Annotated in this window: 52 protein-coding genes and 3 tRNA genes (2 of these 55 cut by a window edge); 26 read left to right on the forward strand and 29 right to left on the reverse strand. The window is 48.2% G+C overall.

Annotated features, from left to right (window positions below; genetic code table 11):
• On the forward strand, positions 1-536 hold the 3' portion of the coding sequence (locus HPY86_02190; GenBank protein ID NPV13726.1) for a T9SS type A sorting domain-containing protein. 181 nt of this gene lie to the left of the window's left edge; the window shows 536 of its 717 coding nt (coding positions 182-717); its start codon lies off the left edge, out of view; its stop codon occupies positions 534-536.
• Between the two features lie 67 nt (positions 537-603).
• Positions 604-1,506, forward strand: a complete 903-nt coding sequence (locus tag HPY86_02195; protein NPV13727.1) for a tyrosine recombinase XerC — start codon at positions 604-606, stop codon at positions 1,504-1,506.
• Positions 1,507-1,517: 11 nt separating this feature from the next.
• On the opposite strand, the gene HPY86_02200 is transcribed toward HPY86_02195, so the two are convergent.
• The 3 genes from HPY86_02200 to HPY86_02210 all read right to left on the reverse strand — a co-directional run bounded on the left by HPY86_02200 (position 1,518) and on the right by HPY86_02210 (position 3,955).
• Entirely contained in the window at positions 1,518-2,603 is a 1,086-nt protein-coding gene (locus tag HPY86_02200) for a glycosyltransferase (GenBank protein NPV13728.1), read from the reverse strand.
• A 71-nt stretch (positions 2,604-2,674) separates the two neighbouring features.
• Positions 2,675-3,241: a hypothetical protein gene (locus tag HPY86_02205; protein ID NPV13729.1), complete on the reverse strand. Its 567-nt coding sequence runs from the start codon at positions 3,239-3,241 to the stop codon at positions 2,675-2,677.
• Entirely contained in the window at positions 3,242-3,955 is a 714-nt protein-coding gene (locus tag HPY86_02210; protein NPV13730.1) for a hypothetical protein, read from the reverse strand.
• An 80-nt stretch (positions 3,956-4,035) separates the two neighbouring features.
• Between HPY86_02210 and HPY86_02215 the strand changes: the two genes are divergently transcribed.
• The 9 genes from HPY86_02215 (at position 4,036) to HPY86_02255 (ending at position 12,444) form a co-directional block, all read left to right on the forward strand.
• Positions 4,036-5,001, forward strand: a complete 966-nt coding sequence (locus tag HPY86_02215) for a DUF1722 domain-containing protein (GenBank protein NPV13731.1) — start codon at positions 4,036-4,038, stop codon at positions 4,999-5,001.
• Between the two features lie 2 nt (positions 5,002-5,003).
• Entirely contained in the window at positions 5,004-5,891 is an 888-nt protein-coding gene (uvsE, locus tag HPY86_02220; GenBank protein NPV13732.1) for a UV DNA damage repair endonuclease UvsE, read from the forward strand.
• A 68-nt stretch (positions 5,892-5,959) separates the two neighbouring features.
• Positions 5,960-7,264: an electron transport complex subunit RsxC gene (gene rsxC, locus HPY86_02225; GenBank protein ID NPV13733.1), complete on the forward strand. Its 1,305-nt coding sequence runs from the start codon at positions 5,960-5,962 to the stop codon at positions 7,262-7,264.
• Positions 7,265-7,266: 2 nt separating this feature from the next.
• Complete coding sequence (locus HPY86_02230; GenBank protein ID NPV13734.1) at positions 7,267-8,322, forward strand: RnfABCDGE type electron transport complex subunit D; 1,056 nt, start codon at positions 7,267-7,269, stop codon at positions 8,320-8,322.
• Entirely contained in the window at positions 8,319-8,870 is a 552-nt protein-coding gene (locus HPY86_02235; GenBank protein NPV13735.1) for an RnfABCDGE type electron transport complex subunit G, read from the forward strand. The genes HPY86_02230 and HPY86_02235 overlap by 4 nt, the downstream gene beginning before the upstream one ends.
• A complete protein-coding gene (locus HPY86_02240; protein NPV13736.1) occupies positions 8,863-9,480 on the forward strand; it encodes an electron transport complex subunit E in 618 nt (205 codons plus the stop codon). The genes HPY86_02235 and HPY86_02240 overlap by 8 nt, the downstream gene beginning before the upstream one ends.
• Before the next feature lie 5 nt (positions 9,481-9,485).
• Positions 9,486-10,067: an RnfABCDGE type electron transport complex subunit A gene (locus HPY86_02245; GenBank protein NPV13737.1), complete on the forward strand. Its 582-nt coding sequence runs from the start codon at positions 9,486-9,488 to the stop codon at positions 10,065-10,067.
• Positions 10,068-11,078: a Fe-S cluster domain-containing protein gene (locus tag HPY86_02250; GenBank protein ID NPV13738.1), complete on the forward strand. Its 1,011-nt coding sequence runs from the start codon at positions 10,068-10,070 to the stop codon at positions 11,076-11,078. It abuts the gene before it with no gap.
• 148 nt (positions 11,079-11,226) lie between these two features.
• A complete protein-coding gene (locus HPY86_02255) occupies positions 11,227-12,444 on the forward strand; it encodes an MFS transporter (GenBank protein NPV13739.1) in 1,218 nt (405 codons plus the stop codon).
• Here HPY86_02255 and HPY86_02260 read toward each other — a convergent pair.
• From HPY86_02260 to HPY86_02280, 5 genes are read right to left on the reverse strand one after another with little or no spacing between them, the layout of a single operon-like run.
• On the reverse strand, positions 12,427-13,269 hold the full coding sequence (locus tag HPY86_02260; protein ID NPV13740.1) for a pantoate--beta-alanine ligase: 843 nt from the start codon (positions 13,267-13,269) through the stop codon (positions 12,427-12,429). The two genes, HPY86_02255 and HPY86_02260, sit on opposite strands and share 18 nt — an antisense overlap.
• A complete protein-coding gene (gene panB / locus HPY86_02265) occupies positions 13,256-14,068 on the reverse strand; it encodes a 3-methyl-2-oxobutanoate hydroxymethyltransferase (protein NPV13741.1) in 813 nt (270 codons plus the stop codon). Before panB ends, HPY86_02260 begins: the two co-directional genes overlap by 14 nt.
• Positions 14,069-14,093: 25 nt before the next feature.
• Positions 14,094-14,765 (reverse strand): deoxynucleoside kinase, encoded by a 672-nt coding sequence (locus HPY86_02270; GenBank protein ID NPV13742.1) that lies wholly within the window; start codon positions 14,763-14,765, stop codon positions 14,094-14,096.
• On the reverse strand, positions 14,750-15,241 hold the full coding sequence (gene folK, locus HPY86_02275) for a 2-amino-4-hydroxy-6-hydroxymethyldihydropteridine diphosphokinase (protein ID NPV13743.1): 492 nt from the start codon (positions 15,239-15,241) through the stop codon (positions 14,750-14,752). Before folK ends, HPY86_02270 begins: the two co-directional genes overlap by 16 nt.
• A gap of 29 nt (positions 15,242-15,270) precedes the next feature.
• Positions 15,271-15,498: a cold shock domain-containing protein gene (locus tag HPY86_02280; protein NPV13744.1), complete on the reverse strand. Its 228-nt coding sequence runs from the start codon at positions 15,496-15,498 to the stop codon at positions 15,271-15,273.
• A 167-nt stretch (positions 15,499-15,665) separates the two neighbouring features.
• On the opposite strand from HPY86_02280, the gene HPY86_02285 reads away from it, so the two are divergent.
• The 3 genes from HPY86_02285 to HPY86_02295 are packed head-to-tail and all read left to right on the forward strand — an operon-like array spanning position 15,666 to position 19,327.
• Positions 15,666-17,210, forward strand: coding sequence for an NAD(P)H-hydrate dehydratase (locus HPY86_02285; GenBank protein ID NPV13745.1), 1,545 nt, complete (start codon positions 15,666-15,668; stop codon positions 17,208-17,210).
• Positions 17,210-18,613 (forward strand): hypothetical protein, encoded by a 1,404-nt coding sequence (locus tag HPY86_02290; GenBank protein ID NPV13746.1) that lies wholly within the window; start codon positions 17,210-17,212, stop codon positions 18,611-18,613. The genes HPY86_02285 and HPY86_02290 overlap by 1 nt, the downstream gene beginning before the upstream one ends.
• Before the next feature lie 9 nt (positions 18,614-18,622).
• Positions 18,623-19,327 carry an HAD family hydrolase gene (locus HPY86_02295; protein ID NPV13747.1) on the forward strand — a complete coding sequence of 235 codons (705 nt, stop codon included), beginning with the start codon at positions 18,623-18,625 and terminating at the stop codon, positions 19,325-19,327.
• Here HPY86_02295 and gyrA read toward each other — a convergent pair.
• The 3 genes from gyrA to HPY86_02310 form a co-directional block, all read right to left on the reverse strand.
• On the reverse strand, positions 19,324-21,741 hold the full coding sequence (gene gyrA, locus HPY86_02300) for a DNA gyrase subunit A (GenBank protein ID NPV13748.1): 2,418 nt from the start codon (positions 21,739-21,741) through the stop codon (positions 19,324-19,326). The two genes, HPY86_02295 and gyrA, sit on opposite strands and share 4 nt — an antisense overlap.
• A 118-nt stretch (positions 21,742-21,859) precedes the next feature.
• Positions 21,860-22,549, reverse strand: a complete 690-nt coding sequence (locus tag HPY86_02305; protein ID NPV13749.1) for a hypothetical protein — start codon at positions 22,547-22,549, stop codon at positions 21,860-21,862.
• Positions 22,546-23,757, reverse strand: a complete 1,212-nt coding sequence (locus tag HPY86_02310) for a hypothetical protein (GenBank protein NPV13750.1) — start codon at positions 23,755-23,757, stop codon at positions 22,546-22,548. Before HPY86_02310 ends, HPY86_02305 begins: the two co-directional genes overlap by 4 nt.
• 664 nt (positions 23,758-24,421) lie before the next feature.
• On the opposite strand from HPY86_02310, the gene HPY86_02315 reads away from it, so the two are divergent.
• A tRNA-Gln gene (locus HPY86_02315) sits at positions 24,422-24,493 on the forward strand.
• A gap of 8 nt (positions 24,494-24,501) precedes the next feature.
• Here the strand turns inward: HPY86_02315 and HPY86_02320 are convergent.
• The 4 genes from HPY86_02320 to HPY86_02335 all read right to left on the reverse strand — a co-directional run bounded on the left by HPY86_02320 (position 24,502) and on the right by HPY86_02335 (position 29,351).
• A complete protein-coding gene (locus HPY86_02320; GenBank protein NPV13751.1) occupies positions 24,502-25,809 on the reverse strand; it encodes a hypothetical protein in 1,308 nt (435 codons plus the stop codon).
• Complete coding sequence (locus HPY86_02325; GenBank protein NPV13752.1) at positions 25,810-26,538, reverse strand: outer membrane lipoprotein-sorting protein; 729 nt, start codon at positions 26,536-26,538, stop codon at positions 25,810-25,812.
• Positions 26,539-26,550: 12 nt separating this feature from the next.
• Complete coding sequence (locus HPY86_02330) at positions 26,551-28,809, reverse strand: RND family transporter (GenBank protein NPV13753.1); 2,259 nt, start codon at positions 28,807-28,809, stop codon at positions 26,551-26,553.
• 131 nt (positions 28,810-28,940) lie between these two features.
• Positions 28,941-29,351 carry a MarR family transcriptional regulator gene (locus HPY86_02335; GenBank protein NPV13754.1) on the reverse strand — a complete coding sequence of 137 codons (411 nt, stop codon included), beginning with the start codon at positions 29,349-29,351 and terminating at the stop codon, positions 28,941-28,943.
• A 190-nt stretch (positions 29,352-29,541) separates the two neighbouring features.
• Between HPY86_02335 and HPY86_02340 the strand changes: the two genes are divergently transcribed.
• Genes HPY86_02340 through HPY86_02350 form a run of 3 tightly spaced genes read left to right on the forward strand, consistent with a single transcriptional unit; the run spans position 29,542 to position 32,374 of the window.
• Positions 29,542-30,822: a serine hydroxymethyltransferase gene (locus HPY86_02340; protein ID NPV13755.1), complete on the forward strand. Its 1,281-nt coding sequence runs from the start codon at positions 29,542-29,544 to the stop codon at positions 30,820-30,822.
• 2 nt (positions 30,823-30,824) lie between these two features.
• Positions 30,825-32,105 carry a phosphopyruvate hydratase gene (gene eno, locus HPY86_02345; GenBank protein ID NPV13756.1) on the forward strand — a complete coding sequence of 427 codons (1,281 nt, stop codon included), beginning with the start codon at positions 30,825-30,827 and terminating at the stop codon, positions 32,103-32,105.
• On the forward strand, positions 32,102-32,374 hold the full coding sequence (locus HPY86_02350; GenBank protein ID NPV13757.1) for a hypothetical protein: 273 nt from the start codon (positions 32,102-32,104) through the stop codon (positions 32,372-32,374). Before eno ends, HPY86_02350 begins: the two co-directional genes overlap by 4 nt.
• A 3-nt stretch (positions 32,375-32,377) precedes the next feature.
• Here HPY86_02350 and HPY86_02355 read toward each other — a convergent pair whose 3' ends face one another.
• From HPY86_02355 to HPY86_02370, 4 genes are all read right to left on the reverse strand, one after another.
• The gene (locus tag HPY86_02355; protein NPV13758.1) at positions 32,378-33,151 is read right to left on the reverse strand and encodes an ABC transporter ATP-binding protein; all 774 of its coding nucleotides are present in this window, start codon (positions 33,149-33,151) and stop codon (positions 32,378-32,380) included.
• Positions 33,148-34,095, reverse strand: a complete 948-nt coding sequence (locus tag HPY86_02360) for an iron ABC transporter permease (protein ID NPV13759.1) — start codon at positions 34,093-34,095, stop codon at positions 33,148-33,150. The genes HPY86_02355 and HPY86_02360 overlap by 4 nt, the downstream gene beginning before the upstream one ends.
• On the reverse strand, positions 34,095-34,844 hold the full coding sequence (locus HPY86_02365; GenBank protein ID NPV13760.1) for a cobalamin-binding protein: 750 nt from the start codon (positions 34,842-34,844) through the stop codon (positions 34,095-34,097). The genes HPY86_02360 and HPY86_02365 overlap by 1 nt, the downstream gene beginning before the upstream one ends.
• Before the next feature lie 130 nt (positions 34,845-34,974).
• On the reverse strand, positions 34,975-35,772 hold the full coding sequence (locus HPY86_02370; protein ID NPV13761.1) for a tRNA (adenine-N1)-methyltransferase: 798 nt from the start codon (positions 35,770-35,772) through the stop codon (positions 34,975-34,977).
• A gap of 113 nt (positions 35,773-35,885) precedes the next feature.
• Between HPY86_02370 and HPY86_02375 the strand changes: the two genes are divergently transcribed.
• Genes HPY86_02375 through HPY86_02390 form a run of 4 tightly spaced genes read left to right on the forward strand, consistent with a single transcriptional unit; the run spans position 35,886 to position 41,307 of the window.
• Positions 35,886-37,181, forward strand: coding sequence for a hypothetical protein (locus HPY86_02375; GenBank protein NPV13762.1), 1,296 nt, complete (start codon positions 35,886-35,888; stop codon positions 37,179-37,181).
• Between the two features lie 18 nt (positions 37,182-37,199).
• Positions 37,200-38,129, forward strand: coding sequence for a PorV/PorQ family protein (locus HPY86_02380; protein NPV13763.1), 930 nt, complete (start codon positions 37,200-37,202; stop codon positions 38,127-38,129).
• Between the two features lie 50 nt (positions 38,130-38,179).
• Positions 38,180-38,722 carry a hypothetical protein gene (locus HPY86_02385; GenBank protein ID NPV13764.1) on the forward strand — a complete coding sequence of 181 codons (543 nt, stop codon included), beginning with the start codon at positions 38,180-38,182 and terminating at the stop codon, positions 38,720-38,722.
• A 56-nt stretch (positions 38,723-38,778) separates the two neighbouring features.
• On the forward strand, positions 38,779-41,307 hold the full coding sequence (locus HPY86_02390; protein ID NPV13765.1) for a hypothetical protein: 2,529 nt from the start codon (positions 38,779-38,781) through the stop codon (positions 41,305-41,307).
• Positions 41,308-41,362: 55 nt separating this feature from the next.
• Here the strand turns inward: HPY86_02390 and HPY86_02395 are convergent, their stop codons facing one another.
• On the reverse strand, positions 41,363-42,778 hold the full coding sequence (locus tag HPY86_02395) for a transglutaminase domain-containing protein (protein ID NPV13766.1): 1,416 nt from the start codon (positions 42,776-42,778) through the stop codon (positions 41,363-41,365).
• A gap of 82 nt (positions 42,779-42,860) precedes the next feature.
• Here HPY86_02395 and HPY86_02400 point away from each other — a divergent pair.
• Positions 42,861-42,946: transfer RNA gene (locus HPY86_02400), tRNA-Leu, on the forward strand.
• A gap of 1 nt (position 42,947) precedes the next feature.
• On the opposite strand, the gene HPY86_02405 is transcribed toward HPY86_02400, so the two are convergent.
• Positions 42,948-44,099, reverse strand: coding sequence for a hypothetical protein (locus HPY86_02405; protein NPV13767.1), 1,152 nt, complete (start codon positions 44,097-44,099; stop codon positions 42,948-42,950).
• A gap of 182 nt (positions 44,100-44,281) precedes the next feature.
• Between HPY86_02405 and nusA the strand changes: the two genes are divergently transcribed.
• From nusA to HPY86_02420, 3 genes are read left to right on the forward strand one after another with little or no spacing between them, the layout of a single operon-like run.
• Positions 44,282-45,523: a transcription termination factor NusA gene (nusA, locus tag HPY86_02410; protein ID NPV13768.1), complete on the forward strand. Its 1,242-nt coding sequence runs from the start codon at positions 44,282-44,284 to the stop codon at positions 45,521-45,523.
• Positions 45,511-47,613, forward strand: coding sequence for a translation initiation factor IF-2 (gene infB / locus HPY86_02415; protein ID NPV13769.1), 2,103 nt, complete (start codon positions 45,511-45,513; stop codon positions 47,611-47,613). The genes nusA and infB overlap by 13 nt, the downstream gene beginning before the upstream one ends.
• A 24-nt stretch (positions 47,614-47,637) precedes the next feature.
• Positions 47,638-47,922 carry a DUF503 domain-containing protein gene (locus HPY86_02420; GenBank protein NPV13770.1) on the forward strand — a complete coding sequence of 95 codons (285 nt, stop codon included), beginning with the start codon at positions 47,638-47,640 and terminating at the stop codon, positions 47,920-47,922.
• Here the strand turns inward: HPY86_02420 and HPY86_02425 are convergent.
• The 8 genes from HPY86_02425 to HPY86_02460 all read right to left on the reverse strand — a co-directional run.
• The gene (locus tag HPY86_02425; protein ID NPV13771.1) at positions 47,919-48,701 is read right to left on the reverse strand and encodes an undecaprenyl-diphosphate phosphatase; all 783 of its coding nucleotides are present in this window, start codon (positions 48,699-48,701) and stop codon (positions 47,919-47,921) included. The two genes, HPY86_02420 and HPY86_02425, sit on opposite strands and share 4 nt — an antisense overlap.
• Positions 48,702-50,195, reverse strand: a complete 1,494-nt coding sequence (locus tag HPY86_02430; GenBank protein ID NPV13772.1) for a BamA/TamA family outer membrane protein — start codon at positions 50,193-50,195, stop codon at positions 48,702-48,704.
• 130 nt (positions 50,196-50,325) lie between these two features.
• On the reverse strand, positions 50,326-50,829 hold the full coding sequence (locus HPY86_02435) for an HNH endonuclease (protein NPV13773.1): 504 nt from the start codon (positions 50,827-50,829) through the stop codon (positions 50,326-50,328).
• A gap of 15 nt (positions 50,830-50,844) precedes the next feature.
• The gene (locus HPY86_02440) at positions 50,845-52,026 is read right to left on the reverse strand and encodes a tetratricopeptide repeat protein (GenBank protein NPV13774.1); all 1,182 of its coding nucleotides are present in this window, start codon (positions 52,024-52,026) and stop codon (positions 50,845-50,847) included.
• Positions 52,027-52,075: 49 nt separating this feature from the next.
• Positions 52,076-52,148, reverse strand: a tRNA-Ala gene (locus HPY86_02445).
• Positions 52,149-52,318: 170 nt separating this feature from the next.
• The gene (locus HPY86_02450; GenBank protein ID NPV13775.1) at positions 52,319-54,967 is read right to left on the reverse strand and encodes a hypothetical protein; all 2,649 of its coding nucleotides are present in this window, start codon (positions 54,965-54,967) and stop codon (positions 52,319-52,321) included.
• Between the two features lie 31 nt (positions 54,968-54,998).
• Complete coding sequence (locus HPY86_02455) at positions 54,999-56,078, reverse strand: T9SS type A sorting domain-containing protein (protein NPV13776.1); 1,080 nt, start codon at positions 56,076-56,078, stop codon at positions 54,999-55,001.
• A 382-nt stretch (positions 56,079-56,460) separates the two neighbouring features.
• Positions 56,461-57,671, reverse strand: the 3' portion of a protein-coding gene (locus HPY86_02460; protein NPV13777.1) for a hypothetical protein. Its footprint extends 160 nt past the window's final position; 1,211 of the gene's 1,371 nt are visible here — the last part of the coding sequence; its start codon lies off the right edge, out of view — the gene reads right to left on this strand; the stop codon is at positions 56,461-56,463.

The raw sequence follows: 57,671 nt of genomic DNA on the forward strand, positions 1-57,671 counted from the left end.
GTAACAACTGGACTCGCACGGGCACCTTCACCTATGTCAAAGCGATTTGCGTCCATCCGGAAAATGAAAGCATTCTCTATGCCGGCACAAACAACGGCATTTATCTCACAACAAACGGTGGCACGGTCTGGCAGCAGATTAACGAAGGGTTACTCAACCTCAATGTCGTTGCGCTCGCTTTCCACACCGGTGAAAACCCCACGGTTTTTGCCGGTACCAGCGGCGCCGGAATTTTTGCCACTTCACCACCTACCGGTCTTGTTCAACAACACCCAGCAGCATTAAATGTGCTTAAACTGACACCCAACCCTTCTCGCGGGTTTGTTAGGTTAATTGGATTAACCCGGACTGATAACGAAATTTGCTGTTTAATCTATGACCGCACCGGCCGACTCCTGCTTTCGACAACACCACAACCGGAAGTGGATAATAACAGCTGGCATATCGATTTGCACCACTTACCGTCGGGCACTTATTTCCTCGGTATTAAAGATAGTCATCAAACGGTGTTCCAGCCATTAATAATATCAAAATAGGAAGGCGAACCGCGTAACGACTCCTTAAATCAGTTGACGGCAACCTGAAAAGTGCTATCTTGAACTGGTGGCATTAACAGAACATTACGAGCGTCATTTAACAAACTTTCTTAACTACTTAGAAAAAGAACGCCGCTTCTCGCCCCATACGGTCCGCTCGTACGAAGTGGACCTCCGCCAGTTTTTCGACTTCTGTACTGAACAACTTGGGGCAAAAGCAGTTCAACAAATAACCCGTTCTGACATTCGGGACTTCTTAGGCGCGGTTCTCCGCTACGGCTACACCGGTAAGAGTGCTGTCCGGAAACTGTCCAGCCTTAAATCATTCTTTCGCTATCTCGTCTCTAACGGAGATATTATTCAGAACCCTGCCCGTGGCATAAAAGGACCACCGGTCGAAAAGCAGCTTCCTCCCCTTATCACTCAGCTGCAAATCGCCCAGGTTCTGAACAGTATAGACGATTCGCCCCGGACCCTACGCACCGCTGCCATTCTTGAAACAATCTACGGCTCAGGTTTACGCGCTTCAGAACTCGTTGGGCTCAACCGTACCGACATTGACTTTGAACACAACACAATCCGGATTCGGGGTAAAGGTGGTAAAGAACGACTCCTGCCTCTGGGTAGTAAGGAAAAGGTGGCGTTGCAAAAGTACCTTTCGGTACGAGGCTATCCGGACGCAGAACCGCTATTCCTCAACAACCAGGGTAAAAGGCTCACCACCCGTTCAGTTCAAAACATCGTACGGCAGGCTTTAAGCCAGATTGCTGGCATCACCGCCACTAATCCTCATGCTCTCAGACATGCCTTCGCCACCCATCTTTTAGAACGCGGTGCCGACCTGCGTGCAGTTCAGGAACTCCTTGGTCACTCTTCGCTATCGTCAACGCAAGTTTACACCCATCTTACCATTGAGCGGTTACGCAAGATTTATGACAAAGCCCACCCGCGTTCCGGTGCTAAGAAGTAGATTGAAAATCATTATAAAATTTTTACCCGGCACCGGGGTAACATCCGGCCTTTCCAGGAAGTTTTTCCCAAAATTGTTAATAAAATCGAAGCAAACCCCAAACCGCTGGCAATAGTCATGGTCAGCGGATAAAATAAAATAATCTTACTGGGTAATTTTGTTTTCAACGCTACAATTGTCCAGATTATTACGGCAAGTAATACCGTGACAACTGCGGCGTAGAATTGACCATTAAAATCCGCCCTGCTCACTCCAATCCCAACTTCCAACAGTGGATGCCAGGTTATCAATAACATCCAGCACCAGACAAACAGCGCCGGTATCAAACGATAATCAAAAATCGCAAAAAAGTTCTTGCTAAAACCCTTCAATTCTGAAATCAACCCTTCGTACATTCGAGTTGAAACGCAGTCGCTGGCATCTATCATTCGCCATCTCATTCCTGCTTTTTTGATTCGACGTGCCAGTGCTATATCTTCGGCCGCTTCCGTTCTCACCTCTTTGTGTCCGCCAATCAACTGGTAGGAAAGTTTCCGAAACAACATAAACTTCCCGTTCGCAGCCACTAATGCCTGAGAAGTTCGCCATCGATAAGCTATCCCCAGAGGCAAGATTGATATTATCGACCAGAAAAGAAACGGCACCGTTGTCTTCTCGCCCAGCGTTGGAACATAATTACGGATTAGCGCGGTTATCAAATCCGCCCCGGTCTGCGCCATCGCATATACAGTCTGGGTTACTGTATCAGCCCGAAAAACCGTATCTGCATCGGTAAATAGTAGTAACTCTCCGGTTGCAGCATCTGCCAGTTGCTGACATGCCCAGGTTTTACCGGTCCAACCATCGGGTAACGGTTTACCATTAAGGACCCTTAACCTCGGGTCAGCAAACTCAGCAAGGACCCGACCGGTTCCGTCTTCGGAGTGGTCATCTAAAACCAAAACCTCAAAATCACTGTAATCTTGCGCCAACAATGAAGCTATGCATCGACCAATCGTCTCTGACTCGTTGCGGGCCGGTATCAGGATTGATACCCGGGGATGCCACGAAACTGGTTGATAACTAACCAGCCGACGCAATAGTCGTATATTACTCAACGTTATTATTAACTGCACGCTAACAAATATCAATAACCGATAACTGTCCACAAAAAGATTGATAAACCTTATCACCAGCGAATGACCATTTGATGTTTAAACATAACTATCAGAACATTAGCCAGCGCCGAGCCGATTAACACCGGGTCGTGAAATCGACAACTTATATATAGTACCATCGCCAGCAAGCTAATTAAAACACATAACCTGTCATCCCGAAGCCGTAATATAAATCTGGTCAAGATAAGTAACCCACCCAGGATAAATGGTACTTCCCATAATGTCACCCCACTCCAGACCCCAAAAGTAACCGCAATTGCCTTACCACCTTTGAACCGCAACCAGGGAGAAAACGCATGTCCCAGCACCGGTGCAATTATCGTTAAACCCAAAAGCACCCCGGTCAATTTTAAGCCCCAATGACCTATCGCTACGGGCACTGCTCCTTTAAGAAAATCAAGTAGCAACGCCAGCCCTCCGATTACTGGACCAGCAACTTTAATGGCATTCACCGCTCCAGGATTACCATCACCCACACTCCTCAAATCTCGCCCCCTAAACCGTGCCAGCCATAATGAAAACATAAGTGAACCAGAACCGAATGAAATGAGCGGTAACAGCAGGCGAATAACCCTCAACTAACCCTCCGAATTTTCGGGTTGGCGCAAATTAAGTTGATAATCGTCGTAACTGTCGTAGATTTCGATACGCCGGTGCATAATTTCAACTAAAAAATTGAGACGCAAATCCATCTTCAGCCTGAACTCCTTTGGCAACCAATATCCCTGAACCAGTCCGTAATCAATCACCATTTTGGCATCAGTAACAACAAATGGCAGGCGCGCCGGGACAAACTCTAACCGAACCACATCTCCTGAATTGAGCCTTACATAACCTATGCCCCTGATGTGATAATCATCGGCACGCCGGGGAATAAATTTTACCAATGCGACACTTTCCCCTTGCCAAACTTTGGTACCGAGTACCTCATAACGATAACCGCCTCTTGTCTCAAGAAAAAAGGGCATCCTGGTCTGACGCGCTATCAGCCCCTTTTTCACTAAATTCTGACAGACCTGGGTTTTTTCTCGCCCGGAAACCACACGCCCATCAACACTTACTTGCAGAAAATCATACTCCTGCTCCTCGTAACGCTCCATCTTTACCCGACGCCGGCATTCTATCCTTTGCCGTTTACCACTGCGAAAATCATACTCCTGATAAGTAAAGTCTGCATAGTACACCACACCCGCCAGTTCGCTTGCAATCTGACGCTGTCGAAGGAATATTCGATTGATGACCTCTTCTTTATTAAGAGCCCAGAATAAAATTAGCAGCCCAATAAGTATCATAAGGCATTATCTTTTTATCCTACCATCTGTCAAGGAGTTAAAACTTGCTTGGTATCTTAATAAGGGTAAAATTGTTTCGTATGGATAGTGGAAAACCACGGGTGGTTTTCTCCGCCTGTTTGGGATTTGAGCACTGCCGGTATAACGGAGAAATCATCCATGATGATTTTTGTAACCGCCTAAAACATTATGTTGAACCGATTCCGGTCTGTCCGGAGAAAGCAATTGGCCTCGGTGTACCGCGCGAACCTATCAGAATAGTCTATCAGAACAATAGCCCCCGACTTATTCAACCCGCTACTGGTAAGGACTTGACTGAATCGATGCAACGGTTCGCTATTGAATTTCTCGGTCAACTGGATAGTGTGGATGGGTTTATTCTTAAATCACGTTCGCCCTCGTGCGGCACCCGTGATGTTAAATCCTACAACGAAGACGGCAATCTCAGACCATCGATTCACCGTCGGGGCATCTTTGGTGGCGCAACAATCGAGCGGTTTCCTGATAAACCGGTCGAGGACGAGGGCCGACTGAAAAATTTCCTTATCCGGGAAAGCTTGCTGACCCGACTTTTCTCCCTTTATCGGTTCCGATTATTGCGTTTAGCCCCGTCAATGGGTAACCTTGTGGAATTCCACACCACTCACAAACTTCTCTTGATGGCTTATGACCAGAATTCGCTTCATCGTTTAGGGCGCATCGTCGCGAACCCGGACCGGCGACCGCTTCATGAACTGCTCAATCAATACGAACAACTTTTATCCCACGCCCTTGCGCGACCACCCAAGTACACTAATGCGATCAATGTCCTGCTCCACACGCTCGGTTATTTTTCTCGTAATCTCAGTACCGGCGAAAAGGGGTTTTTCCTCGACACCCTGGAAAGTTACCGTAGCGGCCGCCTGCCATTGAGTACACCGGTCAGCATAATTCGCTCCTGGATTGTCCGGTTTGATCAACAGTACCTCGCCCGACAGTGGTTTTTCTTCCCCTATCCCGAAGACCTGCGCGACATCAGCGATTCGGGCAAAGGCCGCGACCGATGACCATTCGCATCGGTTATCCCTGTATAAACCTGTCACTTAACTGCCGTAGCACAAAAACATTCCGTCTCCGCTCTTATTCTGAGGAAAGATTCAAAACCACCGTAACAAGTAATCTCGCCTGTCTGGAAGAAACAGTTAAATGGAACATCGAAAACGGCGTCAAATTCTTCCGCATCAGTTCGGACCTCATTCCTTTCGCCTCTCATCCTATCTGCACATTCCCCTGGCAAAAGTTTTTTCGTCCTTACTTCCGTCGTCTGGGTTATTATATCCGCGAGCATCGCATCCGGGTCTCAATGCATCCCGACCAATTCGTTCTCCTCAACGCCCTTGATAAAAGAATTGTCCGCAATTCCATAAGAGAATTAGTATATCATGCTCAAGTCCTTGACCTGATGCAACTCCCGCCGGATGCTAAAATTCAGATTCATATCGGCGGTGTTTATGGTAATAAAGAGCAAAGTATCCAACGATTCGCTCAACAGTTTCAGAAACTTCCGGCAAATGTCCGGCGGCGATTAGTTGTAGAAAATGATGACCGCTTGTATACCGTGAGCGATTGTCTGAAACTTCATCGTATTATTAAAATCCCGGTGGTATTTGACTCTTTTCACCACGAGGTCAATCCCGACGGTACCGATATCAAAACTGCCTTATTGCGTTGCATGCGAACCTGGCGCCGCCGCGACGGCGTTCCGATCGTTGACTACTCTTCCCAGGAACCAAAAGCACGTCTTGGCTCTCACACCCATCACATTAACCAGAACCATTTTCGCTCTTTCATCGAACAACTTCCCGAGCATGACTTCGACTTGATGCTGGAGATAAAAGACAAAGAAAAAAGCGCCCTCGTGGCTTTGAAACTGTTAAAAAATTTGGCGTATCGGTAGTACACTGGTATAGTTTGATTGAAATATTTGACAACAGGCAAACCAGGCGTAAAATTTCCCCCAATCTTATGGGTAAATTTCGTGGCGGAATTCATCCCCGCGAGCATAAGGAAGCAACCGAATACAAACCGATTGAAGTTGCTCCTTTGCCCCAGCGGGTATCCATTCCTCTATCTCAACACACGGGTGCACCTTCGAAACCGGTTGTCAAAATAGGCGATACGGTCCGCACCGGAACGGTCATCGGCGAACCAAACGGTACGATTTCTGTCCCCACCCATTCATCAATCTCCGGCACCGTCTCGGAGATAAAAGAACTTCCCCATCCACTTACCGGTAGATTCACCACAACGGTCACCATCGACTCCGACCGTCAGGACACCCTCGATGAAAATATCAGGGAGCGTGATGTCAGCAATATCACCCCTGATGAGATAATTTCCGCAATTCGTAACGCCGGGATCGTCGGATTGGGGGGCGCAGCATTTCCGACTTTTTTTAAACTGTCTCCGCCCAAAGATAAACCCGTTGACACTCTAATCATCAACGGTTGTGAATGTGAACCATATTTGACCGCTGACCACCGTTTAATGGTAGAAAGACCGGCAGAGATTATTGAAGGGACCACCTTTATCGCCCGGGCATTGGGCGTAAAAAATGTCATTATCGCCATTGAAGACAACAAGCCTGATGCTATTGCCGCGATGAAAGAAGCCGCAAGCAAAACCAATTTTACCGTACAGAGTCTTAAAACTAAATACCCCCAGGGTGCCGAAAAACAGTTAATAAAAGCCTGTTTGGGGCGCGAAGTTCCTTCCGGTGGTCTACCGGCTGATGTCGGCTGTATTGTGCAGAATGTAGGTACTGCAGTAGCAGTACATGAGGCGGTACGGTTCAATCGACCTCTTTATGAGAGAGTCGTAACTGTAACCGGCCCCGGGGTCGCGGCGCCCAAAAATCTTCTTGTTCGAATCGGAACCCCCGTTAAAGAGTTGATAAATTTTTGCGGCGGTTACCAGGGAAAACCGGAAAAACTCATTATGGGTGGCCCGATGATGGGTATTACATTAGCATCGGATGATGTTCCGGTGTTGAAAGGAACATCCGGTATCCTTGTTTTCAACACCGCCGATTTGGCTGAAGAACAGGACTGTATCCGCTGTGGTCGTTGTATTGAAGCCTGCCCGATGGGCTTATCACCCACTCGTTTAAACTACCACATCAAAGCCGGAAGACTCGCTCAGGCAAAAAACGAACACCTTCTCGATTGTATTGAATGTGGTTGTTGTGCCTTTGTTTGCCCGGCAAAGATTCGGCTCGTCCATAACTTTAAATACGGCAAAGCAGAACTCGCACGCACGAAAGGGAGATAAAAATGGACAACGACAGAGCGACCCAACTTGTCGTCACATCATCGCCCCATATCCGCTCTAATGTGACCGTAGCGAAGTTGATGTGGGCGGTTATTATCGCTTTGCTGCCAGCACTGGGCGGTTCAATATACTTCTTCGGTGTTAAAGCGCTACTGTTGATTGTCATCTCGACCGCCGCGGCAATCTTATTTGATGCCCTGGGCCAATTGATGTTCAGACGCAAAATTACCATTGACGATGGAAGTGCCGCAATAACAGGTTTACTTCTTGCCTTTAATTTACCACCCAATGCCCCCTGGTGGTTACCGATTGTCGGTGCCGCTTTCGCCACCATTGTTGTAAAACAGTTTTTCGGAGGACTGGGCCACAACTTTATCAACCCAGCCCTCGCCGCACGGGCATTCCTCGTCGCCTCCTGGCCCACACAGATGACCACTACCTGGCTTGCCCCGCATACCGGCAATGTATCAGGGCTTTCGCCCCAGGCGCTCACACTATGTACCGACGCAATAACCTCTGCGACACCGCTCAATGTCTTAAAACAGGGCCCCAAACTTCTTTTGCCCGGATGCGACCCCCAACTACTCTATCAACACCTTCAGTCCTGGGATACAATTAAAAATCTTTTCTTTGGCAACACCGGGGGGTGTTTAGGAGAAACATCAGCCCTGTTATTGCTTATCGGTGGAATATTCCTGATTGCGACCAGAGTCATTGACTGGCGGATACCACTCTCTTATCTCCTAACCGTTGCCGCACTAGTCCTAATTTTGCCCGGACACAAAACTGCGGTTTTAAACTACACCTTATTCCATCTCCTCGCGGGTGGACTTATACTCGGTGCCTTTTATATGGCAACTGACTATGTGACATCGCCGTTGACTCATAAAGGTCGGGTAATCTTTGGAATTGGTTGCGGAATTCTGACCGTTGTTATTCGTCTCTGGGGTGGCTACCCAGAAGGGGTGTGTTATTCAATCCTTTTGATGAATGTTGCCACACCGTTAATTGACCGACTCACTTTACCCCGCGTATTTGGCACAAGGAGAAAGAAATGAAAGAAAGTAAACTCTGGATGGTTCTTTCTCTATTTATAACCTGCTGTATTGCGGCTTTTGCCCTTTCCCAGGTTTATGCAATAACTAAACCAAAAATCGATTACCAGCGACAAGTAGCAGGGTTGCGTACCGCACTCGGTGCAGTAATGCCTGAAGCGGACCGCTTTGAACCGGCAAATTCCGACTCAACAGTCTGGTTCGCCTATGCCGGTGAACAGCGCATCGGCACCGTAATCCGAGCCGCAAAACAGGGTTATGCCGGGCCGGTGCCGGTCACCGCGGGAATCGACCTTGAAGGCAAAATTGTTGCCATCCGGGTCGCCAGCTCTGCCGAAGGACTAAAGGAAACACCTGGCCTGGGACTTAAGGCAACCGAAGAAAAGTTTCGCGACCAATTCAAAGGCAAGACCTCATCCGAATTACGACTGAAAAAAGACGGTGGTACCATTGAAGCGATAACCGGTGCAACAATTACATCCCGGGCAGTAACGGACGCGATTCGGGAAGCGATGGAAAAATATCAGGATATTATCAAAAGCAATGAGTAGCAAGAAAGAATCCCGCCTTACTTACCTAACATCAGGAATTATTAAGGAAAATCCTACACTTATCCTGATGATTGGACTTTGCCCTACGCTTGCCACAACCGTCTCCGCCCGTGATGGTTTGGGAATGGGACTCGCCGCCTCATTCGTTCTCATTGGTTCAAATATTGTTGTTGCTGCGGTACGAAAACTGGTACCCGATTCAGTGCGCATCCCGATTTTTATTATCATCATCTCAACCTTCGTTACAATTGTTGATTATCTTATGCAGGCTTATCAACCAGGTTTGTACCGGGTGCTGGGTGTATTCGTCCCTTTAATTGTTGTAAACTGCATCATACTTGGCCGGGCTGAGGCATTCGCTTACAAGCACGGCGTCTTTGACTCATTTTTAGACGGACTGGGAAAATCTATTGGTTTTACGCTGGTTCTGTTTATAATGGGCACGATTCGTGAAATCGTTGGCAATGGGACCTTCTTCGGTCAACCGGTAACACCGACCTGGTACCGCACCGCCCCGATGCTATTTGCCATTTTCCCGCCCGGTGCCTTCTTTCTAATCGGTTTACTCAAAGCGCTTGTCAACAAAACAAGACTCGGGGGAAATAAATGACTCAAATGAACCCCGCCAAAATCTTCCTTGCCGCCTTTTTGGTCAACAACATCATACTGATGCGATTCATTGGCCTCTGTCCCTTCTTTGGCGTATCCACATCGCTCAATACCTCTGCCGGAATGAGCGCTGCGGTCCTGTTCGTAATGCTCCTTGCCGCCTGGGTTTCCTGGATTTTGTATCACGCCCTGCTAATCCCTCTTGGACTCGTATTTCTCCGCACCGCAGTGTTTATTCTTGTGATTGCCGCCCTGGTTCAGTTTGTTGAAATGTTCCTAAAACGGTATGTCCGTAACCTTTACTCAGCAATGGGTATCTATCTACCTTTAATCACCACCAACTGTGCTATCTTAGGTGTAACATTTCTTAATATCGATTACAAATTCAACATCCTTCAGGCAACAATTTTTGCTCTGGGCACCGCTTGCGGCTTCGCACTCGCCATTATCCTGTTTGCCGCAATTCGCGAACGTCTTGAAGATGCGCCCATCTCGCCGGCATTTAAAGGTTATCCCATCGCCTTTATTGGTGCCGCACTGGTATCGTTGGCGTTTATGGGCTTTACCGCCCTTTTCGGGATTTCATAAATGGACTGGCTTCTCATCTTCAAATCTTTATTAGCACTTGGCGGTCTTGGACTGATTCTCGGGGTCATTCTCTTAATCGCCTCGCTTAAACTTACCGTCAAAGTTGACGAACGGGAAGCACAAATTCGTTCCATTCTCCCCGGTGCCAACTGCGGCGCCTGTGGCTACCCGGGCTGTGATGGTTATGCCGCAGCAGTTGTTGCCGGTAAAGCACCATTAAATGCCTGTTCGGTTGGTGGACCTACTGTCGCCTCAAAAATTGGTCAAATTATGGGACAGGATGTAACAGCCACCGAACCGCAGATTGCGGTGTTAATCTGCCGTGGAGGAAAAGATGAAGCCCCACACCGATTTGAATACCGGGGTGCTGAGGACTGCCGGCAGGCAGCACTGCTACTTGGTGGACCCAAAGCCTGCATCTACGGTTGCGTCGGCTTGGGTCACTGTGTTAAAGTTTGCCCAGTCAACGCAATTACCATGGGAGAAAACAAACTCCCGATTATTGATGAAAAAACCTGTATCGGCTGCGGAAAATGCGTCAAAGAATGTCCCAAGGGAACATTGCGATTAATCCCGCGTTCGAAACTGGTCTACCTTGCCTGCGTCTCCCACGACCGGGGCAAAGCGGTTAAAGATGTTTGCAAGGTTGGCTGTATCGCCTGTAGTTTATGTGTCAAAGTTTGCCCGGTTGGCGCCCTAAAAATGGAGAACAACCTGCCGGTTATGGATTTTAGCAAATGCATCGACTGCGGCATCTGCGTCCACAAATGTCCAACCAAATCATTTGTTGACCGGGCGCCCGGTCGACCCAAAGCCTCAATCAACCCACGCTGCAATGGCTGTGGTGAATGCGTCAAAGTGTGCCAGTTCAAAGCGATTGAAGGTGAACCCGGAAAACAGCACCGGGTTATTTCCGAAAAATGTGTTGGTTGCGGTCAGTGTGTCCTTGTCTGTCCGGTTAAAGCGATTGACCTGGTTGGCGCCCTCGGGCATGCAATGAAAACCGTCTGACTCTTGCCTCTCTCATAATTCAAATTTACTATTCTCATTGCCATCTCCTTGACTGTTTTATTTTTACCGCTACTATCCAGTAGTGTCCAACCGATTTGCCCTAATCCTTCGCAACAAAAATTTTCTTTTTTTAACCTTCGCCGGAGCCATGTCGCAGTTAGGCGACCGCCTTTCCCATATGCTACTAATCACGCTCATCGGCCTCACAACACCAGGAAAACTGCTCGCTTATTCGGGTGGCTCCCTCACATTCGTCTTACCGACCTTAATTCTCTCGCCCATTGCCGGGGTCCTGGTTGACCACTGGGACAAACGCAAAACCATTAGCCGAACCCACTTCCTCCAGACCGCACTACTGCTCTTAACCCCGTTTGCCATAAGACTTACCCACAGTTTTACCCCCTTCTGGATTGCATTAACCTTATTCTTTGGCCTTGACATCTTCAACAACACCGCCAATCCCGCGCTCTTGCCCAATCTGGTCTCGTCTGATAAACTACTCCTTGCCAATTCGGTAAACCTTGCTTTTGCCCGCATCGCCACCGTTCTCGGAATGGTGATTGGTGGATTTCTGATTAAATGGGTGGGCTGGACCAACGGAATATTTATCGATGCCTCCTGTCATCTCATTGCCGGAATTTTAATCCTAAACATCATCAGCCCACCACATGCGGAAACGCCATCCTATCGTTCCACTACAACCAAACCCGGTATCCTTGTACTCACACTTAATGCCCTGAAACAGTTCATTAGCGACCTGGTTGAACTCATCCGCCTGGTTTTGCACAATCGCATTGTCGCCTTTGTCCTCGCCTCCATCGTCATCTCTACTTTTATTTCTGCAGTCTCTTACACAATCCTCATCTACATTGTGCAACAGGTTTTGCATATGGGAACAAGCGGGGTTGGCATCTTCGCCGGAATATTGGCAGTTGGGATGATTGCCGGAGCCGCGGCGATGGGTCTCCTACCCCAAAATATAAATCGACCTTTAATTATCGTCCTGATTACATTCTTATATGGCTTGCTTTTTTTTATCGGCAACTGGCTTATCACGGTCTGGTTTATGATTATCGTTGCACTCATTGCTGGCATCGCATTTTCCTGGTTAGGGATTGTTCAGAGTACAATGTTACAGGAAGAAGTTGAACCAGCGATTCGAGGCCGGGTGTTCTCCACTCGCGAATTTGTCGCCAATTGCACTTTTCTTATCACCACACTTACTATTGGCATTCTCGGTGATTTCACATCTTACCGCACCGCTATTCTCGTAATCGGCATCGCCTTAATTGTTCTGGGAGGCGCTGGCTTCCTCTGGGTCCGGCACGGCCTGCGCCCAGGCCGCAGATTAAACCCGGACAATTAGGTTGTCAATTAATCTTGCTTTACCGAAATAGACAGCCACGGCTATAAGCACTTCACCTTTTATTACTTGCACTGGTTTTAAACAATTTGTATCAACAATTTCCACATAATCAATTCTGCCCAACGAGGCGGTCTTGATTAATCGTCGCATTGCCTGTTTGACTTTCCGGACATCCCGTTCCCCATCTTTTATCATCCGTTCCGCATGATGCAATGCCTGGTAAAGTACCACCGCCTGCTGCCGCTCTTCAGGCGTTAAATAGCTGTTTCGGGAACTCAATGCTAAACCGTCAGGCTCACGCACCGTCGGGGCAACGACAATCTCAATATCGAAATTTAAATCCCGCACCATTCTTTTTATAACATAAGCCTGCTGGGCATCTTTCTGACCAAACACCGCAAGGTGAGGCTTAACGATATTGAAAAGTTTGGCAACGACTGTTGTCACACCGCGAAAGTGACCAGGCCGCGACCGACCGCAGAGATACTGAGTCAAACCCTCCACATCAACATATGTAGAGTAGTTGTCCGGGTACATTTCTCGAACATCCGGATAAAAAATTACATCAACGCCCATTTCTTGGAGCATTTTCCGGTCCCGGGCAAAGTCCCGCGGGTATCGCCGGTAATCCTCCTTGGGACCGAACTGCATCGGATTGACAAAAATGGAGACAACGACCCAATCACACCGTTGTTGCGCCACACGCACCAGTTCCAGATGCCCCTGATGCAAAGCTCCCATCGTCGGTACAAACCCTAAACGGCCCTTTGCCCGCAGTTGCTCTGCCAGCCGTTGCATTCCTTTTACCGTTCTAACGATTTTCATCGGTGTAGAATGTGTGCTCCGGACCGGGAAACTTTCCCTGGCGCACTTCTTCAATATACGCCTGAACCGCCTGTTTTGTCAGCCGGGCGAGTTCGGCATAACGCTTTACGAACTTAAACGGCTCAGCCTCAAACATTCCCAGCATATCCTGCAATACCAGTATCTGTCCATCACAATCCGGACCAGCGCCAATCCCGATTACCGGAATCTTTAACGCCTTTGTTACTTTTGCCGCTGCCTCAGCCGGAACCTTCTCAAGAATAAGGGCAAAACATCCTGCGGCTTCCAGCGCTTGAGCGTCGGCAAGCAATTTTTCTTGCTCCTCAGCACGCCGGGCTTGAAGCCGGTAGCCACCCAGTTTATGAACCGATTGGGGTGTAAGACCAAGATGCCCCATCACCGGAATTCCGTAATCACCCAGCCGCCGCACCGTTTCCAGAACCGGGCCTGAACCTTCAAGTTTTACCGCCTCAGCTCCGGCTTTGAGCAACCGCCCGGCATTCTCAATTGCCTGTTCCACCGACACCTGGTAGGATAAAAAAGGCATATCACTTACAACCAGGGCTCGTTTTACGCCACTTACAACAGCTCGAGTGTGATAGACCATTTCATCCATACCAATCCCGAGGGTTGTCTTCATCCCGTAAACCACATTTGCCACCGAATCCCCGACCAGAATTATATCTACCCCCGCATCATCCAGAATTCGGGCAAATGGATAATCGTAAGCGGTCAAACAGACTATCTTCTCCCCCCGGGCCTTTTTTCTAATCACCCGCAGGGTGGTAATTTTATCAATCGGCGTCGCCATTAATTTAGCTCCTTTACCGTTTCTGACTCCGGGGCGAATAGAACTTTCTGCCTCGGTCGTGTTCAACAATTGCCCGAAACAGCTCCTCGAAATCATCCTGATTACCCACGAAATTTAGCCGGTCGGTGTTAACAATTAAAACCGGGGCATCTTCGTAATGAAGGAAAAAAGAGTTGTAAAGATTACTCAAACTGTTGAGATATTCAGGCTCGATGTTCACCTCAAAACTCCGTCCCCTTTGCCGAATCCGAGCCAGCAGGACATCAACCCGCGCTTGAAGATAAACAACCAGGTCTGGCTTGGGGATATCTCCTTTTACCAAATCGTATATCCGGTAATAAAGCGCCAGTTCGGGTTCGTTCAGATTTAGTGTTGCAAAAATGCGGTCCTTATCAAAGAGATAGTCGCTTACCACCGCCGGCTCGGGAACCAGTTCTCCCTCAACCAGAATCATCCGGGTCTGAAATATCTCCCGCAACTGTCGATGTCGGGAAAGTAAAAAAAACAGCTGGGTTTGAAATGCGTAACTGCGGATGTCACGGTAGAATTTCTCCAGGAAAGGATTCTCTTCGACTACTTCCCGCACCAGTCGCGCCGACAAACGCCGGGCAAGCAACTCTGCCAATGCCGTTTTTCCAACACCAATTGGTCCCTCAACCGCAATGTATCTCAGTCGTCGTTCCACTTTCTCACCCCTTTTAGGGAAATTCTGCTTAACATCTCCTGCACCGTTATCCCCAGTATCGGATGTCTTAATCCCGGTGCCAGTTCTGCCAGAGGCACCAGCACAAATGCCCGCTCTGACAGCCGGGGATGAGGTACAATCAGTTCGGGCGAAAAGAAAACCTCATCGCCATAAAAAAGGAGGTCGATATCAATTGGACGGGGTCCTTTTTCACCACTCTTATGCCGCACCCGGCCCAATTTTCTTTCAATTTCCTGGAGCGCATTAAAAAGTTCAAGGAGCGGGCTACTGCTCCACAACCTGACTACTCCATTAAGAAACAACGGCGCGCCGGGCATATCTACCGGTTCCGTCTCATACCAGGAGGAACGTTCGAGTGGACCCAACTTAATCAGTTCTGACAGCGCCCGTAACAGATTAACCTCCCGAACGCCAAGATTCGTGCCCAGACTCAGAAACACTTCCTTCACTAAAATAAGAGTAGAACAATCTCGTAAACTGTCAACTAAGAACCGCTTGAATTCTCGAGTGATATTTTGCGCACATTTATTGCGCGCGGTCCCTGGGGTGTTTCCAGCAGCTCAAATTCAACTTCGTCATCGATTCCCAGTAAATCCTTTTTTCCGCCGTCAACATCAGCAAAATGGACAAACACACTGCGGCCATCATCTTTGGCTTGAATCATCCCGTAACCTTTATCAGAATCGTACCACTTTACTCTACCTTTAAGCATAGAACCCCTTTCGCTCAATTTTAAGGAACAAATCCAGTAAGAAAACTTTATTAAAATCCGCTTCGGTGTCAAGCGTTTTTCCACCTCTTCGACCCTTATCCTTACACTTCGTCATTTGCCCGACTGTCCTATTGACATCTTGTTGCTTCCTTCTATAATTTAACATCATGATTCCACTTGTCTCCGGTTCCGTAATGAAGGCAATTGACCAGAAGGCGATTGAAATCTGGGGAATAAGTGGATTGGTGTTAATGGAGAATGCGGGGCGGGCGGTTGTCGACTCAATTGAAGAAGAAGTCGGCAGCGTGGAAGGAAAAAGGTTTGTCATTGTCTGCGGTAAAGGTAATAATGGGGGCGATGGTTTTGTCATTACCCGCCATCTGCTAAATCGGGGGGCAAAAGTTGATTGCCTCCTGTTAGGGGAACTTTCACAATTAAAGGGAGATGCACGAACTAACGCCGTAATCCTGCAAAATGCCGGCATAACAATCCGGGAAACAACCAAACTCGATGAAATCTCACCAATCATCAGCACCGCCCCTTTTATCGTCGACGCCATATTTGGAACCGGACTCTCTGCACCACCGACCGGCATCTTCGCCCAAACAATTCAACTCATCAATCAAAGCTCGGCTTATGTGATAAGTGTTGACCTTCCTTCCGGACTCGATGCCGACACCGGAAAGGTTTTCGAGCCCACGGTTAAAGCCCACCTTACGATAACGATGGGCATACCGAAGTACGGCTTAATTCTTTACCCTGGAAAAAGTTTTGCCGGAAAGTTACGCATCGCTGATATTGGAATACCGAAATCGCTAATTGAACAACAGGCAGATACCTTTTTAGTAACAGAATCGGACATTCGACAAATCCTCCCGCGCCGGCGCCCTGATGGCCACAAAGGAACATTTGGGACCTGTTTGGTGATTGCCGGTGCCCGAGGTTACTCGGGTGCTGCCTGCCTTACCGCAATGGCGGCGATACGCGCTGGTGCCGGATTGGTCCGTGTTGCCTTCCCTCAAAGCCTTGCCCCGATAATAGAAGCCCGGGTTATTGAACCGGTGAAACACCCGCTTCCGGAAACCACCGACGCAACGCTGAGCCTGGATGCCGCTTCCCCGATTCTTGACCTCGCCGCTGATGCTACCAGCATCGCTATCGGTCCAGGAATTTCTACCCATCAGGAAACAAAAAAGTTAATCCGAGAAATTCTACCCCGGCTCAGCAAACCGATGGTCATTGACGCTGATGCCATTAACAACCTCGTCGATGCCGAAGAAACCCTCAAGCAGTGCTCAGCGCCGCTTATTCTAACGCCTCATCCCGGTGAACTCAGCCGATTAATCGGGGTCGCCCCAAATGAAATCAACAACCGACGCATAGAAATCGCCCGGGAAACCGCTCGCAATTTCAATTGTGTATTAGTTCTCAAAGGTGCTCCAACCGTTATCGCAACACCTCAGGGTAAAGTATTTGTCAACACCACTGGAAACTCCGGTTTGGGTTCTGGCGGTACGGGTGATGTTCTTACCGGATTGATTGCTGGATTACTGGCGCAGGGTGCTTCACCCCTTGACGCTTCTCTTATCGGTGTTTTTTTGCATGGCAAAACCGCAGATATCGCCGCCCAGGAGCTTACCGAATACTGCCTTATCGCCGGTGACCTTTTGCAATTTCTCCCCCGTGCCTTTGCCGAACTTGTTGTGGATTGATGTTCTCGCTTCTCTCCCTCTTTTTAGCCCTCTTTTACGAACCCCGTTACTGGCTTGCCTATCCCGCACTCAACGAAGTCCGGTCTATAACCTTCAGCCCCCGCGCTGTATTCGTTGGAGTTCCCAACGGCATATATATCTTAGACCGCAAAACTCTTACTCACCAGAAAACCATTACGGCGCTGGACGGCGTTGAAGGCGAAATCAGGCTCTGCGCTTACAACCCTGCCTACAATGAGTTACTTATTGTCACTGACCGCCACCTTTATAACTTTATCCCTCTCACGGGCCGCGTGCTTACCCTCAATCCGCCTTTCCAACAAACTCGTTCCATCGGTATAACCCGGCAGGGTGTATATTTTGATACTGAGAAAGGCCTCTTTCAGAAATTACGTACTGCTGACTTTTATCAACCGGTTTCTACTGTGCCGGAACCGGTCATCTGGTATGGGGAGAAAGACACTTTTTCTGTTCGAAACTACCCGTTTCTCACCCCTTATTTTATTGCCGACGCACAGTTAAACCCCTGTCCCTTCCTCAAAGCCTGGCAGAACCCGTATGACAACCGGTTGTTTGTCTTCGCCCAGAACTATGGCATTCTTGTCTATAACGCCCGCACCGGTTGGAGAGAAAACGAAATCCGTATCGGGCCACTGATATCTAACATCGGTCGCCTCTTGCCCGGGCAAGACAAAATGTTTTTTTTCAGCCCAGACCACTTTCTTACCCTTGATTCGGACGGGAACTGGAACCTATTCTCCTCCGAACCCCAACAACTTTTCTCATCCGGATGGCAACCGTTTATTCGCTACTTATACCGGCTCAACCAGATAGAAAACATCACCGCCATCCTTATGCAAAACGGAGCCACCACCTTAATCGGAACTGAACACGGTGTTTACCGAATCGGTCCCGACGAAAAAGCCGCCTTTTTCCTCCCGACCAACTCAACCGTAAACGCGCTTGCTCAGGTAAATGACTCAATAATTGTTGCGACCGACAATGGTATGTTTCTTCTTATCAATGACAGTCTGACTTCGGTTTCAGACCCGTTTGCCCGCACTGACTGGGGTGTTTTTGCTATCACCCGTAATAATCGTAAAACATTCTTCGGCACTCAGGGTGGTGTCCTGGAACTGGATTCAAATAACACCTGGACCCATCTCATTCCACCGGGCTTTGACCTTTCCCAGCCGGTCCGGGCACTTGCCGCGGGCGACCGTTTTCTCTTTGTCGGTTCAAAAGACGGTATTGATATTTACGACACAAAACACAACACCTGGGCAAAAATCGTTCTTCCTTCCCTTTCCCCGATAAAAGAACTGTATGCTGATAACCGCTATTTGTGGCTCGTTTCCCGGGAAATGGTGGCACGCTATGAATACCGTGCCCAGTTACATTGAACCGCTTCTATGCCATTAAACCTACCAGTTAAGGCAATCATATTTGACCTGTTCCACACCCTGGTATCTTTGCAACTGTCAAACGCACCCGGACCCACCACCGCGGAACTGCTTGGTATTGACCCGGATGAATGGAACAAACACTGGCTTGCTGACCCTTCCGACTATGTCCTGGGCTTGGCACCGATTGAGATTCCGTTCCGCCGCATCGCCAAGATGCTTAACCCTGAAGTTACCGAAGAGCAAATCCAGAAGACGCTTGAAATCCGACACCGCCGTTTTCGCCACGCCCTGCTCAATGTTGAGCCGGAAACGGTTGCCGGGTTAACATCCCTTCGTGCCCTGGGTTATAAGACCGGTCTCATATCAAACTGCGGTTGGGACGAAGTTGCCGCTTGGCACGATTCGCCCCTTGCTCCGCTATTTGAAACGGTCCTTTTCTCCTGCGAAGTAAAACTAAAAAAGCCCGACCCGGCGATTTACCACCTTGCCGCCCGTAATCTTGCCGTGCCCGCAGCGCACTGTTTATTTGTTGGTAACGGCGGTTCCCAAGAACTCACTGGCGCCCGCAACGCTGGTATGACACCAGTTCTTCTGACCCATCACCTTGAAGCAATAAAACCGGAACGAATCATCGATGTCCTGCCCGAAGCCCGGATTGTCGTCCGCACGGTTAGCGACCTGACATTGATTTTAACCGGTAAACCCGTTTAATCCTCAACCAGGGCGACATCAACAACCGCATCACCCTTTTCCACCGCCATCACCTTTACCCCGGTTGTTGCCCGACCGCACTTCCGGATTTCAGAACACTTCACCCGGATTACAATCCCCTGTTTTGAAGTAACAATTATTTCTGATGTTTCGCTCACCGCCTTGGCACAGGCAAGACGGCCGGATTTTTCCACTGGCTTAGCAGCAATAACACCTTTACCCCCACGCTTCTGAGTTGGAAACAGTTCGAAATCAGTGCGCTTACCAAACCCGTTATCAAATATTGTTAACAGCGAACTGCCCGGTGCACAAACCACCGCTCCAATCACCTCATCACCCTTTCCCAATTTAATTCCCCGAACCCCAGCCGCACTCCTGCCCATCTCCCTAACATCAGTTTCCTTGAACTTTATGCCCATACCATTTCTTGTCACCAGTAGAATCTCGTCCTTGCCCGAGGTCAAAAGAGTCGCAATCAACGCATCGTTATTGTCGACCGTCATCGCAATAATACCCTTGCGCCGCGGATTGGAAAATGCCTCGAGGCTTGTCCGCTTAACAATCCCCTGGCGGGTGACAAAGAAAACATACTTATCAGCCGAGAACTCTCGCACCGCCACATAGGAAGTTGTCACCTCGTCCTTCTCCATTTCCACTAAATTGGCGATGGAACGCCCTTTTGAGGCATAAGAACCCTCAGGAATCTCATACACCTTCTGCCAGTAACACCTGCCCCGGTCGGTAAAGAACATCATATAATCATGGGTGGATGCAATGAACAACCCTTCGACAAAATCCTCTTCTGCCACCGGAACCCCGGTTCGTCCCTGGCCCCCACGCCCCTGACGACGGTAAACACTCACCGGCATCCGTTTGATGTAACCACGATGCGTCACCGTCACCGCCATATCCTCTTCCTTGATCAAATCCTCTATCGAAACTTCGGCCGGTTTTTCAGCAAGAATTTCGGTGCGCCGTTCATCTCCGAACTTCTGTTTCAACTCAAGTAACTCCTGCCGGATTTCACCCATCATCAACTTCTTCGAACTTAAAAGACTCTTTAACCGGGCAATCTCTTTAATCAACTCCTTATACTCGGCGTCAATTTTCTCCCTTTCCAGTCCAGTAAGCCGCGATAGCCGCATCTCAAGAATCGCATCGGCCTGGCGTTGCGAAAGTTTGAACTTATCCATCAAACCTTTCCGTGCCGTCTCCACATCCTTGGACCGCTTGATAAGTTCAATCACCGCGTCGATACTCTTTAAGGCAATCTTCAAACCCTCAAGGATATGTGCCCGTTCCTCCGCCTTTGCCAGTTCAAATTTGGTTCTTCGGGTAACAACCTCCAACCGAAATTCAAGAAACTTCTCGAGAAGCCCCTTTAAATTCAAAACCTTGGGCTCACCGTTGACCAGTACTAAAAGAATCGCCCCAAAACTGGACTCGAGTGGCGTCCACTTGAACAGCTGATTCAACACTACCTCTTTCGGCGTCTCCTTCTTCAACTCGAGGACAATTCTCATCCCCTCGCGGTCGGACTCATCACGCAGGTCCGCAACCCCCTGAATCTTCTTCTCCCGCACCAGTTCGGCGATGCGTTCCACCAGCGCCGACTTATTCACCTGATAAGGAATTTCGGTAATCACGAGCCGGTCGCGGCCCGCCTTCACCTCTTCAAATATCACCTTACCCCGAACAATAAAACTGCCCCGTCCTGTTTCATAAGTTTGCTTTATCCCGTCCAGCCCAACAACCGTTCCACCGGTAGGAAAGTCTGGACCCTTAACCCAGCGCATCAATTCACTAATCGTGATATCGGGATTGTCAATCAAAGCAACCAGCCCATCGATTAACTCGGCTAGATTGTGCGGTGGGATACTTGTTGCCATTCCCACCGCAATCCCGGTAGCGCCATTGGCTAAAAGGTTAGGAAATGCTGCGGGTAGGACAACTGGCTCTTTTAACCTTTCGTCAAAATTGGGTTGGAAATCAACCGTATCCTTATCAAGGTCCCGGAGTAGTTCCATCGCCAGTGGTGCCAGCCGGGCTTCGGTATATCGATAGGCAGCAGCCGCATCACCATCAATCGAACCAAAATTTCCCTGCCCCTGCACCAAGGGATAACGCAACGAAAAGTCCTGCGCCATCCGCACCAGAGCATCGTAAACCGCAGCATCGCCATGCGGGTGATACTTACCAAGGACATCACCCACCACCGCGGCGGACTTTCGGAACGGACGATTAGGAAACAACCCCATCTCCTGCATCGTCCACAAAATGCGGCGCTGTACCGGTTTTAACCCATCCCTGACATCAGGCAGCGCCCGAGCAACAATAACCGACATTGCGTAATCCAGAAAGGATTTACGCACCTCATCTTCAATATATACCGGGATTACCGAATTGTCATTCACGCTTTGAAATATACTCACTCCACCAACAAAGTCAAATATCTTACACCGTTCTGAATGCCGAATTCACCATCGAAATTAATAACCGGACCTTTTCCGATTGCCCTCGGAAACTCAGTTTTTAACGGAAGCGCGGAAATAACATCGCCACCCGCTGAAACTGGGCAAAATCAGACTTTAGTATCGGTGCTAACGCCTTTTCCTCATACCGCGCTTGAATGAAAATCAACGGCAGTCCCAAAACCGCTACCAGGAGCAACCCACCCCAGGAACTGAAAATCAGGGCAATCCCGACAAGCTGGACTAAAGTACCCAGATATCGAGGGTGACGACAGATTTTCTGCCACCTGAGCTCTAAAAATTGTCGGGCAGAAAAAACGACCTCACCGGTATTGGGCTTTATCTGGGCAATTTTAATCAATCCGAACAATGTTGCCAGTCTGATATACACACCCAGACCGAAAATCAAAAGCCCCAAAACCCCGAAGATATAATGATTTATCGGAAACTGGGTCAGGCGCCACCAGATAAAATCGGCAACCACATAGCCAATATACGGATAAACGAAAAAGGCAAACACGCCCCGCCATAACGGTGAAGGCTCAACCACTCCGGACTGGAAAAAAGGCGAGCCAAAGTAATACTCCACTGCCAGCCACAGTACAAAAAGGTAAGCAAATATTATCGGAACAACCATGCGGTCCGGTACCGCATCCGAAAAGAAGTTGGTAAAAAATACCAGAAAATACAGACTGACAAGCACCGACCAGATGAATCTGCCGCTTTTAAACTTTAAAACAAAACTGCTCATCTCTTACCCTGTGCCTGAAGGATGTCCGCGGCATACTCCCACAACTGCCGGGCAGAAAGTTGAAAATCCCTAACCGATAACGAACTGATTGTTTGCAGAACACCAATGGTTGTTGCCACCCGGTACCGCTTGCGTGCCATAATCCGCCTGCCGCGCAATCCAGTACGGCTTTCCATTACCAGTTTTCTGTCACTTTTCAGCAACCGATTTATCTCCTCACCTTCAAGTTCTATCAATGCCAGCCTTCCCGGCTCAGAAAGTGCCGATAGCAGCTTCATCCGGGTAATTGTTCCCGATAATATTGTGTCCCGGACAAAGCCAGTACTGTCGTAAATAAAAAGGTCGACCTCGCGCAACCCCAGATAACCATTAACTATCGCCCGACTTAACACCCGGGGAGCAATCTTAACCCTTGTCTCAACAACCGGCAACGAGCCAATGGAATCCAGCACTATCCGCAACGAATCAAACACCCGCGCGACTTTGGGTTCCAGTTCACCCGTATCAAAAGAAACGACCTCTTTTTTCACATTTTGAACCTTACCATTAACCAGAACAAAATCGTAGCGTAGCAACGCACCTTCCGGCGCGTTCAAAATTACATCGAAACCCGAAACCGCGCCGGAATCTGACATAAGAAGCGCGGTCAAATCGGATTTACTTTTTAGCAAGGTCAACAACTTCTGTCCAGAATAACCTGGGAGGGCAAATTTCACCCCTTTCAGGCGCAAGAGCACATCAGTTGAGTCAAGGAATAGCCCGCTGATTGCCAGATTTATCCCGGCAACTTTCTTTATCATCCAGGGATGGACCAGCGGCAAATCAAAACTGTCAACCAGATTGTATGCCAGCACCCGAAACCGCGCCCGGTCGGTTAACTGCTTTGCCCGTTCAACGCCGAACTTCAACCAGCCCGGTGTTAAAAGCAACCCATCAATCCCGGCAAGAGAAAGTAAATCAATATTCGCCTCGCCATCGGTCAACGGCGCAAACTTTTCGTCAAAAACTTCACCGGCAATAAACCATAAACAAGGACCTTCCTCTTTTGCCTGAGAAACCACACGGCTGATAACCGGTAACTCTTCAATTTTGCAATCACCACTGACAAAGATGGAGAAGTTTTCTACCGTGACGGGTTTAGCCATTCGGGACGCACAACCCGCAAAGACTAAAATTGCCCCGATGAGAGCAAAAGATAAAAATCGCACAGCCGATTATACCCTATCCCTATTTGGTGTCAAGTGTAATGTAAACCTGATACCTTTGCGCTGTATTAATAATGTATGTACTCCTGATGCCTTTTGCTCAATCCTGAAGAGGAAATTGTATTCTAACCTGTCCGTCACTCATTAAATCAACAACAACGGTAAAGCGAGACCGGATTTTTAAACCAATGGGCAGACGGAATTGCGTCTTTCAACCGATAGCCGGTTTGTTGTGCTTAATAGAGTTAATGTCTGATTACAGAAGAGAATAAAGAAGTAAGTCGATATTAAGGGTGTACTCAAAGCCGGTATATCAATCTAAATTTCAAATGGAATTTTAGGGGGATACCATCCTGGTAACGGCCCTGTAGTCAACCCTATACTTAAATCTCACAGTAATGCAATTATTTGATCTAAAGTGACTTACAATTGAGAATTAAAATTGGAGCGTTAACCATTTCAATTTTTCGGCTCTAAATAACAAGCGCAGATGGCTGATTTTTCTCGCGCTATAAGCAACAACAGCAAGCTATCTATATCCTTTGCCTGCTATCCCCTGTCTTTTAATCAACAGCGCCGAACTAACTCCCCTTATATATATGATACCATTAAAACCTCATTTTGCACGCTTGACTTTGATTCAGCGTTTTTTATATTATTTATTCACTGGGGGATCGTCTAACTGGCAGGACGGCTGGCTCTGGACCAGCTAGTCGGGGTTCGAATCCCTGTCCCCCAGTATTTTTGCTAAAATCGATACCGAACCCCAAAAAATATTTCATCCACCCTGTTGAGCGGCGCGAATGCTGAGCCATTACCACCATTAAAGACCATTCCACCAAGGTCAATCTCAAGCCCATCTACCGGCAGAAAACGGATTAGAGGAACCAATCCCAATGACCTCTTTTTCAAGTCAACCACTCCACCCAGCCGGGTCATCACCCTATCGGCAAACAATTTTCGTTCCACCGCGCCCAGGATGAAATCCTTCACCCGTTCCTTCTGTAACCGTGCCAGAGGAAAATCGCCGTGTAGATACTGAAAATTAAGATAAAACCCGGCAACAGAGTAATCAAAGCCACCAATAACTGAAAGTTCGTCCTTTACCAGCGTGTCTTCATAAAACGCATATGCCGCTTCAGCCCAGAACCCAACACCAAAAAGGTTGCCTGCCATTTCTGCACCCACCACCTTCTTCTCCGGAAACCACTGCCTTAGAACAAAATCCAACCGCTGCCCTACCACATCGATGTTTGTTACCGGCTGTGCTGCTGGTAAAAAGTCGTAGCCCCGTAAAAAACTCAGGGCAAGGTCAAAGTTTCCCAGATGACCTTTTAATCTTCCACCCCAAGTAATGTCACGGACAGTTCTTCCCGGCAGTTTTATCTCTTCCTGCGCCGTTATCGTATAAGCATTAGCAATCTGCCGCGCGGTAAGAGAGTCAAAACCCTGTCGGATAAACTCTTCCACCAGACCGTTGCGCAGTTGCTCAATATCCGGCAGAACCGCGACCGAAAACCATTCAGGTGATGTTGTCAATGCCGGTTCAAATATCGGTTTTGCACCAAGTTCTATTCCGAAGGCACTAACCGGCATATAACCGAGATGAACCATCCATACTGGTCGGCGTTCATCCCAGACCAGAGGGTCCGAATAGTCCGGAGTGGTGAAATTGTCCGTGGGATTTACCGCATCGGCTGTGCCCCAATGAACCTTTTGCCGCCCTCCTGTCAAATTCAACCCGGGCAAAATGTCATAAATCCGGACAAATACCTCATCAAGCATCAGAGATACCGGCTCCAGTTTACTGGCATCGCTCAAATCAGAAGCACCAGTTAAAAATGGATAACCGTTTGTCTTAACCGTCACTCCCAGCTTTGCTTCAAGCCGGTCCGAACTCACCGGTACAAAACTTAGACTTGCCCGGGTAGAAAACCAGGTAAACTTTGTGCTGTCTTTGCTACCAAATCTAAGATGTGCCCTGGTACCCAAATCGCCCTGGATTGAAACCTGCGTTACAACCAGGATGTTCAGTAAAATTGTGCCGATGCCCATTTATGCCCCCTTTTTCATATTCTCTTCGGTAAAGTAACTGTCCTTAATGCCGACATCAATCTCAACCTCAAGTAGTTTTAACTCGGTTATCGTGCCCCGTGCCAGGTTGTCCAATCGCACCGTTCGTGGAATCCAGACCTCGTTTGCCTTTTGGAAATCGGCAAAAACTATGCATTTTGCCACACGCCCGTCTCGGGCAACCTTCTCCAATCGCAAGGGGAGAAACCGCTCCTTCTCCACCCAGAGTCGGCTCTTTTCCCCATCCTGTTCTAGCGTAATGAGATAAGCCTTTACGCCGTTAAGTTCCACCTCTTCTGCCTCACCGTGGGCAACGCTCGTTCCGAAAGAAATACTTGCCATTTCTTTGTAGGAAAAGTCGGACCCGCCAAAACTCTGGTCCGCAGCACTCCCGGAAATTCTCCTTACCCGTCCCTGCGCCGGGAGATAGACCCACATATTTTCCGGCGCTGTCGTAAGAAAACTCACGCCTCGTAACTCAGCGGGCGAAATAAAAGTCACCAGCATCTTCTTGTCACCCTTCATCACCATCCGCAAGGTGCGCTCCTGCACCCTTTTACTTTTATCGGTTATCCGCATCACCGCTTTAACCCGGCGGTCCTGAGCTGTGGTTGTGTTTCGTAACCGATTCAAAACCTCCTGGGCGCTCATTGCGTAAACCCCGATAAAAAGTCCGCCCAGAAGCAACATTGTTCTTTTTATTTTACCCATTCTGACCTCCTTTTATCTTGCTTTTTTATCTCTAAATCCAGCGAAAATAGCCGGTAATAAGACCAGCGCACCGTTGCAGGATAGAAGCATCGCACCGGCAATCAGCAGCCCGAACTTCTGAATTATCACCAGAGAAGCAAACGCCAGCACTGCAAAACCAAGACCTACCGCCAGGGCATTGATGACAATTGGCGGTCCTACACCTGCAAGGGTACGGCGCAGGCACTCTCTAATATCAACCCCATTCCGGCTTTCCTCCTGAAAGCGGCTGAGAAAATGACAGGAGTAATCAATCCCAATCCCTAAGGCGATAGCCCCGAGCATAGCAGTGACGATATCAACCTCAATGCCCAAAATCCCCATAACGCCAAAAGCAACCAGTAGAGTAAATCCAATTGGAACCATTCCTGCTAATCCAAAACGCACCGAGCGGAAAAAGGCAGCGACAATAATAAATACCGCCAGGAATGCCACGACAATGCTCCACAACTGGCTTGTGGCAATCGCTCGATGCAAGGCATAAACTGCAAGGGGCATCCCCCCCAGTTCAACCTTAACATCAGAACCAAAATTGCGCTTTATCAGCTTCCGAATCTCTATCACCGCCTTAGCAATCTCACTGCTTTTCTCCTGACTGAACTGGGCGGTAATCCTTGCCCGCGCGTAGTCACTGGTCACCATAGCAGCCAGATAGTCTGAACCGGAAAAGGAAAGTAACAACAGAAATTGCGCAATGCCCTCTCTTGTATCAGGAATTACCTCAAACTTCGGGTCGTCGCCATGAAACGCCCGATTTGCCCTTTTTAAAACATCAACAATCGAAGTGATATGAGTGACATACCGCACCTTTTTTAACTCGTTAATAAACTTATCTATTTGGTACAAAACCGCCGGGTCCTGAATGTCGCCATCAACAACAATCTCAAATTGCAACTCACCACCAAACTGCTCATTGACAATTTTTGCCGCTCGGGTCGGACTGGAACCGGGTTTAAAGTAGCGGACAAAATCGGTTTCGGGCTTCACCTTCACGCCCCAAAATAACGACACAATCATAATAATACTGGCACAAATAAAAACCGGTATGCGCGCCCGCTCAATCCAATTTGCCCATCTTTCAAAAATTGAATTCCTGCCTTGCGGCATCCCCTGCGGCTTTCCAGTATCACACCGCCTTCTCCGCTCGAGTAAAACAAGCAACGCTGGCAAAAACACTACCGCCAGAATAAAAGAAAATATCACGCCAATCACCGAGAAAATTGCAAAAGCACGGATGGCGTTAATTCGCATCACCACATTAGCGCCAAACCCGACAACCGTTGTTGCCATCGCCAGAAATACAGGCATTCCGGTATTACCCACCACCGTCTGAACAAGTTCCAAACCACGCTTGCCCATCCGCCTTTCCTGCAACCAGCGTTCTACGATATGAATCCCATAAGCACTCCCTACCGAAAGCACAATTGGAGGCAAAACAATCAAAACTACGGTCAAAGGTTGTCCGGTCAAAGCAATAAGCCCCAAAGTCCATAGCACCGCAATGCCCACGGTCAGTAAAGGTAGAATTACCCCCTGCCAGTTACGAAACAGAAAAACAAACACCAGCACCAATACGAGCACAACCAGCGGAATGAGTCGGGTCAGGTCCTGCATCATCCAGTCGCGCATAAATTTCATCAGAGCGGCGGAACCGGTCAGTGATACCCGGGTGCCCGCCCATTTTTTCTGCACCTCCTTTTCAATCTCCTCTACTGCTAACAATTTATCAACGCCGGGCTTCAACCGAACCAGCAACAGCATACTATTACCATCCTCAGCCAGTAATCTCCCTCGATATCGTTCATCGCCTAAAAGCCGCTCCCGCAGCTTCTTTAACCCTGTTTCACTTGTCGGAATCGATTCAATCACCCGCGCTATTTTCACCTCCTCTCCGACGCCTACAACATCTTGAAGATTGGTGAGCGCCACCACTTCGTTCACGGGCGACAGCGCTTCAAGACTCCGTACCAGACTGTCCAACCGCAAGAGCCCGCCCGCTGTAAATAAATTATCGGCCTCAACCAGCACCACCACCTGGTCGGAGCCTCCGAAATCTGTGTCCACGACTTTTAAAACCCTGACCCCGGACTCGTTTTCCGGCAAAAGGGAAATTACATCTGCCTCAACCTTCAACCGGCTTAGCAGGAAAACCGCCCCCAGCGTCAGCAGACTGACCACCAGAACAATCCACCCGGGAAATTTAAAAACCAGGTAGGCAATCCGTTTCATCATAAATTGATTCCTTCAGTTTGTGTAATAAACTTTATAGTATTAAATATCAATTTTATAAATAATACACAATGTTAATTATTTGTCAAGAAAAAAATAACGACCGGTCGAATTGGGGTTTTATCAGCCGCTGGCTACTTTTTCGCCACCAAACCCTGTGCCAGTTGTTCTAAGGTATCGATAAAAACCTTCAGGTTTTGGTCCGGTATACGCCGCATCATCTTCACCAATCCCTGGCGGTTCAACTTTGCCAGGTGTTGCGCCATTTTGACTCCGGCTGGGGTTAATTGAACCAAAACTACCCGCCGGTCTTCGGTGGAACGGTCACGTTCTACTAACTTCTTTTTCACTAAACGGTCTATCAAACCACTGGCATTGGCTTTAGAAATTCCCAGAACCTCGGCAAGTTGATTCATGCTGGTCTGCCGCATATTCAATAGGGTAATGAGTACCATCGTCTGGGAAAAAGAAAACTCCTGCCCTAACGCCTCAACCGAACTCAACAACCTCAAACCCCGGACGAGAATCGGTCCGAGCCATTCCAATTTTGCTAAATAAAAATCCTCTTTCTTGCCGATATATTATTATTCTATTTTTACGGCGGTTGTCAACCACAACTTTGAAGATTAAAAACCCATTACAAAAAATAACAACAACTTTCCCCTATTTATCTTGACTTTTGCCCGCAATGCCTTACTCTTTTATAACAATGGTATCAAAGCAAGGAGTTAAACTATGACCGCTAAAAATCTTTACGAAATTGACCCGGAAATTTTTGACGCGATTGTCAAAGAAACCAACCGTCAGCACTCCAATTTAGAATTAATCGCCTCGGAAAATTTCTGCTCCGAGGCGGTGCTCGCGGCTCTCGGTTCGGTTTTGACCAATAAGTATGCCGAAGGCTATCCTAAAAAACGCTATTACGGCGGCTGCCGTTATGTCGACATCGCTGAAGAGTTGGCTATCCAACGTGCCAAGGAGTTGTTCGGCTGCGATCATGCCAATGTCCAGCCCCACTCTGGCACCCAGGCGAATATTGCCGCCTATTTAACTCTGGCGCAGCCTGGCGACACTATTATGGGACTATCGCTTTCCCACGGTGGTCACCTTTCCCATGGCCATCCCATCAACTTCTCCGGCCGCTATTTTAAAGTTGTCCATTACACAGTTGACCCGAATACCGAGATGCTTGACTACGAGGCGATAAGAAAACTGGCGCGGGAACATAAACCCCGCGTTATCGTTAGCGGCGCCTCGGCTTATCCGCGAACCATTCATTTCGACCGATTCCAGGAAATTTGTGATGAGGTTGGTGCCGCACAGATTGCCGACATTGCCCACATCGCTGGACCAATCGCCGCCGGACTACATCCATCACCAATACCTTATGCTGACATTGTGACAACAACGACCCACAAAACATTACGCGGGCCTCGCGGTGCAATTATAATGTGCAAGGCAAAGTATGCTGAAGAACTGGACAAAGTAGTATTTCCTGGTACGCAAGGCGGACCACTCGAACATTGCATTGCTGCCAAAGCGGTGGCGTTCAAAGAAGCACTGACCCCTGAATTCAAGGAGTACCAGCGCCAGACCCTCGCCAACGCCAAAGCGTTAGCCGAAGAACTCGCCAAACGCGGATTCCGGCTCTGTACCGGTGGTACCGACAACCATTTAATGCTTGTCGACCTGCGACCCAAGAATATCAAAGGCCGGGACGCGGAGCGGCTTCTCGGAAAAGTAGGCATCACCGTGAACCGCAATACCATTCCGTTTGACCCGGAAAAGCCTTTCATTGCCTCAGGTATGCGACTGGGCACACCCGCCCTTACGACCCGCGGGATGAAGGAACCGGAGATGGTAAAAATCGCCGAACTGATTGACCGAACTATTACCGCGGGCGACGACGAAACCAAACTGGAAAAAATCAAAGCCGAGGTTAAAGAACTTGTCGACTCTTTCCCGCTTTATCAAGAACGAAGAACCGAATATCAAACTATTATCCCAAAGGAATAACTATGGCGCGACCAACAATTGCTCGTTTTACTGCCCGGGAAATTCTTGACTCGCGGGGCAATCCAACACTTGAAGTTGACTGCATCCTTGCCAACGGAATTATGGGAAGGGCGTCGGTTCCATCCGGCGCTTCAGTTGGTTCGTTTGAAGCCCTGGAAATGCGCGACAAAGACCCGAAACGGTACCTCGGTAAGGGCGTGCTCAAAGCAATTGCCAACATTCACGATGTTATTTCACCCCGCCTCGTCGGAATGGATGCAACTGATCAGTTTCAGATTGACCAGATACTGATTGAACTGGACGGCACCAAGAATAAATCTAAACTCGGTGCCAATGCCATTCTCGGCGTTTCGCTTGCTGTCTGCCGAGCCGCCGCGGTGTGTGCTGGACTCCCCATCTACCGTTTACTGGGCGGTGCCGGTACCAGATTTACCCCAACACCGTTTCTTAACATCATCAACGGCGGCTTGCACGCCCCTAACAATCTTGACTTTCAAGAGTATATGATTGTTCCCGCCGGTTTTCCAACATTCCGCGACGCGATTCGGGCCGCCGCTGAAATCTACCAGACGCTAAAGAAAATCCTTGAAATTAGAAAACTTCCAACGACTGTCGGTGACGAAGGCGGCATGGCACCAAATTTCTCCAGCAATGAAGAACCCCTGCAGATAATTATGCAGGCAATTGAGCAGGCTGGCTATATTCCCGGAGAACAGGTTTACCTGGCAATTGATGTTGCCGCCAGCACTATTTACCATGACGGTGCCTACCTGCTTAGCAACCCCGAGAAACGAACCGTCACCGCCAATGAACTGATCGACCTCTATGCCGATTGGACTGAGCGCTACCCGATTATCTCCATCGAAGATGGTCTGGCAGAAGAAGATTGGGCAGGCTGGCATGAACTAACCTCCCGACTTGGTAAAAGGGTTCAACTGGTTGGGGATGATATCTTTGTCACCAACATCGACCGCCTTCGTCGCGGTATCCAGGAAGGTGCAGCCAACGCAGTTCTGGTAAAACCCACCCAGATTGGTACGGTAAGCGAAACCATCGATTGCGTTAAAGTCGCAATGGAAAACGGCTATCGTGCGATTGTTTCACACCGCTCCGGTGAAACCGATGACCATTTTATCGCTGACCTCGCCGTAGCGGTTAACTGTGGCCAGATTAAAACTGGTGCCCCCTGTCGTGGTGAACGAACCGCCAAATACAACCGATTGATTCGAATTGAAGAAGAAGACCGTCTGCCTTACGCTGGTCTTAAAACCCTATCACGATGAGCAACAAGCGTAAAACCGTGTTGATTTTCACCGGCGGCTTATTTATCCTGCTCGGCACCATATTTCTTCCTGGACCTAACGGACTGGTCCGGGTTCTTTTAAGACTGTATCGCATCAAACAGCACCAGAGTGCTCTCGTACAATTAAAGGCAAAAACCGACACCTTGGAACGCAAAATCAGGCTCTGGCAAAACCCGGATTACGCAGCAAAAATGGCACGCGCTCTTCTGGGTCCGGACACCACCTCCCAATCTGACACGAACAAGTAATCGCTAAACCGGCGGCAATAACACCTGAGGCCTTCCAGTAAAGGGATGTTTCGTTACAACCGGTTCCAAACCGTAGGCAGCGTGGATTAAATCAGGGGTCAGTACCTTTTCTGGTACATCGCAAGCAACCGGTTTCCCTTTTGCCAGTAATAGTAACCGTGAGCAAACTGCGGCTTCATTCAAATCGTGCGACACAAGCACAATTGTCTTTCCCTGCTCATTCAGTGTTTTAAGGATTTGCAATATCATCACCTGGTGAACAAGGTCCAGATGGGCAGTCGCTTCATCGAGTAAAAGAATTTCAGGCTCCTGTGCCAGCGCCCGGGCAAGAAGTACCCTTTGCTTTTCCCCGGCTGATATTGAGTTGATGTTTTGCCCAGCAAGCATCTCTACCCCGGTCAATCTCATCGCTTCGGTTACCTTCTTTAAGTCCTCTGGTCTTGGTCGCTCCAGGAGTTTGAGATATGGGTTGCGCCCCATCATCACCACCTCCTGGACCGTCCATTCAAAGGCAAAAAAACTCTCCTGCGGCACAAAGGCAATGGTCCGAGCAATCTCTCGTCGAGATAAGTGGTTGAGCTCTTTCTCCATCACCTTAACAACACCCCGCTGTGGTTTTCGCACGCCAGCAAGCAAACGCAAAAGTGTTGATTTACCTGAACCATTCGGGCCAATGATTCCAAGAAACTCACCCGATTCAATCGCAAGAAAGAACTCTTCCAAAATCAATTCTTGCGTATAGCCAAAACTTATCTTTTCCGCAGTTATTGCCTTCATACTTTCGTACGCAGGAGATATACAAAAAACGGCACACCAATCAGTGCTGTTACCACTGATAACGGTAATCCCGCTGGCGTCAACACCCTTACCAGCACATCCGCAAAAAGCAAAACTCCTGCCCCGAGGATAAAAGAGCCAGGCAGAACCTGACTGTGCCTGGGACTAAATAGCATCCTTACCAGATGAGGTGCGACCAAACCAATAAAACTTATCGCACCAGTCCAGGCAACAATCAATCCAACCGCAAACGAACCGATAAGAAAAACCATTTTCGTCATCCGCTGAACCTCAACCCCTAAACTCAGTGCCGTCTCTTCGTTCAGGGAAATGATATCCAGCTCTCGATTGTGAATCATCAACCAGACACATCCCGCTAATGCTAAGCTGGCGGATACGACAAAAAGTCCCAATGACTTTCTGGTAAAAACCACCCCCAAACTTCCCATCATCAGGTAAACCGCTTCGCCTAGAGACCGGTGTGCAATAACCATCACCAGCATCACTAAACTGGAAAAGAAAAAACTAACAATAACTCCTGCTAAAACCAGTCGGATAACAGTTAAACCACCCCGACTTCGAGAAAGCACATAGACCACACCAATCGCCAGAATTGCCCCCAAGAACGCAAAAATCGGCAAAAGTATACTGGACCCGGTACCAGAAACGATGGCAAAAGTCGCGCCCAGCGCAGCCCCACTGGCGACACCAAGTGTCCAGGGGTCAACAAGTGGATTACGGAGAAGTCCTTGAAACGCGCCCCCTACAACCGCAAGCACGCCACCCGCAATAATCCCAACTAAAACGCGGGGCAACCGAAAAAGAAGAATCTGATTGAATTGCCTTAAAGAAAACCCGCCGGGTCCGGTCAAAATTGAGAGCACAACACTTAAAATCAATAAAAGAACTATGCCGATCCAGCTCAATCGTGCCTTGGAGCGCATCAGTGAAATTTATCCGGATGTAGCAATCGAGCAAGCAGAACTATTCCATCAACTACCCTGGGACCCGGACGGAAAAAAAGGTCTTCATCCAGACCGGAATAGACTCTGCCTGAGCATACCGCCTTTATGCTCGACCAGCCAACCCGCTGTTTAATCTCATCCGCACTCACTAACGGATGAAGCAAAAGGATAACATCCGGATTTGCCTTTGCCACCAATTCCGGGTCAACAACCGGATAAGGTGCATTGAAATCTTCAAACACATTTTGGCCGCCGGCGCGGTGGATGATGTCGTTGATAAATGCACCCTTACCGACACTCATCAATGGCGCAACCGAAATTTCCACATAAACCTTCGGTTTATCAGAAAAGGTCGGCAGCGAATCCAGCCGCCGACGCAAATCCGACACCAATCTCCTTGCCTCTTCGGTTTGACCCAATATGACGCCTACCGACTCAATTTCGGCAAAGACACCTTCAATGTCTACGGGATGAGATACATATACCGGTATCCTTAACTCTCTTAACCGCTCGATAAGTTGCCGGTGCATCGGTAAGGTAGCAAAAACAATTTCGGGCTTCAACGCTAAAATTCGCTCAATGTCGGGCGATTGAAAATCACCCACTTTATTTTTTTCTCGCGCTCGCAACGGGAAATCACACTGATTGGTTGTACCAGAGAGCATTTCCTCTGCTCCTATGGCATAAATTATTTCCGTAATACTGGGCACGAGCGAAACACATCGCAATTTCTTCTCGGTTGTTAAACTGCGTTTCCGAGAACCACAACTAACCGCTGTCAGCAAGAAAAGGAATAAAATGCAATGTAAAAATACTCGCAAACCGACACCTCTAAACGAGTCTTCTACTAATATTGTCTCACACCTCACCTGTCGCATTTTCTTCTTCTGGAATTGTGGCTTTATGGGCGAACACAAGATAAGCAGTATGGGCGACCATTCTATCTACCGGCCTAATTCCGGTCTCACGTAAAAACAATCCCCGTTCCAGAATCTCTTTTGCTCTAATTCGAACAAATCCTTCAGCACCCAGTGCCGTATTTAAACGTCGCAACTGTTCCATAGTTGGAACCAGGGCAGCCAGTGCGTAACCGTTTTTCAAAGACTCTCTTGATGGTTTCACCAGTGTCCATGGCTCGGGCACATCAAGGAAAACCGCATCTACCTCCTTTTGTTGAAATCCCTCCTCTGCCGGGTCTGAAACGAAAAACTCACAAACTCCTTCAAGACCGTAACGCAGGACATTCTCCCGGGCAAGAGCGCTAAATTCTGGGCGTCGTTCGTACGAATAAACTTTACCCTGAGGGCCAACAAACGTAGCCAGAACCACTGTCAGCCCACCGGAACCAGAACCAACTTCAATAACCTGTGCGCCGGGATATACCAGCGTCTGCAAAAGCATAAAACCGGTGTCTTTGGGATAAACAACCGTAGTTTTTCTTTTGACCTTTAATAACAGGTCTGCGAGGGTCGGCTTCAAAATATAAAATCGAGTGCCCATTTGTGTTTCTACCCAATCACCGTACTCTTTCCCCACAATATCTTTGAACTCGATATTTCCGCGATGGGTAGAAAACTTCCCCTTTTCCTCGACTCTAATAAGAAATTTCATATCCTCGGAATGGTAGAGCAGAATAAAATCACCGATTCTAATCATTGACTGATTGTAAGACTTTGTATCAACAGGTCAAGTTAACCCGCAAACTTTTCCAAACCATTGAACTGGGCTGTATCCTTGACTTTTCTACCATTGCGAATATCATCCTAATGGTGTTCGTAATATTAGCAGTTTTACTTTTTTCCCAAGCAACGACCTTGATTTCCCCGCCTTTTTCCCACACTCTCGGATTTACTCGAATAAGTAGTTTATACCTCAATATGTATCTTGGTAAAGATTTCCGGGTTGATAACCCTCAGGGATTAGCCTGTGCCAAAATTAAAGAAGAGGAAGATACGACGACCTGGCGTGATGATGCACTGTTAACACTATTCGCGGTCAATTCGAACACCGGTCAAATTGTTTATAATGTAAAACTAATTCGCCCCGGTATTTTTGGTTCCACGGGCAATGGTATTGGTCAATTCAACCACCCCCATGGCATTGCCTGTAATGAAAATGGCGATGTTTACGTTGCCGATACCGACAACAACCGTTTGGTCCGGTTACGCTACACCGGCGGCAAACTGCACTGGATTACCGTAGTTGATTCAACCCTCAATCTTCCTTATGATGTTACAATGGATTCGCAAGGGCGAGTATATGTTAGCGACATGGGCAATAACCGAATAGTGGTTTATGGACCTGACAACACCCGAATCGCCACATATACTCCGGGTCTGAAAAAACCGAGCGCAATCGCCATTCTTGACCACAATGCACCTTTTAACGAAACCGGTTTAGACCTTCTGGTTGTCGTGGACAATTGGGGCACCAGACTCAATCAACTGTCAACTTCCGGAGAAATCGTGCGTTCGGTTGATTGCCGTCGTATCGGGTTAGATAGCGCTTGTTTTGCTTACTGTGCATTTGACCGTCATGGCAATGTTTATGTAACCGATATGATAAATTCGCAAATTCACATTTTTGCCCCGGGTTTAAAATACATCGTTTCTTTCGGTCGCACTTCGTCGAGCAACTCGGACCAGCCTATTTTTAATGCACCACGGGGCATTGCCATCGGCAGAAAATTTGGCCAGTTATTCGTCAGTGAAGCAGATGGCGGTCAGTACTATTTAATTGCACTCGATGGATATCTCATCGGTTGCTACCCGCAGCAGTTCAAATCGGAACAACCCGGCACTACCATCGCCCTCTACCTCACACAGCGTGCCGAAATTGTTATCGAAATTAGCGACAATCAAAGTAATATCGTCCGCACCCTTACACCCCCTTATCAACAGGGACCAGGTGAAGTACTTATCGTCTGGGACGGCAGGGATAATAACGGCAACATTGTACCGGAAGGTGAATATCATATAAAAACAACCATCCGCCCAACCTATTCCCGCCCCAGATATACCCTTAAAAAAGAGTTTGTTACCCGGGTCGTGCGTTTACCTGGATAACTTTAAGGAGGCAGCATAATGATAAAGAAAGTAGCCCAGCTAACCGCTCTTATATTGTTCTCCACTACCTGGGCAACGAAGTACGCCGGCGACTTTGAGGAGTTAGGGACATCGGCACGTGCCATTGGTATGGGCGGTGCGGTCGTCGCCAGTGCCAGCGATCCCAGTGCCATTTACTATAACCCATCGCTACCTTCTCGCCTTAGGAGCCGTTCAGTTCTGCTAATGCACTCCGAAGACTTTTCCGGACTGGTAAAACACAATTTCATCGGCGTTAGTTTCCCGGATGGCTGTCAGGCTTTCGGCATCGCCGTCCTGCACAATGGCATACCAGGAATAAAACTTACTAAATTACCTGATTCAACCCAGGAACCCGGTGAAAATAACCGACCATATGTTGATAAAATTGTTAACGCCAACCAAATTGTTGGATATTTCAACTACGCTCGCAATCTGTCCCCCTATTTTGCGATTGGCGGTAACGCCAAAATAATTTATCAGGAACTGGGAGGCGTAGGTTCCTGCTTTGGCATGGGTGTTGACTTCGGTTTGTTAGTTACACCACTGCAGAGTGTTGATATCGGTTTCCGGGTAAGAAATGTTAGCACCTCACCCCTCTTCTGGGACACAAAAACCAGGGAATACATCACTCCGCGGGCTGCCTTTGGTATCAGCAAACTATTTCAATTCGGGCGCAACCGCCTCCGTCTGGCAGTTGAAATAGAAAGCGACTTCGAAGAAAGAACAATGTTTTCCAACTTTGGAATGGAATATGCATTTCGTGAAGCACTTTTCGGACGCATTGGCGTATACCGCAACAATTTCAGTTTCGGACTGGGATTTAGATTCAAGCGTTTTCATCTCGACTACGGCTACGCAACCGGTACAGCGCCTGAGTCAAGAGAGTTGGGTACACCCCAGCAGATTTCAGGAGGTGTCGAGTTTTAGGCCCGGAACTTGGCAGAAAATTAGCGCACCTTATCGCCCTTGTTATACCGTTGGCTTATTATGCAATTCCTAATCGGAACCTTTCGCTTGTCTTGATGGCAGTTGCCACGGCGATATTTCTTATCGTCGACCTGCTTCGTCTCCGTCTTAATCCATTTAAAGATATATTTATTATCCTCTTTGGTTCGTTATTGCGCCGGAAGGAATTCTCGTCGTTAACAGGTGGAAGTTACCTTATGGTCGCAGCACTTGTTGCGATGTTACTCTTCGGTAGCAATAAAGGCGTTTTTATTGCCGCCTTGTCTTTTTTGGCTATCGGCGACACGGTTGCCGCGCTCGTTGGACTTTCTTTTGGTAAAATTAAGGTATTTCGGAAAACCCTTGAAGGCACTGTTGCCGGATTATTTGCCTGTATTGCTGTCGCCGTTGCCGTCTCTTTTCTTCCTGGTATTGACATGCCGTTATTTATTGGTATCATTGGTGCGATATCCGCTTCAGCTGTTGAAGCTTTGCCGTTTGAGATAAACGACAATGTCGTTGTCCCGCTTTTCTCCGGGACAGTGATGATGATTGCAATACAGATTCTCCACTGAAGCGGAATGACGGTGAAGTTCACAAATAACTTAAAATTAAAAAGGAGGACAGATATATGAAGAAATATTGCGCCATCATCCTGCTCGGAATAACAATTTGTGTTGGGGCTAAAACGACTTTTCCAGAACTGGACAGTATCTACTTCTACTACGCAGAACAGGATTACGATAAAGCGTATACACTGCTGACAAAACTCAGCGGTCAAAAGTTAACTCCACAGCAGCATTTTGCCCTGATGCTCGAACTCGGCGACTACTACCTTGATAAAACCCACGACTACCATCGTGCCGAATCAATTTACCAGCAACTAATCGAACAGCATCCCAAGCACACCCGATTGCCCGATGTACTATACCGGCTTGCCCTTGCCCAGGAACTACAGGAAAAATTCCTTGACGCCGCCAAAAATTACGAGCAGGTAGCAACAAAACACTTTAAATCAACCTACGGACCGGAGGCACTCGATGCGATTGAACGTTGCTTCCGGAAGAATTACCAGGAACGCGTTGCTTATGTCAATGGTTTCCCGATTACTCGTATTGAACTTGATGACCGGATCAGTCGCAACCCCTCGCTCTATGAAACCTTCGATAAGAAGATGGCATTACTTGATACGATGATTAACAATCGTCTGCTTTATGAAGCCGCCGTCTCCCAGAGAATGGAGAAAGAACCGATGTTGGTCCACAGTATCACAGATACCCGAAACCGATTGATGTTTCAAACCTGGTACGAGCGTCATGTCACCGGCAAAGCGGAGCCCAGCGAGAAGGAGTTGAAGAAACTCTACAATAAAAATCGTTCAAAGTACACAACACCGGAAAAAGTCCGTGCCTATCAACTTGTCGTCACATCTAAACCCCTTGCCGATTCGCTCCGCGCACTCTTGATTGCTGATGCAACAAAATGGGATACCCTCGTAAAACTTTATTCAATTGCACCGGATAAAGAAAAAGCGGGCGACCTGGGATTTTTTACTCGTGGTGTTCAACAAAAGGAGATTGAACAAATCGCTTTCAAACTCAAACCGGGTGAAATCAGCCAGCCATTAGCGCTCAGAGACACTTACTATATAATTCGTGTAACCGAAAAGGAGCCCCGTAAAGTCAAACCCTTCGCTGAAGTAAAAAGCCAGATAGCAGTGGAACTGCGTCAGGACCGTACGAACCGACTTTACGAGCAGGAAATTGACCGCTTGAAAAAAAACAGCCACATTGTTCAGGATAGCCTCGCAATTGAGCAGAACAAAGAAACATTAGCGGTAATCAATGGTGTACCGATAACCCGGGAACATCTTGAACAACGCCTCAACGCTATTCCGCCCTTCTTCCGGGGGCAGTTTGAAACACCCGAAGGCAAACGCCGCATCCTTGACCAATTAATTGTGGAAAAACTGCTGCTCCGGGAATGTGAAAAAGAAAAGCTGTGGCTTGCGAACCGTGTGATTGACCAAATTATCAATCGCAAAACCGCTCTGCTCATCGATGCCTATCGCCGTAAACATACAACCGAAAAAATTCAAATCGATTCGCTTACCCTGATGCGGGAGTATCGGGCAACATTGAACGATTTCAAAGAACCCACTCGCGTACGTTGCCGCGAGATAGTTGCCCGCACCAAAGAAAAAGCCGAACAGCTGCGCAAATGGGCCATTTCGGGCCGGATTCCGGAACTGGTCAGCGGAATAGCCTTACTTGTAAATAATGAAGAAAAAGCCCGTGAACTTTCCGGAATACTCGCTCAAACCACGAATACCGATTCAATAACCGCGCTCGGTGCACTTGCCGGTCCCAGTGTTCGCATCCCTGGAACACCCGTCCAGAACATTTCGGGCTACGATGTTGTTGACTTATCCCAACCCAGTCAGCTCGCCGGACCGTTCTCGGCCGCAAGCTTCTACGCTTTTGCCTTCACCGACATCTCCCGTCAGGATAAACTTTATGAGCCGTTCCTCATTACCGTTACCAACACTGAGCAGCTGCAATCCCTCTTGAAGGAAAATCGCCCACCGTTCACGCTTGGAATCATCGACTCCACCCGTTTGGGTACTTATGTTCGACTTACCAATCCGCTTCCAACCCGGTTTGTTAATGAACTCTTCACACTGGAAACAGGTAGTGTTTCTCCTATTTATAAAACTGCTAACGGTTACCTAATTGCTAAAGTAACGAAAAAAGACACCGCTCAGAAAGCGGACTTCGTAGAGCTTATTCGCCGCTTCTCAACCTCGGGTAGTAAATGGGCGGGTGGCGAAATTTCCCTTACCCGCGATGACAAATCCCGGGATAAAAGAGTCGTTGATGCTGCCTACTCTCTTAATAAAGGAGCCTACTCGTCCGTTATACGGCTGAACGACACCACCTACACATTTATTAAAGTGGAAGAAAAGAAGCCGGCTTATACCCGTCCCTTCTCTGAGGTGCGCAGCAAAATAGAAAACAAACTCCGGCGCCAACAGGAAAAAGAACTCTACGAGCAACTACTTAAAGAACTACGCGCAAAGGCTAAAATCGAAATCTTAATGAAAAAGGAAGATTTCGAACCTGTAGAACCAACTACGCCATCGGAACAACAGAATAAATAAATAACCCCGAACATTAAGGCGGGGTAACAATCGCTGGTTACCCCGCCTTTTATTCTCAGTTAAACTCCAGAACTTTTATGCCAATCTTTTTTACTAAACTCAACACCTCTGCCTGACGACTCAACTCCCCTTCCGCAAGTTTCAAATGCAGGGCATTGGCGGGAAATTCACCAAAAGTAGCATCAACTGGTATCCAGCGGTCAAGATAAACTTCATTCCAGGCATGGTAATAAAATGCACCATCGAGATAAACTAAACCAACGACAACCTTTGTTGGAATACTGGCGGCTCGAGCGAGAGCGGCGTAAAGCACCGAATGCTCATTACAATCACCTTTGAGACTTTTCAGAACATCTAAAGCATTAGGCAGCGAAGCAACCGCTTCTTTCTTTAAAGTTCGGTGCACCCAATACAAAATGCGTTCCGCGGCAATCGCGGCATCATCTGTTCCGGCGATAATCTCGATCGCCTTTCTCTTAATCGGTTCGGCATCAGCCTGAACCGAAACCGTTGGTTTAAGATACTCTGTCTCCGCCTTAACCGGTAGTCTTACACCCTGTGCATTGGAGGGAATTACAATCTCCAGACGCAATGGATTTTTTGTTACTACCCGTTGATAAGTGCCGTTAAGTTCAAACTCTGCTGTATCGAGCCCGGTAACCTCCAGTACAACCCTTTTTACTCCTGCTGGCTGACGAATCACCGTATCTACCGGCACCGCAAAAAGTCGCAGTAAATCAACAGGATAACCGGATTCGCCAGATAACGCCTCTTTCTCTGTAACCCGGTAAGAGTTCAACCCCATTGGAGACTCTTCCTTAACCGTCATGCCATTCCTATCCAACCAGGTAGTAACCTCAGTTTTTGCCCTTTTTACTCTCACCTTTAATACCGGAATCTCCTCGCCATTTGATTTTAGAATCTCGTATCCCAAAACGGTAACAATTGCTGGTAATGTATCCATTACTGTGCCATCAAAAGTCAAATAATTCAATGTCGTACCCGAGTCAGGCTTTGCCTCAACAATTACCCGTCCGAGGGCTTCAATTGGATAAAGTTGTCGGCTCAGTTTAACTCGCTGACCCTCTCTCGTTCCTTCACCACTCAATATCAACCAGCCATCTTTGACCGTTCCGGCGGCTTTAAATGCGCCGTCTTGGGAACCCAGTTCAAATTGGAACGAGCGCATGGTCCAATCGGTATTGGTAATGACCTGAGAACGGACCCTTACCTGCTGGACTTTACCCAGCATACTTATGGTCATTCTCATAATGTTGTCGAATCTATACCCGTCTGTAATCTGCACACATTTCGTCACAGCCCAACCCACTTTTTTGCCCATAAGATATGTTGCCAGCCAGACACCGTTTGAATCGCTACCCGCATTTGTAAGAGCTATATATTTTCTATCCGCCTTACCACCACAGGCAAGAATTAAAGCAAAAAATAAGACCAAAATTCTTTTCTTCATTGCTTAAACTTAACAAGTATTCGATTAATGTCAACAGGTTCTGGTATTGACTTTACCATTTAGTTATTTTACAATTTCCTGCGCCGAAGTGGCGGAAATGGCAGACGCAGCGGACTCAAAATCCGCCGCCCAGCGATGGGCTTGTGGGTTCGACTCCCACCTTCGGCATTCACTGTTTAAAAACTGGAAAAGTTGCCAAGACTGGGCGGTGGTCTGAAATCAAACGCAGATAATCAACTATCTCATCATCAAGTCGCACCGTAGATGTTCTGCCCCCAGCATATTCGGTCAGCGCATCACTCGTCACAAGGATATGGTCGAAAAGCACTCCGGAAGTAACAAGCGACCCATAAAACTCATTTCCTGCTAAAGGCAGTGTCAAAAAACGGTAATCAATTGTATCGACAAGAAACGGCAGAAATACATTTTCTCCTTCCGGTTTAATCAGTTCATCATTCCAGTCACCCGCAACCACAAAATCCTGCTCCCCGCCCCGCGCCCGCTCATTGTCAACGTATTTCTTTAACAACCGACAGGCACCGGCGCGTTTTGCCCGATCAGAAACAGTTGACCCGGCTTTAAGGTGCAACACAATCAGCCTGAAATCAAATGTTCCGCCGTTACTCGAGGCCCTAATCATCATCTCCAGCGGCGGCCGGGGAAAAGAGTCGTTATTCCAGAAAATCTGATGTACTTCACTAACCTGAACTATTTCGCTTTTGTATATCACACCGGTCTTCTGGTAAAACGAACCATAATCATCACGCGAATAAAGTCCACAATAACGAGGCAAACCGTTTAGAAGTTGTATAAAGGCGGTCGTATCTTCAATCTCCTGGATACAAAACAAATCAACATCCAGCCGGTCAATCAGCGTTTGCAGCAGCAACAGAGTCGAATCTCCTTTTTTGGGAAAATTTTGTATATTCCAGGTGACAAGCTCCAGCGTCGTATCGGTACCTAAAGATGGCACTGCTCCGGGAAATTCAATTTTGAAAGGTGCAAACGCCACAATTGAACGCGCTCCGGAATCGTCAATTGCCCGAAGAGAAAAAAGGTGATTGCCCCACGAGAGGTTGTAAAGTGTAACCCCATTTGATTCGGTGAATGTGTCGGGTGTTGAATCATTCAAACCATAAAAAAAGCCGATAATCCTGCCATCAACATCATTCCCCTGCCACTCGAATCGAGCAGAATCGGCATCGGTGATTATGCTGGGCTTTAGAGTAAACACTACTGTCGGCCCTTTATTACCCGTATCTAACGGTTTAATACAACTTAGAAAAATTATCAGTCCCAAGAACCACTTATTCATTTTCATTGAATTAGCTTATCCTTATCAAACGCTTTGTCCAGAAGATGTCTACCCTGCTGGAGTTAACAATCGCCGATTTAGATGTACATCGTATGCTTGACTCCATTTAAAATAAAAGTTATAATCAGCAAATAAAAGCAGACTGACATTTGTAATATAACGTAGAAAAAGGAGAAACAAAGAAAGCGATGAACAATAAAGAAGTTGCCAATCTTATTGCCCAGATAGCGCGAATTAGAAATGTTGATATTACATACGTTTGCGAGATCCTGCGAATGAGCATCGTTGCCGGATTGAAGCGCCGTTTTGGGCCCAACACCGAAGCTGAAGTCACGATCAACCCGGAACAGGGCGAAATCAGGGTGTTTTTAACCAAAAAGGTTGTGGAACGAGTTAACAACCCGGGCCAGGAAATAAATCTGGAAGAAGCCAAAACAGCAAACCCTGCCGCCAGTATTGGTGATGTCGTCCGAGTAGAAATGCCGCTTGATGAACTGGGTCGGATTGCAATTCGGAAGGCATCCGATGAATTGATGCTCAAACTCCGCGAGGCAGAACGCGACCGCCTCTACGAAGAATACAGTCGCAAAAAAGGCGAAATCGTCACCGGTACCATTCAAAGAATAGGCGAACGAGAAATCATTGTTAACCTTGGGCTGATCGAAGCCACTCTTCTCAATCGTGACCAGTTGAAAACCGACCATTACCGTCAAGGATTACCCATCAAAGCCTATGTCTACAAAGTAGAGAAAACACCTATTGGTCCCCGGGTTTATCTCTCACGAACCCATCCTGAATTTCTTCGAAAACTCCTGGCACGCGAAGTCCCTGAAATTAAAGAAGGGGTCGTTGAAATAAAAGCTATCGCCCGGGCTCCTGGTTCTCGTTCTAAAGTCGCGGTCGCATCGCTTGATGATAAAATTGACCCGATTGGTGCCTGTGTCGGCTATCGGAAATCGCGTATTGAAAATATCATCAAGGAGTTATCAGGCGAGAAAATCGACATTATCCAGTGGAGCCGGGACACTCAGATTTTTATCGCACGTGCCCTGGGTCCCGCCAAAGTATCAGAGATAATTCGCGAGGGTGACACTTATATCGTTGTTGTACCTGATGCCGAGTTCTCCATCGCCATTGGCAAAAAAGGTCAGAATGTCTGGCTCGCCAGCCTCCTTACTAACACCAAGATCGAAGTGCTAAAAGAAAGTGATTACCGCAATCGGCAAATTATGAGCCGAGCCACAAAGGTTGCTATAAACGAACTCGGCTTTCCCGAAGAGCTCCTGACAAAGTTACAGGGAGCCGGTTTAAAGACATCTTTTGACTTCCTCAATCTTCCCACCGAGGAATTGGTTCGCATAACCCAATTGACTGATACAGAGATAAACGCTCTTAAAGAGCAGGCCCGCGAGAAGGTATGGTCAAGTTAAAAGTATTTGAGGCCGCCAAGCAGCTGAACCTCTCCAGCGAAGCGCTGCTGGCACTCCTCAAAGAACTAAACTTGCCGCCCCGTGGCTATACTTCTTACATTACCGAAGATGAATTTGAGGCGGTCAAACAAAAACTGCGGAAAGAAAAACACCAGTTCAAAGAATCCATCCGTCGCCGGAAGCCTTCCGAAACATCAGCCCTAAACACAAAAAAAATCGACGAAAAAGAAATCAATCAAAACATTAAGCAAACTCTGATAAAAGTCCAAGGCCGCGATAAAAAGAAGCGAAAAACTACCCGGGAGGAACTAAAATGTCAACCGAGCGAACCAAAAACATCTACCGCGGTTAAGGTTACTCCCTATATGACCGTCACCGAACTGGCGCACGCCTTCAACATCCCGGTTTCGGAGATTATTAAAAAGTGCTTAGCCATCGGATTACGCGCTACCGTTAATCACCGCCTCGACCTCGACACGATTATGTTGATTGCCGACGAATTCAAAATCCCAGTTCAACAAGAGGAAGAAATCGAAAAACCAATAGAACGGTGTGATTTTCGACCTCGCCCGCCCGTGGTTGTTGTTATGGGGCATGTTGACCACGGGAAAACCGCACTGCTTGATTACATCCGAAAAACAAAAGTTGCCGAGCAAGAAGTCGGCAGAATAACCCAGCACATTGGGGCGTATGTTGCTCACTACGGAGACAAACAAATTGTATTTTTGGATACACCGGGCCACGAAGCGTTCACTGCAATGCGGGCGCGCGGCGCCCAGGTTACTGACATTGCTGTCCTCGTCGTTGCAGCTGATGAAGGCATTATGCCCCAGACTCTTGAAGCCCTTGACCATGCTCGGGCGGCCGGTGTTCCAATTATTGTCGCCATAACTAAATGTGACCTGCCGACGGCAAATCCAGACCGGGTAAAAAGTCAACTCGCCAACTATAATGTAAGGGTGGAAGAGTACGGCGGTCATACAGTATGCATCGAAACCTCATCAGTGACCGGTCAGGGAATTGAGGCATTACTTGACGCAATCGCAGTGGTCAGCCTGGAAATGAATCTTCAGGCGCCCTACGATGGACCGGCACGTGGCGTAGTGATTGAAGCCCGGGTTGACCGTGGTCGTGGTAACATTGCCACCGTCTTGATACAGGAAGGCACATTAAAACGCGGTGACCCATTTGTTGCCGGCGAGCACTATGGAAGAGTTCGCGATATGCTTAACGAAGCATTTATCTCCCAGGAATGTGCCACACCGTCCATCCCCGTACAGGTTCTTGGATTTTCGGGATTACCTCAAGCCGGTGACCGCTTTGAGGTTGTCGAGGATGAACGTACCGCCCGTGAAATTGCCCGGCGTCGCCTGCTGGCAAAACGGGACCGCATCATTGCCGCCAGTAAACCTAAGGTGTCCCTCGAGGCACTTCAGGACCAGATTGCCAAAGGTCAGGTCAAAGAGTTAAAAATTGTCCTTAAGACCGATGTATCTGGCTCCGCTGAGGCGCTCAAAGATGCCCTCGAAGGCTTATCACTGGACGAAGTAAAAGTAAAAGTCATCCACTCTGGCGTGGGACCCATAACCCAGAACGATGTCCTTTTAGCCCAGGCATCTGAAGCAATCGTCATTGGTTTCAATGTGCGACCCCTCGCTGATGCCCGCCAATTTGCCGAGCGGGAAGGGGTCGAAATTCGCACCTATCGGATAATTTATGCGGCAATCGATGATGTCCGGGCAGCAATGTTGGGTATGCTCGAACCGGAACAGAAAGAGGTAGTATTAGGTAGAGCCGAAGTTCGGCAGATATTCTCCGCACCGCGTATCGGCTTAATTGCCGGCTCATTCGTAACCGAAGGTAAGGTGGTGCGCGGTGCTCTGGTTCGGGTCATCCGTCAGAATAAAACAATTTTTTCCAGCGAAGTGGTTTCGCTACGGCGTTTCAAAGATGATGTCAAGGAGGTTGCCACCGGCTATGAATGTGGTATTGGTATCAAAGATGCTACCGACCTCCAGGAAGGCGATATTCTCGAATTTTACCAAATCGAAGAAGTGAAGCGCGGGGCGAGCGCCTCGAATGAACGGTAAAGGACCGCTCAGAACAGTTAACAGATGAGTGTTGGTTTACTACTTGTTGACTGCTTTCTGGGAAACAGTTTTTCTCTAAAAGAAAAGCGGCGCGTACTGTCCAGCCTAACCGCCCACCTCCGTCGCTACTACAATATCGCGCTGTGTGAGGTTGAATACCAGAACCAGTGGCAGCGTGCTAAGTTAGCAATTGTTTTCGTTAATACCGATTGGCAAATGGTGCTTCAGAATGCGCAAAAAATCGTCGCGCAGATTGAACAGGATGGCCGGGTCAGTGTATTGAACTCGGAAATGACGCGACTTCGTTAACGCAAAAACAACAAAACTGCAAGCCCAACGAACCAGCAGTAAATTCCAAACAAAAAGAACCAGCGACCCAGCACCAATCGCCGCAGCAACAAAATCATGAAAAAACCTGCCACACCAGCAGTAATAATCCCAAGCATAACCGGTCCAAGGGCAATAACCGTAAAGTCAAAATGGAGCAGTTCAAAAACCGCCGCCCCCACTGTAATCGGTATTGCCAGAAGGAATGAAAATTCAAATGCTTCATACCGCCTAATGCCTAACAGTAATGCCAGCCCGATTGTTGTTCCCGAACGCGAAATTGCCGGCAATAGCGCCGTTGCTTGAATCGTCCCGATTAGCAGCGCTTCTCCCCAGTTAATAGATTTATCCCGGTTGGGCGCAAATCGTGTTGCCAAAAGCAAAAGCCCGTTGAGGCAGAAAAAACAACCAATTGCCTTGGAACTGGTAAAAATGTTTTCAACAAATTCACCAAATAGCAGACCGGCAATAACCGCCGGCAAAGAGCTTACAAGCACCATAAATACCAGCTTCTGATTCTGACTGCGCTGCGCTGGCTCGATTGCAAACAACCCCCGGATGACATTTAATAGTTTCGGGGCAAAGAATACAATGAGCGCGACCGCTGTACCAAGGTGAAGTGCCGCGGTCAAATTAACCCTGATGTGTTCTGGAATGCTCCACAGATACTGCAAAACCGCTAAATGGCCATCGCTCGAAACCGGCAGGATTTCCGTAACCCCTTGCACTAAACCAAGCACAAAGCTTTCTAACCACCCCATCTAAAAACCGGCTCCAAAGCTAAAATGAACCTTACCCTGCCCGATACTTTTCCCCCAGCCCAACCCGTAATCAAGTCCCACAACGCCAACCTTTGTCTGCCACCTTCCGCCCAAACCGTACCCAGCAATCCCTTGATAACCGCCCATCAAATTTTGAAAAACCCCGGCGTCAAAAAAAAATTGCACCCGGGTCCACGCTGAAAAGTTGTACCTTAACTCACAATTCCACCAGCCAGTTTTAGGAGTAACATAGGCACCATCGCGATATCCGCGAACGCTTAAAATCCCACCCACCTGGTAAAGCTCGGGAACACTCAAATCGTAACGAGCAAATGCGGTTCGAGCCGCAAAATGGTTGACAAGTACAAAATTACCCACAAGCGGAACAGCAGGCTCAAAATCTAACTCTAACTTCGTTATTACATCCTCTTTTTCTCCACTCCTCCGTTGACCAGCGCGGCTAAAAAGCCTTGCCCAGAAGCCGCTTCGGGTATTAACAACCCGTTCCCGGTAGTCAACAATCAAACCGCTTCCCAGCCAGCGGGTCGTATTACTCTCTATCCCTGCTATTCGGTCAAACCCTGCCCCAACACTGAAACTTGTGTTCCCGGTAGTATATGTCCCGGTAACAGATAATGTAGTAAATGAGTAACTGGTGTCAAGGACATTATGTTCAACACTGCCCTGCAGTTCAACCGGTAAACGGAAAATCCATGGTTCCGAATAATTCAAACTGTAATAACTAAATCCGCGGAACGAACGCCATTCTCCCTCAACCTTTCTTCCTGAGTTCATCAAATTTAAAAGCCGCAACTTTACCCATCCCGTCCAGTACCGTTCTTCAGACAGATAGCCTGCGCTACCGAAAACCTCACCGCTACGGTAAGCAGAAATCCAGTAACGCACCCCGTAATCACCTTCGCGTCTCATTACAATATCCTGACTATCAACTACCACCCACCCGCTCTTTTCTAAACCCCGGCGCCAATTAACAACAACCCGCAAAGAGTAGGGCACATATTGTCTAAATCCGGTATACCGAATCAGTAATGAATCAGAATTTGGGTACTTACCGCCAAAAGTTATAAATTTTACTATTACTCTTGGACCGGTATCCACCGAAATGATGGGAAAAAGAAAACCAGCAGTTTCGCCAATGCCAGCAACACTTACCGATGCCCAGGGAAAACCAGCGTCACGATAAGCCTTTGCTATTTTCTCTTCCAGTTTATTTATCACCCTGGCAGTTATAACCGTGCCTCGGGAAGGCAGACCAGCCAGCGGTACGGGAATAACTTTGGACACGCCTTCAAAAGACCAGCCACCTAATCGCGCCCTCATAACATTATCAACCAGATATGTTACCGCCACCCCATTTTCATTTATGGCGGTTTCTACGGTTACTTGACGTGGCCAGAAACCCCGGTCAAACAACTGCCGTCGGATATGCTCCTTGCCGGCTTCAATTATTTCACTATTAACGCTATCCCCCACCTTAAAACCGGGTGAAATACCCCGGGGTAATCCTTTACCCTTGATTGAAAAAGAAACTACCCGCTGACTAATTCCCAAAACTGAATTTCCACTCAGCAATCTGAGGATAAAAAACAGTAATAAACTGCGCCTAACTGATAAATAAGTACTGACGCCAATCCTCCGGAATATCTCCCAGCGCATTCAAAGCAAATGTCACATAATGCGGCGCCTTGGGCTTACGGCGTAACTTCATATTTGCCTGTGCCGGGGTACGGCTGCCTTTTCGGGCATTACATTGAGGACAGGCGCAAACCATATTTTCCCAGGAATCGGTACCGCCCAATGCTTTCGGAATCACATGGTCCGCAGTCATCACAGGTCCGCGTGCACCGCAGTACTGACAGGTGTTATTATCACGGCGCAAGATGTTTCGTTTCGTTAAAGGAACTTCCCGGCGTTTAACCCGCACATAATAGTTCAACCGCAAAACGCTCGGCAGGGGAAAACTCATATTAACCGTATGTAACTCGAGACCAGAAGTCTCAACCGGTTCCGCTTTTCTGGTCAGAACCAGAACCAGTGCCCTTCTTGTCCGGCAAACCGAAATCGGCTCGTAATTTTGATTCAAAAGCAAAACCGGACGATTTAGCATCTCATCTTTTAAAACCTACCGGACAAACAACTCTTTGTCAATAGAATTGATACTCTTGTCGATATAGTCAATCTGCGCCCGGGCGTAACTGGCTAAAGTTGAGTCGTTAAGTGCCTTCTGGTAATAGCCCCGTGCTTCTTCGTATAACGCTTTAGCCGCACGCAGATTGGCGGTTGATGTCTGAGCAAGATTGGTGCCTCGCTTCACATCCGCCTGTTTGCGACGATTGTCTCCCAGGTCAACATATGCCTGCAATAAATTCGGGTCCAGTGCCAGCGCCCGTCGCAGATTAGCATCGGAAGCCCCATAATTACCCTGCTCACTCAACGCCTCTCCCTTGTAGAGATAGGCAACCGCAAGCGTCGAATCACTGGCAATCACCTCATCAAACTTCTTTATCGCCTCCTTCATCTTGCCCTGACGCGCAAGAATTACCCCCTGCCGCAACTTCGCCTGATAATTCGTGGGTTCAATTGTCAAAATCGTGTCAATCTGTGCCAGCGCCCCTTTATAATCCTTCAACTCAACCATCGCATCAACCAGTTTCGCGCGCAAACTTGTTACCTGAGGAAACCGCGCTGCCAGCGGTTTCAAAGCCTCCACCGCCTCGCGATACCGTCCAACTTTATAGAGAAACTCGCCCCAGAGCCGTTGCACCGCCAGATCATCAGGAAAACGCTTCAATGCGATTCGATAAACTGAATCGGCTTGGGACATCATCCCTTTACGCACATAAATATCGGCAACACCATTGTACAAATCGGCAAGACTTGAATCCTGTGCCAGCCCTTCTTGATAAACCCCCAGCGCATCATCGACCCTGCCCATTTCCAGATACATATCACCCAGCGCCTCATAAGCCTTTGCCTTCTTAGGGTCAATTTTCATCGCCTTGCGATAGTACTCCTCTGCCTGACCCGCATCCCGTTTTTTACGCCAGATATTACCAATCGCAATGTACGGGTCGTAATAAAGCGAATCGTACGCCAGTGCCTGCTCAAAATTCTTGAGCGCCGATTCAAAATCACCCTGTTGATAATAACCAGCGCCGATACTGTAACTTTGTTGTGCCGAATCGCGCCGCGCCTGCAACTGCTCCCCGGAAAATTTTGTAACTGTCTGCGTTGGGGTACATCCAGTGCTAAATACACCGCCGATAAAAATCGCCACAATTACAAAAAACAAGACCCTTTTCATCTACTGCTCCTTTTCTTAAATACAGACAAAAACTTTCTCCTTCAACCTATGGAGCCGACGGGATTCGAACCCGTGACCTTTTGACTGCCAGTCAAACGCGCTCCCAACTGCGCCACGGCCCCAGAATTAAAACCGCTATGTATAGACTCCAAACCGTTCAATCAAACTTTATTAAGTTTTACTCAATTTCCATCAAAAGTCAAGGTAATTATCAGGTGTATCCAAATCTATTAGTATACGGAGAAGTAATTAGAACCGATCAGGTAAAAAGTTCTTTGCCTAATCAGCCGATTTAACGCACAATCACTACTCTGGAAGCAACCCCCTTATCAGTCCGCACAAAATAAACTCCAGGAGTCAATCCCCGTACATCATTTTCCCCGGGTACCAGTACCATAATCTCTCTGCCCATCGCATCTATCAGCACGCTTTTGCTTTGACATCCACTCTGGAATTGTGAAAGACGCAGCACATTCTTGATTATAGTAGCATCAAGCATTGAAGATAGATTCTCATGGGCAGCGTATTCTTCTACTCCAGGAATTGGATTCATCTTTCCCCAGATACGGTAGGTGTTGTACACCTTGCCTGCCACCGTTCCTGTCCAGCTGATATATACAAGAAAAAGCTGGCTTCCGTGTCCGTGTGCCAGCACCGGGGACAGTTGATACCCTTCCTGAATAACAACCGGCACCGATGGAAAAACCATTCCATTAGGCGTCACCCGCGCACCGTGCAACTCTTGGAGGGTACCGGGACCCTGCCACACCACAAGGTAATTTGTACCGTCAAATGAAACATCAGGAAACCCTTCATCAACGGTATCGGTCGAAATGGCAATACCACCGGGGTCAAGTACAACCCCTGCCGGCGTCACCCGCGCACCAAAGATATCATCACTTCTGGCACGGTGGCTACACCACACCACAAGATAGTTTGTGCCGTCAAACGCTACCGCAGGGGACTCTTCCTCAACCAAGGGGGCACCAATTGCGATACCTTGCGGGTCAAGCACAACCCCTTCTGGCGTCACCCGCGCACCATAAATGTCGTTACTGTAAGGGCCATTCTCAGTCCAGACCACAAGATAGTTGGTGCCGTCAAACGCTACTGCTGTTCCACCACAATAGTAGTCAGCGGTCGTTGCGATGGTGATACCATTTGGGTCAAGCACAACCCCTTCCGGCGTCACCCGCGCACCGTAAATGTAAGAAACGCCGCTGCTACAATAAACCTGCCATACCACAAGATAGTTTGTGCCGTCAAAGGCAACTGCCGGAGTACCCACAGAATCCGGTGAGGTTGAAATTTGGATACCATTAGGGTCCAGCACAACCCCTTCCGGCGTAACCCGCGCACCGTAGATGTCCGCCTCACCGCTACGACAATCCGTCCATACCACAAGATAGTTTTTACCGTCATAACCAGACGCCGGACTACCCTGCCAATAGGGTGCTGTGGTAATGGGCAAACCATCAGGGTCAAGTACAACACCATCCTCGGTCACCAGCGTACCGTAAATGTCGCCACCGCTGCTGCGGTCATCCTGCCACGCCACAAGAAAGTTTGTACCTCCGAATGAGACCGTCGGTGCCCACTGAGGATGAGCAGCGCCTGACACAACGACACCCCAGGGGTCAAGGACAACCCCTTCCGGCGTCACCCGAGCGCTATAGATGTGTGAGCGATTGTAGATGTGTGAGCCATTGCGCTCGTCCTGCCACACCACAACCCAGTTTGTGCCATCAAAGGCAACTGCCGGACTCTTCTGATTATCTGCCGCAGACGAAATGGCAATGCCCTGCGGGTCAAGGACAAGGCCATCACGCGTTACCCGCGTACCGTAAATGTCATAGTAATAGTAGATGGGACTGAGCTGGTCTGCCCATACCACAAGATAGTTTGTGCCGTCAAACGCTACCGCAGGATTGATTTGATGTCCTCCCCGCGTTGTGATTGGAATACTATTAGTATCAAGCACGGCGCCTTCGGGTGTCACCCGCGCGCCATAAATGTCTGCGTTAACCGAGCTCCTGCGATATTCCTGCCATACCACTAAAAAGTTTTTGCCGTCAAAGGCACAGGCAGGTTCCAGTTGGGCGTAGGGAACGGTCGAAATGGGAATACCGCTGGTATCAAGCACCGCACCTTCCGGTGTCACCCGCGTGCCGTAGATTTGAGGGAGACCGTTGCGAAAATCCGCCCACACAACAAAGTAATTCCTTCCGTCAAAGGCAATTGAAGGGGTCCCCTGCCAATTCGGTGCGGTTGAGATTGGGATACCAGCAGGGTCAAGTACAACCCCTTCTGGCGTCACCCGCGCACCATAGATATCAGATATACCGAAACGCGGGTCTGCCCACACCACAAGATAGTTTGTGCCATCAAACGCAACCGCTGGAGCCTTCTGCGAATCCGGTGCTGTACATATTGGGAAACCTGCAGAATCAAGCACAACACCATCACACGTCACCCGTGCCCCATAAATGTCAGCCCAGCCTGCATGCCGACCATCCTCCCACACCACAAGATAGTTTGTGCCATCAAACGCAACCGCAGGATAATACAACCAGTGTCTTGCAATCGACAATATCTCAAAACTCTGCGGGTCAAGTAATGTGCCCGATGGTGATAGCCGAGCACCAAAAATGTCAGGCCAGTAAGAGTAAAACGATTTGCGCGAGTCCATCCATACCACAAGAGAGTTTGTACCATCCGATGCAATGGCTGGGGCCAATTCATAAAACGGTAGGAGTGCACGGGTAATGCTGGTATCAAGAAGGAACTCAGGCTCATCAAATGGCGGACAATGTTTATTCGCCAATCGCTGAAGGTTATGGCAACCCCCTGGCACAACAGGACCGGGTTCAAAACAATGGCCTGTCTGGCAAACTGCGGTACTGACAAAAATTACCGCAATAAGGACTACCTTTATCCACATCACTCCTCCCCTCTAATTTTCATAATCGCATTCACCGAATAACCACCACCCTCTTAACGCACCTTTGCCCGATTCGCACAAAATATACCCCGGGGCTCAGACCGTGTACTTCATTCATACCTGGTTTCAAATTAAGAACCTTCCTGCCGGCAATATCAAGCAGGGAAACAGGGTCATTTTTATCAGCTATTGACAGATATAATACATTATGCACCATTGTCGGTAAAATGTCGGTTTTTTGCCAAGCGTAATTGTCATCAACCACGCCCGGAACCCCTTCTACGAAACCGAGCGAGTCGGTTTTTATCAATAGATTGCCACAATTTTCTTCATTGCCGAATACCAAAAATCCGCCATCTCTCGTAGTTATTACCCGATGTCCAGCACCGCTCAATTCGGGCAACCCTGAATAGGAGTATCGCCGACACCAAACCGAGTCACCATTGGCATTCAATTTCAGAAGTGTAATTTTATATCTCGATATGCGTCCTGCTTCACCAACTAGTACAAAACCACCGTCAGGGGCTGCGGTTCCACTCCGAAAGTACACAAAATCGGTGGTATCAAGACCGTTCCGACGCATGGCAATTATAGTCCTCATTTTTTCTCCTGATGGGCTGAACACCTTAACATAGCCACACGAGGTGTCAACCCAAATCCTCTCCCTACCGGCTATTGCAATATTGCCGTCCGGAGTAAGCGAAACAGCCGGAGGGCATTCAAGTTCACCAAACTCGGTATCTATCACCGCCCAGCGCAAATTACCAATTGAGTCAATCCTCATTACAAGTAAAAAGACAGAGTCGACTACGACATTTTTGATGCTTCCGGCAACAACGCAACCATTATCGGGCATTAACACCATTGTGCTGGCTTCGGTCACTAACTCCGGGTCTGGTTTCGGGTTGTAGACGCGAAGCCATTTCACATTCCCATTCCGGTCAAGTCTGACAACACCGATATTCCGCCCGGGTAAGGTGTCCGTGGTAAAGGTGCCGACTGCCAAACATCCGCTGTCCATAGTTGGCTTGATATCAGCAAAATAGTCTATTCCTGGACCAGCATATTGATAACTCCAGAGGGCGGCGCGGCCATTTGACTTTACCTTCATTAAAAAGGCATCAACTATTGCATTTGTATCGCACGTCCGCCCGCCAACATAAAAGTGCCCATCATACCCCTCAGCCGGAGCTGTGATAGGCTCTATATAAGGCACCGGATACACATATCGCCACTCCTCAAACCCTAAGGAGTCAACTTTTAATAAACCAATATAAGAACGATAGCCGAGACCATCCCAAATGCGCCTCCAATGATTTAACGCATAACCACCATCTTGCGTCTGGACAACGTTATTATGCCCATCTGTCCTACGCATAAAGGTAATGACACCAAATGCAGTTCCGTTAATTAAGGACAAAATGAAAGCAATAATAATTAGCACCACCCACTTGGGGCGGGGGATTCCCCGTCCCAATTTCACTCCCACAAGGCTACCTCGCGATGAGTAATTTACCATCGGCTACCTCCGTTCCGGTTGATACCTGATAAAAATACAAACCGGTTCGCACCTGAGGATGGTGCCATACAAGTTCAGTTTCGCCGTTCTCGCCCATACCGGAAATTAAGGCTTGCCTTCTGCCGGTCACATCAATAACTGAAAGTGTTACCATTTTAGACGGTGATTTTACAAAAAACCGGTGGTAGTTTCTACCCGGCTGGACTGTGACTGACAGGGATGAACTCAGGGGTGCTTTAACCCCTTGCCCGCCTTCTGAATAAGGTGGTGGCAGCCATCGGTAAAAGGCGCCGAATGCTTGTGCGGGGAAAAGGGCATAAGCAACCCCATCGCTATTGGGGATAAATGCTGATATACCACTCCCCTTGGTTATTTCATAAGGAGTTGATGTTAGTCTTCTTATGGAGGAGGGATTAAGGACTTCGTAGAAGCCATAACCGTAGTCGGTTGCCCGGCTTTTTTCAAGGAACATTACCGAGTCTTTATAATGTGAAGTTACCCTGGTGCCACATTTTAATTTAGGAAGTTCGGGGCTTCCTACATACAGCCATCTATCTGTTGCAGGGTCATAATGCCAGAAATAACCCACTGCACCTGAACCCATGGTGTTCTTCAGGACAACAACCAAACCCATTGGATAGGGAGAAGTGGGCGCACTCATCGGCACCCAGGTAATGGACGCCTCATCCCCTACCGTACCTGGAACGTTACTAAGAGGCTCCCAGTGACCTCCTAACGAAGCATCGTCACTACCATTACCTTTATAGGGCACGACATCGAAAATGTATCTGTAGAAATGCCCCTCCGACCCGGTCTCCTGACCGGTGAGCGCATACAGTATAGCTTTTTTTAGCCCGCCTATAGTATGTATACCACCATAACACAACGCGCCGCCATCAACTACCGCTTCGGGCACATCAGGGCCTCTTAACCAGGTACCTTTTGACGGTAAAAAAACCCAGAACTCGTTTGTCTCATCGCCATGTAAAGCAAACACCCATCCATTTGGTGGACAGGCAAATGGGTCCGGTACATAAGCGAGTGCGCCGCCTCCTTTATCAGGGTCGTCTTTAAGGTAAAATGGCAAAGTTCCAATGCGACGCCAGGTGTTCTCTTCAACATCGTATCTCCAAAGATTGTCATTTAGGTAATTTCCGTCTATCATCACCCAGACCGATTGCCGTG

The sequence above is a fragment of the candidate division WOR-3 bacterium genome (assembly GCA_013177935.1).
GTDB lineage: Bacteria > Hydrothermota > Tepidihabitantia > Tepidihabitantales > Tepidihabitantaceae > Tepidihabitans.

Excerpts from the sequence above, each read along its gene's own strand:
- HPY86_02210 (NPV13730.1), bottom strand. The coding sequence starts at position 3,955 with ATGATACTTATTGGGCTGCTAATTTTATTCTGGGCTCTTAATAAAGAA.
- HPY86_02215 (NPV13731.1), top strand. The coding sequence starts at position 4,036 with ATGGATAGTGGAAAACCACGGGTGGTTTTCTCCGCCTGTTTGGGATTT.
- rsxC (NPV13733.1), top strand. The coding sequence starts at position 5,960 with ATGGGTAAATTTCGTGGCGGAATTCATCCCCGCGAGCATAAGGAAGCA.
- HPY86_02230 (NPV13734.1), top strand. The coding sequence starts at position 7,267 with ATGGACAACGACAGAGCGACCCAACTTGTCGTCACATCATCGCCCCAT.
- HPY86_02235 (NPV13735.1), top strand. The coding sequence starts at position 8,319 with ATGAAAGAAAGTAAACTCTGGATGGTTCTTTCTCTATTTATAACCTGC.
- HPY86_02240 (NPV13736.1), top strand. The coding sequence starts at position 8,863 with ATGAGTAGCAAGAAAGAATCCCGCCTTACTTACCTAACATCAGGAATT.
- HPY86_02245 (NPV13737.1), top strand. The coding sequence starts at position 9,486 with ATGAACCCCGCCAAAATCTTCCTTGCCGCCTTTTTGGTCAACAACATC.
- HPY86_02250 (NPV13738.1), top strand. The coding sequence starts at position 10,068 with ATGGACTGGCTTCTCATCTTCAAATCTTTATTAGCACTTGGCGGTCTT.
- HPY86_02255 (NPV13739.1), top strand. The coding sequence starts at position 11,227 with ATGTCGCAGTTAGGCGACCGCCTTTCCCATATGCTACTAATCACGCTC.
- HPY86_02260 (NPV13740.1), bottom strand. The coding sequence starts at position 13,269 with ATGAAAATCGTTAGAACGGTAAAAGGAATGCAACGGCTGGCAGAGCAA.
- HPY86_02280 (NPV13744.1), bottom strand. The coding sequence starts at position 15,498 with ATGCTTAAAGGTAGAGTAAAGTGGTACGATTCTGATAAAGGTTACGGG.
- HPY86_02285 (NPV13745.1), top strand. The coding sequence starts at position 15,666 with ATGATTCCACTTGTCTCCGGTTCCGTAATGAAGGCAATTGACCAGAAG.
- HPY86_02290 (NPV13746.1), top strand. The coding sequence starts at position 17,210 with ATGTTCTCGCTTCTCTCCCTCTTTTTAGCCCTCTTTTACGAACCCCGT.
- HPY86_02295 (NPV13747.1), top strand. The coding sequence starts at position 18,623 with ATGCCATTAAACCTACCAGTTAAGGCAATCATATTTGACCTGTTCCAC.
- HPY86_02305 (NPV13749.1), bottom strand. The coding sequence starts at position 22,549 with ATGAGCAGTTTTGTTTTAAAGTTTAAAAGCGGCAGATTCATCTGGTCG.
- HPY86_02320 (NPV13751.1), bottom strand. The coding sequence starts at position 25,809 with ATGGGCATCGGCACAATTTTACTGAACATCCTGGTTGTAACGCAGGTT.
- HPY86_02325 (NPV13752.1), bottom strand. The coding sequence starts at position 26,538 with ATGGGTAAAATAAAAAGAACAATGTTGCTTCTGGGCGGACTTTTTATC.
- HPY86_02330 (NPV13753.1), bottom strand. The coding sequence starts at position 28,809 with ATGATGAAACGGATTGCCTACCTGGTTTTTAAATTTCCCGGGTGGATT.
- HPY86_02340 (NPV13755.1), top strand. The coding sequence starts at position 29,542 with ATGACCGCTAAAAATCTTTACGAAATTGACCCGGAAATTTTTGACGCG.
- eno (NPV13756.1), top strand. The coding sequence starts at position 30,825 with ATGGCGCGACCAACAATTGCTCGTTTTACTGCCCGGGAAATTCTTGAC.
- HPY86_02350 (NPV13757.1), top strand. The coding sequence starts at position 32,102 with ATGAGCAACAAGCGTAAAACCGTGTTGATTTTCACCGGCGGCTTATTT.
- HPY86_02355 (NPV13758.1), bottom strand. The coding sequence starts at position 33,151 with ATGAAGGCAATAACTGCGGAAAAGATAAGTTTTGGCTATACGCAAGAA.
- HPY86_02360 (NPV13759.1), bottom strand. The coding sequence starts at position 34,095 with ATGCGCTCCAAGGCACGATTGAGCTGGATCGGCATAGTTCTTTTATTG.
- HPY86_02370 (NPV13761.1), bottom strand. The coding sequence starts at position 35,772 with ATGATTAGAATCGGTGATTTTATTCTGCTCTACCATTCCGAGGATATG.
- HPY86_02380 (NPV13763.1), top strand. The coding sequence starts at position 37,200 with ATGATAAAGAAAGTAGCCCAGCTAACCGCTCTTATATTGTTCTCCACT.
- HPY86_02390 (NPV13765.1), top strand. The coding sequence starts at position 38,779 with ATGAAGAAATATTGCGCCATCATCCTGCTCGGAATAACAATTTGTGTT.
- HPY86_02395 (NPV13766.1), bottom strand. The coding sequence starts at position 42,778 with ATGAAGAAAAGAATTTTGGTCTTATTTTTTGCTTTAATTCTTGCCTGT.
- HPY86_02405 (NPV13767.1), bottom strand. The coding sequence starts at position 44,099 with ATGAAAATGAATAAGTGGTTCTTGGGACTGATAATTTTTCTAAGTTGT.
- nusA (NPV13768.1), top strand. The coding sequence starts at position 44,282 with ATGAACAATAAAGAAGTTGCCAATCTTATTGCCCAGATAGCGCGAATT.
- infB (NPV13769.1), top strand. The coding sequence starts at position 45,511 with ATGGTCAAGTTAAAAGTATTTGAGGCCGCCAAGCAGCTGAACCTCTCC.
- HPY86_02420 (NPV13770.1), top strand. The coding sequence starts at position 47,638 with ATGAGTGTTGGTTTACTACTTGTTGACTGCTTTCTGGGAAACAGTTTT.
- HPY86_02425 (NPV13771.1), bottom strand. The coding sequence starts at position 48,701 with ATGGGGTGGTTAGAAAGCTTTGTGCTTGGTTTAGTGCAAGGGGTTACG.
- HPY86_02435 (NPV13773.1), bottom strand. The coding sequence starts at position 50,829 with ATGCTAAATCGTCCGGTTTTGCTTTTGAATCAAAATTACGAGCCGATT.
- HPY86_02440 (NPV13774.1), bottom strand. The coding sequence starts at position 52,026 with ATGAAAAGGGTCTTGTTTTTTGTAATTGTGGCGATTTTTATCGGCGGT.
- HPY86_02450 (NPV13775.1), bottom strand. The coding sequence starts at position 54,967 with ATGTGGATAAAGGTAGTCCTTATTGCGGTAATTTTTGTCAGTACCGCA.
- HPY86_02455 (NPV13776.1), bottom strand. The coding sequence starts at position 56,078 with ATGAAGGTAAAGTCAAATGGCCGCGCCGCCCTCTGGAGTTATCAATAT.